Annotated in this window: 52 protein-coding genes, 1 tRNA gene and 1 pseudogene (2 of these 54 running past the window's edge); 26 read left to right on the top strand and 28 right to left on the bottom strand. The window is 60.5% G+C overall.

Annotated elements, in window-relative coordinates; translation table 11 throughout:
* Both ACIQUH_RS05310 and ACIQUH_RS05305 read right to left on the bottom strand, forming a co-directional pair.
* Positions 1 to 489 carry the 5' portion of a disulfide bond formation protein B gene (locus ACIQUH_RS05310; protein ID WP_400812970.1) on the bottom strand. 27 nt of this gene lie to the left of the window's left edge, so 489 of the gene's 516 nt are visible here — the first part of the coding sequence; its start codon is at positions 487 to 489; its stop codon lies beyond the left edge, outside the window.
* Between the two features lie 264 nt (positions 490 to 753).
* Positions 754 to 838: transfer RNA gene (locus ACIQUH_RS05305), tRNA-Leu, on the bottom strand.
* A gap of 296 nt (positions 839 to 1134) precedes the next feature.
* Between ACIQUH_RS05305 and uppQ the strand changes: the two genes are divergently transcribed.
* Positions 1135 to 1770: a polysaccharide biosynthesis GNAT family N-acetyltransferase UppQ gene (gene uppQ, locus ACIQUH_RS05300; RefSeq protein WP_400812969.1), complete on the top strand. Its 636-nt coding sequence runs from the start codon at positions 1135 to 1137 to the stop codon at positions 1768 to 1770.
* Positions 1771 to 1824: 54 nt separating this feature from the next.
* Here uppQ and ACIQUH_RS05295 read toward each other — a convergent pair whose 3' ends face one another.
* The 5 genes from ACIQUH_RS05295 to secA all read right to left on the bottom strand — a co-directional run bounded on the left by ACIQUH_RS05295 (position 1825) and on the right by secA (position 9609).
* Positions 1825 to 3096, bottom strand: coding sequence for a GNAT family N-acetyltransferase (locus tag ACIQUH_RS05295; RefSeq protein WP_400812968.1), 1272 nt, complete (start codon positions 3094 to 3096; stop codon positions 1825 to 1827).
* An 8-nt stretch (positions 3097 to 3104) separates the two neighbouring features.
* Positions 3105 to 4520 carry a Wzx-type polysaccharide biosynthesis protein UppV gene (uppV, locus tag ACIQUH_RS05290; RefSeq protein ID WP_400812967.1) on the bottom strand — a complete coding sequence of 472 codons (1416 nt, stop codon included), beginning with the start codon at positions 4518 to 4520 and terminating at the stop codon, positions 3105 to 3107.
* Between the two features lie 57 nt (positions 4521 to 4577).
* Positions 4578 to 5780, bottom strand: a complete 1203-nt coding sequence (mdoC, locus tag ACIQUH_RS05285) for a glucans biosynthesis protein MdoC (protein ID WP_400812966.1) — start codon at positions 5778 to 5780, stop codon at positions 4578 to 4580.
* An 81-nt stretch (positions 5781 to 5861) separates the two neighbouring features.
* Positions 5862 to 6755 (bottom strand): DMT family transporter, encoded by an 894-nt coding sequence (locus ACIQUH_RS05280; RefSeq protein WP_400812965.1) that lies wholly within the window; start codon positions 6753 to 6755, stop codon positions 5862 to 5864.
* 136 nt (positions 6756 to 6891) lie between these two features.
* Positions 6892 to 9609, bottom strand: a complete 2718-nt coding sequence (gene secA, locus ACIQUH_RS05275) for a preprotein translocase subunit SecA (RefSeq protein ID WP_400812964.1) — start codon at positions 9607 to 9609, stop codon at positions 6892 to 6894.
* A gap of 242 nt (positions 9610 to 9851) precedes the next feature.
* On the opposite strand from secA, the gene ACIQUH_RS05270 reads away from it, so the two are divergent.
* The 6 genes from ACIQUH_RS05270 to ACIQUH_RS05245 all read left to right on the top strand — a co-directional run bounded on the left by ACIQUH_RS05270 (position 9852) and on the right by ACIQUH_RS05245 (position 14021).
* A complete protein-coding gene (locus ACIQUH_RS05270) occupies positions 9852 to 10715 on the top strand; it encodes a peptidylprolyl isomerase (protein WP_400812963.1) in 864 nt (287 codons plus the stop codon).
* Between the two features lie 87 nt (positions 10716 to 10802).
* Entirely contained in the window at positions 10803 to 12044 is a 1242-nt protein-coding gene (gene argJ / locus ACIQUH_RS05265) for a bifunctional glutamate N-acetyltransferase/amino-acid acetyltransferase ArgJ (protein ID WP_400812962.1), read from the top strand.
* Positions 12045 to 12062: 18 nt separating this feature from the next.
* Entirely contained in the window at positions 12063 to 12839 is a 777-nt protein-coding gene (locus ACIQUH_RS05260) for a GNAT family N-acetyltransferase (protein ID WP_400812961.1), read from the top strand.
* Positions 12836 to 13249 (top strand): 8-oxo-dGTP diphosphatase MutT, encoded by a 414-nt coding sequence (mutT, locus tag ACIQUH_RS05255; RefSeq protein ID WP_269342567.1) that lies wholly within the window; start codon positions 12836 to 12838, stop codon positions 13247 to 13249. Before ACIQUH_RS05260 ends, mutT begins: the two co-directional genes overlap by 4 nt.
* Positions 13250 to 13420: 171 nt before the next feature.
* Positions 13421 to 13735, top strand: a complete 315-nt coding sequence (locus ACIQUH_RS05250) for a hypothetical protein (RefSeq protein ID WP_400812960.1) — start codon at positions 13421 to 13423, stop codon at positions 13733 to 13735.
* A 70-nt stretch (positions 13736 to 13805) separates the two neighbouring features.
* A complete protein-coding gene (locus tag ACIQUH_RS05245; protein WP_400812959.1) occupies positions 13806 to 14021 on the top strand; it encodes a Flp family type IVb pilin in 216 nt (71 codons plus the stop codon).
* 17 nt (positions 14022 to 14038) lie between these two features.
* On the opposite strand, the gene ACIQUH_RS05240 is transcribed toward ACIQUH_RS05245, so the two are convergent.
* On the bottom strand, positions 14039 to 14920 hold the full coding sequence (locus ACIQUH_RS05240; protein WP_400812958.1) for a methyltransferase domain-containing protein: 882 nt from the start codon (positions 14918 to 14920) through the stop codon (positions 14039 to 14041).
* A 141-nt stretch (positions 14921 to 15061) separates the two neighbouring features.
* On the opposite strand from ACIQUH_RS05240, the gene ACIQUH_RS05235 reads away from it, so the two are divergent.
* Genes ACIQUH_RS05235 through ACIQUH_RS05220 form a run of 4 tightly spaced genes read left to right on the top strand, consistent with a single transcriptional unit; the run spans position 15062 to position 17478 of the window.
* Positions 15062 to 15853 (top strand): ComF family protein, encoded by a 792-nt coding sequence (locus ACIQUH_RS05235; RefSeq protein WP_400812957.1) that lies wholly within the window; start codon positions 15062 to 15064, stop codon positions 15851 to 15853.
* A gap of 60 nt (positions 15854 to 15913) precedes the next feature.
* Positions 15914 to 16168, top strand: a complete 255-nt coding sequence (grxC, locus tag ACIQUH_RS05230; protein ID WP_003522552.1) for a glutaredoxin 3 — start codon at positions 15914 to 15916, stop codon at positions 16166 to 16168.
* 24 nt (positions 16169 to 16192) lie between these two features.
* The gene (locus ACIQUH_RS05225) at positions 16193 to 17053 is read left to right on the top strand and encodes a carbon-nitrogen hydrolase family protein (protein WP_400812956.1); all 861 of its coding nucleotides are present in this window, start codon (positions 16193 to 16195) and stop codon (positions 17051 to 17053) included.
* Positions 17050 to 17478 (top strand): DUF1178 family protein, encoded by a 429-nt coding sequence (locus tag ACIQUH_RS05220; RefSeq protein ID WP_400812955.1) that lies wholly within the window; start codon positions 17050 to 17052, stop codon positions 17476 to 17478. Before ACIQUH_RS05225 ends, ACIQUH_RS05220 begins: the two co-directional genes overlap by 4 nt.
* 38 nt (positions 17479 to 17516) lie before the next feature.
* On the opposite strand, the gene ubiG is transcribed toward ACIQUH_RS05220, so the two are convergent.
* Positions 17517 to 18269, bottom strand: coding sequence for a bifunctional 2-polyprenyl-6-hydroxyphenol methylase/3-demethylubiquinol 3-O-methyltransferase UbiG (gene ubiG, locus ACIQUH_RS05215; RefSeq protein ID WP_174036939.1), 753 nt, complete (start codon positions 18267 to 18269; stop codon positions 17517 to 17519).
* Positions 18270 to 18524: 255 nt separating this feature from the next.
* On the opposite strand from ubiG, the gene ACIQUH_RS05210 reads away from it, so the two are divergent.
* Positions 18525 to 19313, top strand: coding sequence for an SH3 domain-containing protein (locus tag ACIQUH_RS05210; RefSeq protein ID WP_400812954.1), 789 nt, complete (start codon positions 18525 to 18527; stop codon positions 19311 to 19313).
* Positions 19314 to 19380: 67 nt separating this feature from the next.
* On the opposite strand, the gene ACIQUH_RS05205 is transcribed toward ACIQUH_RS05210, so the two are convergent.
* Positions 19381 to 19638, bottom strand: coding sequence for a DUF2934 domain-containing protein (locus tag ACIQUH_RS05205; RefSeq protein ID WP_400812953.1), 258 nt, complete (start codon positions 19636 to 19638; stop codon positions 19381 to 19383).
* A 261-nt stretch (positions 19639 to 19899) separates the two neighbouring features.
* Between ACIQUH_RS05205 and ACIQUH_RS05200 the strand changes: the two genes are divergently transcribed.
* From ACIQUH_RS05200 to ACIQUH_RS05180, 5 genes are all read left to right on the top strand, one after another.
* Entirely contained in the window at positions 19900 to 20991 is a 1092-nt protein-coding gene (locus ACIQUH_RS05200) for an enoyl-CoA hydratase/isomerase family protein (protein WP_400812952.1), read from the top strand.
* Positions 20992 to 21272: 281 nt separating this feature from the next.
* Complete coding sequence (cysP, locus tag ACIQUH_RS05195) at positions 21273 to 22259, top strand: thiosulfate ABC transporter substrate-binding protein CysP (RefSeq protein ID WP_400812951.1); 987 nt, start codon at positions 21273 to 21275, stop codon at positions 22257 to 22259.
* A gap of 74 nt (positions 22260 to 22333) precedes the next feature.
* A complete protein-coding gene (gene cysT / locus ACIQUH_RS05190) occupies positions 22334 to 23155 on the top strand; it encodes a sulfate ABC transporter permease subunit CysT (RefSeq protein ID WP_400812950.1) in 822 nt (273 codons plus the stop codon).
* A 3-nt stretch (positions 23156 to 23158) separates the two neighbouring features.
* Entirely contained in the window at positions 23159 to 24046 is an 888-nt protein-coding gene (gene cysW, locus ACIQUH_RS05185; RefSeq protein WP_400812949.1) for a sulfate ABC transporter permease subunit CysW, read from the top strand.
* 5 nt (positions 24047 to 24051) lie between these two features.
* Complete coding sequence (locus ACIQUH_RS05180; protein ID WP_400812948.1) at positions 24052 to 25077, top strand: sulfate/molybdate ABC transporter ATP-binding protein; 1026 nt, start codon at positions 24052 to 24054, stop codon at positions 25075 to 25077.
* 24 nt (positions 25078 to 25101) lie between these two features.
* On the opposite strand, the gene ACIQUH_RS05175 is transcribed toward ACIQUH_RS05180, so the two are convergent.
* Positions 25102 to 26199, bottom strand: a complete 1098-nt coding sequence (locus ACIQUH_RS05175) for a DNA alkylation repair protein (RefSeq protein WP_400812947.1) — start codon at positions 26197 to 26199, stop codon at positions 25102 to 25104.
* A 246-nt stretch (positions 26200 to 26445) separates the two neighbouring features.
* Positions 26446 to 27882 carry an NAD-dependent succinate-semialdehyde dehydrogenase gene (locus ACIQUH_RS05170; protein ID WP_400813017.1) on the bottom strand — a complete coding sequence of 479 codons (1437 nt, stop codon included), beginning with the start codon at positions 27880 to 27882 and terminating at the stop codon, positions 26446 to 26448.
* A gap of 617 nt (positions 27883 to 28499) precedes the next feature.
* Here ACIQUH_RS05170 and ACIQUH_RS05165 point away from each other — a divergent pair.
* The 4 genes from ACIQUH_RS05165 (at position 28500) to ACIQUH_RS05150 (ending at position 32899) form a co-directional block, all read left to right on the top strand.
* Positions 28500 to 29006 (top strand): molybdopterin-dependent oxidoreductase, encoded by a 507-nt coding sequence (locus ACIQUH_RS05165; protein WP_400812946.1) that lies wholly within the window; start codon positions 28500 to 28502, stop codon positions 29004 to 29006.
* Positions 29007 to 29015: 9 nt separating this feature from the next.
* A complete protein-coding gene (locus ACIQUH_RS05160) occupies positions 29016 to 30950 on the top strand; it encodes a putative bifunctional diguanylate cyclase/phosphodiesterase (protein ID WP_400812945.1) in 1935 nt (644 codons plus the stop codon).
* A gap of 160 nt (positions 30951 to 31110) precedes the next feature.
* Positions 31111 to 31806 (top strand): FkbM family methyltransferase, encoded by a 696-nt coding sequence (locus tag ACIQUH_RS05155; protein ID WP_400812944.1) that lies wholly within the window; start codon positions 31111 to 31113, stop codon positions 31804 to 31806.
* A 256-nt stretch (positions 31807 to 32062) separates the two neighbouring features.
* Positions 32063 to 32899: an alpha/beta fold hydrolase gene (locus ACIQUH_RS05150; protein WP_400812943.1), complete on the top strand. Its 837-nt coding sequence runs from the start codon at positions 32063 to 32065 to the stop codon at positions 32897 to 32899.
* Positions 32900 to 33097: 198 nt separating this feature from the next.
* On the opposite strand, the gene ACIQUH_RS05145 is transcribed toward ACIQUH_RS05150, so the two are convergent.
* From ACIQUH_RS05145 to ACIQUH_RS05110, 8 genes and pseudogenes are all read right to left on the bottom strand, one after another.
* Positions 33098 to 34480 (bottom strand): FGGY-family carbohydrate kinase, encoded by a 1383-nt coding sequence (locus tag ACIQUH_RS05145; protein WP_400812942.1) that lies wholly within the window; start codon positions 34478 to 34480, stop codon positions 33098 to 33100.
* The gene (rhaM, locus tag ACIQUH_RS05140; RefSeq protein WP_400812941.1) at positions 34477 to 34800 is read right to left on the bottom strand and encodes an L-rhamnose mutarotase; all 324 of its coding nucleotides are present in this window, start codon (positions 34798 to 34800) and stop codon (positions 34477 to 34479) included. The genes ACIQUH_RS05145 and rhaM overlap by 4 nt, the downstream gene beginning before the upstream one ends.
* 3 nt (positions 34801 to 34803) lie before the next feature.
* Positions 34804 to 35814 (bottom strand): ABC transporter permease, encoded by a 1011-nt coding sequence (locus ACIQUH_RS05135; RefSeq protein ID WP_400812940.1) that lies wholly within the window; start codon positions 35812 to 35814, stop codon positions 34804 to 34806.
* Positions 35811 to 36812, bottom strand: a complete 1002-nt coding sequence (locus ACIQUH_RS05130) for an ABC transporter permease (RefSeq protein WP_400812939.1) — start codon at positions 36810 to 36812, stop codon at positions 35811 to 35813. The genes ACIQUH_RS05135 and ACIQUH_RS05130 overlap by 4 nt, the downstream gene beginning before the upstream one ends.
* A gap of 14 nt (positions 36813 to 36826) precedes the next feature.
* Positions 36827 to 38362, bottom strand: a complete 1536-nt coding sequence (locus ACIQUH_RS05125; protein ID WP_400812938.1) for a sugar ABC transporter ATP-binding protein — start codon at positions 38360 to 38362, stop codon at positions 36827 to 36829.
* An 18-nt stretch (positions 38363 to 38380) separates the two neighbouring features.
* Positions 38381 to 38553, bottom strand: a pseudogene (locus ACIQUH_RS05120) (riboflavin biosynthesis protein RibD); the annotation flags it as partial.
* 18 nt (positions 38554 to 38571) lie between these two features.
* On the bottom strand, positions 38572 to 39582 hold the full coding sequence (rhaS, locus tag ACIQUH_RS05115; protein ID WP_400812937.1) for a rhamnose ABC transporter substrate-binding protein: 1011 nt from the start codon (positions 39580 to 39582) through the stop codon (positions 38572 to 38574).
* A gap of 47 nt (positions 39583 to 39629) precedes the next feature.
* A complete protein-coding gene (locus tag ACIQUH_RS05110) occupies positions 39630 to 40460 on the bottom strand; it encodes a DeoR/GlpR family DNA-binding transcription regulator (RefSeq protein ID WP_400812936.1) in 831 nt (276 codons plus the stop codon).
* Positions 40461 to 40660: 200 nt separating this feature from the next.
* Here ACIQUH_RS05110 and ACIQUH_RS05105 point away from each other — a divergent pair, with 200 nt between their 5' ends.
* Positions 40661 to 42757, top strand: coding sequence for a bifunctional rhamnulose-1-phosphate aldolase/short-chain dehydrogenase (locus tag ACIQUH_RS05105; RefSeq protein ID WP_400812935.1), 2097 nt, complete (start codon positions 40661 to 40663; stop codon positions 42755 to 42757).
* 237 nt (positions 42758 to 42994) lie between these two features.
* Positions 42995 to 44287 carry an L-rhamnose catabolism isomerase gene (gene rhaI, locus ACIQUH_RS05100; RefSeq protein WP_400812934.1) on the top strand — a complete coding sequence of 431 codons (1293 nt, stop codon included), beginning with the start codon at positions 42995 to 42997 and terminating at the stop codon, positions 44285 to 44287.
* Between the two features lie 186 nt (positions 44288 to 44473).
* Here the strand turns inward: rhaI and panB are convergent, their stop codons facing one another.
* The 8 genes from panB to ACIQUH_RS05060 all read right to left on the bottom strand — a co-directional run bounded on the left by panB (position 44474) and on the right by ACIQUH_RS05060 (position 53378).
* The gene (panB, locus tag ACIQUH_RS05095; RefSeq protein ID WP_400812933.1) at positions 44474 to 45322 is read right to left on the bottom strand and encodes a 3-methyl-2-oxobutanoate hydroxymethyltransferase; all 849 of its coding nucleotides are present in this window, start codon (positions 45320 to 45322) and stop codon (positions 44474 to 44476) included.
* Positions 45319 to 46197, bottom strand: a complete 879-nt coding sequence (panC, locus tag ACIQUH_RS05090) for a pantoate--beta-alanine ligase (protein ID WP_400812932.1) — start codon at positions 46195 to 46197, stop codon at positions 45319 to 45321. Before panC ends, panB begins: the two co-directional genes overlap by 4 nt.
* Before the next feature lie 151 nt (positions 46198 to 46348).
* Positions 46349 to 47119: an enoyl-CoA hydratase-related protein gene (locus ACIQUH_RS05085; protein WP_400812931.1), complete on the bottom strand. Its 771-nt coding sequence runs from the start codon at positions 47117 to 47119 to the stop codon at positions 46349 to 46351.
* On the bottom strand, positions 47109 to 48035 hold the full coding sequence (locus ACIQUH_RS05080) for a hydroxymethylglutaryl-CoA lyase (RefSeq protein WP_400812930.1): 927 nt from the start codon (positions 48033 to 48035) through the stop codon (positions 47109 to 47111). Before ACIQUH_RS05080 ends, ACIQUH_RS05085 begins: the two co-directional genes overlap by 11 nt.
* Before the next feature lies 1 nt (position 48036).
* Positions 48037 to 50034, bottom strand: coding sequence for an acetyl-CoA carboxylase biotin carboxylase subunit (locus ACIQUH_RS05075; protein WP_400812929.1), 1998 nt, complete (start codon positions 50032 to 50034; stop codon positions 48037 to 48039).
* Positions 50035 to 50041: 7 nt separating this feature from the next.
* A complete protein-coding gene (locus tag ACIQUH_RS05070) occupies positions 50042 to 51643 on the bottom strand; it encodes a carboxyl transferase domain-containing protein (protein WP_400812928.1) in 1602 nt (533 codons plus the stop codon).
* An 8-nt stretch (positions 51644 to 51651) separates the two neighbouring features.
* Positions 51652 to 52824: an isovaleryl-CoA dehydrogenase gene (locus tag ACIQUH_RS05065; RefSeq protein WP_400812927.1), complete on the bottom strand. Its 1173-nt coding sequence runs from the start codon at positions 52822 to 52824 to the stop codon at positions 51652 to 51654.
* An 80-nt stretch (positions 52825 to 52904) separates the two neighbouring features.
* Complete coding sequence (locus ACIQUH_RS05060; RefSeq protein ID WP_035221263.1) at positions 52905 to 53378, bottom strand: Lrp/AsnC family transcriptional regulator; 474 nt, start codon at positions 53376 to 53378, stop codon at positions 52905 to 52907.
* Between the two features lie 232 nt (positions 53379 to 53610).
* Here ACIQUH_RS05060 and ACIQUH_RS05055 point away from each other — a divergent pair, with 232 nt between their 5' ends.
* From ACIQUH_RS05055 to ACIQUH_RS05045, 3 genes are all read left to right on the top strand, one after another.
* Positions 53611 to 54726, top strand: coding sequence for an acetyl-CoA C-acyltransferase (locus ACIQUH_RS05055; protein WP_400813016.1), 1116 nt, complete (start codon positions 53611 to 53613; stop codon positions 54724 to 54726).
* Between the two features lie 12 nt (positions 54727 to 54738).
* Positions 54739 to 55866, top strand: coding sequence for an acyl-CoA dehydrogenase family protein (locus ACIQUH_RS05050; RefSeq protein WP_400812926.1), 1128 nt, complete (start codon positions 54739 to 54741; stop codon positions 55864 to 55866).
* 199 nt (positions 55867 to 56065) lie between these two features.
* A protein-coding gene (locus ACIQUH_RS05045; RefSeq protein ID WP_400812925.1) for a 3-methyl-2-oxobutanoate dehydrogenase (2-methylpropanoyl-transferring) subunit alpha crosses the window boundary here: on the top strand, positions 56066 to 56098 show its 5' end (the start). It continues 1206 nt past the right edge of the window; only the first 33 of its 1239 coding nucleotides appear in the window; its start codon is at positions 56066 to 56068; the stop codon falls past the right edge of the window.

The following is a 56098-nucleotide window of genomic DNA, read 5'->3' as shown; positions in this document are numbered from 1 at the left end:
AAAGGCGACTGCCGCAAGTGCAATGCTTGCGATGACATTCCAGCCGGCGAAGGAAAGGCCGAGCACCCGCAATGCGGCGTCGTTGCAGGACGGGGCCTTGATGGCGTTCAGATTGCCCAGCAGATCGCCGGCATTGGTGGTGATGGAAGGCGCGCCGGTCGCGCAGGTGATCGGCCCTTCCCAGAAACCCCATTCCACGCCGGCATGATAGACCCCGAGCCCGGCGCCGATCAGCATCGCCACGCCGATAAGGGCAAGCAGCAGCCGGGTGATCTGGACCGGCAATTTGAAGACGCTGGTCGCAATGGCCAATGTGCCCAGCGGAATGGCGTAATAATAGGGATCGCGCTGCAAGAGGCAGAGCGCGCAGGGCGTATAACCGCCAATATGCTGGAAACCGAGGGCGGAGCCGACGGTGAAGATCATTCCCGCCGTGACGCCGAGAGCGGCGAGCGTGCGGCTATTGTCGGCGGTGGTCGCATTGGCCATGTTGTTTTCCTCAAACTTCGCGAAGAAGCAGATATCCCGGACGGGCTTTTAAAAAGGCGGGCGTGATGGCGAAATTAAGTCGCCGGCCCTCACGGGTTTCACGGGATTCGTCTAATCCAGTCCGGCGCATCTGGCAAATGAAAGCCCGGTAATACTCGGGGACCGCGTAAGCAAAGTTTCGTGAGCTTGTCGAGGGCGTGGGGCCATTGAGGTGGCCACGGTAACGTACTGGATAAGGTGAGGAAAATCAGTTCGGTTTGGAAATGGTACCCCAAGCCGGGATCGAACCAGCACTCCTTTCGGAACCGCATTTTGAGTGCGGCGCGTCTACCAATTCCGCCATTGGGGCAACGGTGGTAATGCCACGGCGTCTATCATGGTCAAGGCCATGCGTGCAACCCCAAAGCTGACTTATCCTTTTGAATTGCGCGTGTTTGCGCGCGCTGTTTTCCCTCTTTGCCGTGCTGCCGATCAAAAATATTGCAGACCGTGGCTGTGCCGGTTCGCTACACCCACGGTTGCTGCATTAGGGTAATATTAGGCACCTCTAATAAATTAGAATATACGCAATCACTAATTGAATTATGATGTCAGGGTGGAGTTTCCACGCGGGGCGGGAATGGCCAAACTCATAGGGAGGAAATTATGAGGGCTTTTTCTCGCAATTTATTACTGTCCGCCTGCCTGATCCTGCCGGTCCATGCCCATGCGCTGGATATCGGGATCGGTGGTGAGAATGGGGTTAACGCCAGTGTTGGCGACAATGGCAGTGGCGGGCTCGGGGTCGATGCCTCCGTTGGCGGCAGCAGTGGCGTTAACGCCAGTGCGGATGTCGGCGGCAGGAGCGGCGGCGGGCTGGGCGCGGATGTCAACGCTTCGGTCGGTGGCAGCAATGGGGTCAATGCGGATGTCAATGCATCCGTGGGCGGTTCCAGCGGCGTCAATGCCGGTGTGAACGCTTCCGTTGGCGGCTCGGACGGCATCAATGCCAATGTCGGCGCCAATGTGGGCGGCTCGAGCGGTGTCGGTCTCGGTGTCGGCGTTGGTATCGGCGGCTCCGCTTCGACCGGCACGCCCGGAAATCCCGGCGGCAGCACCACCAATCCCGGCGGCTCGGGCACGGTGTCTCCCGGCGCGATGCGCAATGCCCTGCAAGCCTATAACGATATGTCGCGAACCGAGCAGATCAAGCTCGCCCGCCGTTGCATCGATATTCTGGGCGGCGGATACGATGCGGCGCTGACGCAATTGTGCAAGATGATCCGGACGGCTTCGCGCTGAAGCGGGTTTTATCCGCATCATAAATTCCGAAGGGCGCCGTGGGTGCCCTTCGGATCAATTGCCCTTGCGTCCGAAGGACAGGATCTTCTGCCGCAGGCTGCGGGCGAGGTTGCGGGTGTTGCGATACATGTCCACCTGGGTGGAAACCTGCCGCACGTCGCGGTCGCTGTTCTGGGCAAGCCCGACGACCAGCGTTCCCATTTCCTGCCGCTCCTGCCAGAAGCGGCTCATGATCGGATGATCGGGCACGGCGCAACTGTCGCTGCGCAGAATATTGGCGTCATCCAGATGCCAGTCGGTCAGTTTCTGCACCAGCAGCTTGCCGGGAGAAAATTGCGCATAGTTTTCGTCGAAAGCGGTTTTCCACGTATAGGCCTCGCCTGCCGTGATGAAGACGACCATGGAGGCGATGGCGCTGCCGTTGAGATCGATGGTGTGGATACGCACCGCATCGGCTTCAGCCAGATTGGTGATCGCCTCGCGGGCGAAAGCGGCGCGATAACGGTCGTTGACCAGCGCGGTGCGCTTGCGGCCTTTCCAGCCACTCGCCTCCAGCGCCAGAAACTCCTCCATGCGGTAACGCACGTCCGTTGGCTGCCGGGTAACGGTATAGGAGAGGGCCCCAAGTTTTTCGAGCTGGCGCCATTGCCTGTTCATTTCGCGCAAATGGTGCGGCGCAAGGGCGTTTCGCAGATAGGCCCTGCCATCGAGCAGGCTTTCCAGCATCGGCCGATGATAATTGCCCGTCGTCGTCACCGGCAGGTTGCGGCTGAGCGCAATGGCTCTGAACATGCGGGCGAAGGGTCCCTCCAGCCGCACGTCCGGCAGTACCAGAACGTTCGGCAAACGCATGTCCCTGTCGGAAAGCGCGTCGAAAAGATTGTCGAGGGTTTCGGCAGCCCCTTCGGTATCGACCAGCGGCGTACCAAGCGGCCCGAACGGATTGGCCCAGACGCGAATGATGGAAGGGCCGATGGAAAAGCCCGGCTTTTCCACGGTAAAGGGCATCAGGAAGCGCATGCGGCTTCTGGCGCCGTTCTCGTCGCGAATGAGGGCGAAGCGCACGGACTTGTCCTCGATGCGCGGCATGGCGGGGGCGAGAAGCCGTCCGGTGAAGAAGACATTCGCTTCCATCACGCGGTTGGACAGAAAGTCGAGTTCCTCCTGCATGTCGTAACCGAGCTGACCCGGATAGATGCAGAATTCCCGGCCGTCGCGGCCCACGCGTCGGCTGCTGTCGGCCACGGGGCGGTCACGCTCCGCAGACGCCATCAGTGCCGCGATGCGCGGATCCTGAAAATCCGGATTCTTTGGATCGCTGGACATGCTTATCGTTACACCGCCTTCCCAGTGTTTTGACCCGCCCGGGGATCGTTGAAGGCAAAAAGGACGATCCCGAGTGTGCGGCGAATGGCAATATGCAATAGCACAGCTTCTATGCACATGGCTATTGCCACCGCTGCCGCGGCCCCTGCCAGACCATAGACCGGAATGAGCGCCATGTTGAGTGCAATGTTGCAACCAAAGATGACAATATAAAGCGCAACGCACAATTTTTGTTTGCCGGCCATATTCAGCAATGTCTCTCCCGGTCCGATCACCGCCTTGGCGAGGAAACCCGCGAAGAGGAAGAACATCAGCTCATAACCCTGAACGAAGCCGGGACCGAACAGAGACAGCAGGAACGGGCCGGCCAGAAGCACCAGGCTGCCGACGGCGAGCGACGGCCAGAAAGCCCAGCGCGCGGCCTGGCTGGCGAAACCGGCGAGCCCCTGCCGGTCATTGGCCGACATCAGCGCGGCCAGACGCGGGGCAGCGGCGGCCTGCACCGAAAAAAACACGAATTGCATCAGCACGATGGTCTTTGCCGCGGCAAAATAGATGCCCACCTGATCCGGCGGCAGATAAAGCCCGACAATCACCACATCGGAATTGGTCATCAGAAAACCGATGCCGTCGATCAGGAACATCGGAAAGGCGAACCTTATCCAGTGGCGGAAATGAACCCTGCGGGCCGTGCTGCGAAAATGCCGGTTGAGCCGGCGGTCCATGAAGATGAAATGGAAAAGCGTGGTGACATAGGTGGCAAGAAGGGCCGTCAGCATGGCCGTCGTTGCGGTTTTTTCCGCGCCGAAACCGATTGCCACCAGCATGAACAGCAGGATCAGCACCGGACGGACGATATAGGTGGGACTGAGTGCGGAGACCGCCCAGCCATTGGCGCGCGCGGTGCCATTCAGCACATCGCCCAGCGCCACCATCGGCAGGGTGAAAAGCGCCAGCGAAACGGGAATGAGGTAATAGGAGGCGATGCGCTCGCCGAAGAAATACAGGAAAGCGAAACCGAAAATCGCAAGCGCGCTGGCCGAAAGCATGGCGAAGACCCGCGCCGTCGAGGTCAGGCCCATGATCTTGTCATGGGCATCCTCCAGACGATAGCCGGGTAAAAAGCGGATGACGGTGGTGTGAAAACCGAGGCAGGAAAGATTGCCGAACAGGATCACCAGAACCCAGACAAAGGCGAACAGGCCATATTCGAACTCGCCCATCAGGCGGGCAAGGATGATCTGGGAGATGAAGGCGATGCCGGCGCTGACGATGCGCACCGCAAAAGCAACCAGCGCCATGCGCTGCGCGCGGGAGACCTCATCTCCGCCGGAAAGAAGAACGGCGATTTTCGCTACCAGCGGCGAAAGCTTCGCGCGCAGGCCTGCGGGTAAGGCTTTTTCCGCCGTGTTGAGGATAGCCATGATCCACACGCCATCATTTCCAGTTGAATAGGCAGGCCCATTGTACGCGCTTCATCCTTAACGAAGGGTTTGGGAGGCGCCGGCCTGTGTGCCAATATCGTCCACCATGCGCGGCTTGCGGATGCCGTTGAACAGGAAAAGGGCGAGCGGGCTGAGGCGTATCGCCTGATGCAGCATATAGGTCGCCGCCGTGGTGGCCGCGACGATGATGGTAAATTCCAGGATCGGCGGTAATGCGATCAGGATGAAGAGGGTTCCGAATGCGTAAATCAGCGGATGGTGAAACAGGTAGATGGTGAAGGAGGCATCCGTCATGCGTCTGGCAAGCCGGTTCGGCCTGTCGAAATAGCGGCAGGCGAGGTCGATCAACAGACGGCTTGCCGCCACTGCAGCAATTGCCGACACCAGCACCAGCAGGGCCGAATTCGAAAAGGGATGTTGCAGGCGCAGGGTCACCGCCGTGGCGATGGCGCCCGCCGCGACGATGCCGGTGAGAAGGCCCGTCTGGCGAAAGCGGTGGAAGAGGGCGCGATCACGGTGCAGCAGTGCGCCGATGAGGAAGAAAGGCAGGTAGCGCGCATAGGGGTCGGAAGCGCGTTCATAGAGAAGAAAGAGACCGCTTCCGCTCTTTGCCGCAAGCAGGCCCGATCCGTAGATCATCAGCTCCCATAAAACCGGCACCGTGCAGAGCGCTGCGAAAAACAGGGTGGTATGCCGCTGCTGCAGGCTGCCGAACCAATCTTTGACATATGCCAATGGCGGGCGTTCCGCGAAAAACAGCAGGCCGGCAAGCAGGACAGAATAGAGGATAAGGGCCGGCAGGAACCACAGATGCATGATCCACTGTTCGCTCGGAAGCAGAAGGCCGGGCAGGCGCTCAAACAGCCGGTCGGCCGGGATATCCCCTTTGGCGATGCCGGCCAGTTGCAGCAGGAAAAGCTGCAATGGTCCGAGCAGAAGCACGGCCACGATGAAGGGCAGGCCGAGGCGCAGGAAACGCTGCCGCAGCCAGCGCATCTTGCCCTTCTTGCCGATGACCATGGTGGAGAAATATCCCGCCACCAGAAAGAATGTCGGCATGCGGAAGGTGACAAGTGCCGCGCCGAGTGCACTGAGAAACGGGCTGGTCTCGAAATCCTTGATGTCCCAGGGCAGAACGTGGCTGTAGAGCAGGGAGGCATGATAGGGAATGCCGAGCAGCATCAGGAGGGCCCTGAGCGGGTCCCAATAATGCTCATAGTCTGGCTTGCCCGGTTGCATTTTTCCCCCGCGCCGAAAACGCGATCCCGCGTGATCCGTGACGACCAGCACGACTATTGGTGGAAAACGCTAATAAACCCTTCACGCGCCGGAGGGTGTGGGCGGAGCCTTTTTCCCGGGCAGGAGGTCGAGGACCAGCGCACAGCCCAAAATGATGATGCCGGCGCCGAAGAGCTGGGGGAGCGAAAGCAGCTCGTCCAGCACCAGTGCGCCGACAAGCACCGCCACCACGGTCACGACGAATTCGACGCTGATCGCCCTTGTTGCGCCGATGACGGAAACGAGGCGGAAATAGGTGATGTAGGTGAGCCCGCTCATCACCACCGCCTGTATCAGAAGATAACCGTAATCGATGAGGCGTGGCGTTCCGGGAACGGGTACGGCCAGAAGCAGAGGCAATGTCATCAGGCCGCCCGTGAGGAAGGAACCGATGGTGATTTCCCAGGCTCCCACGCCTTTGAGATGGCGGCTGGCATAATTGCTGCCATAGGCGGCGCAGATGCAGGCGACGACGGCGGCGGCACAGCCGGTGATGAAGCTGGAGGTGACGGGAGCAGCGGGAAAGCCGACAAGCAGGACGATGCCGCCGAAGCCGATGATGAGACCGGCAAGGCCTTGCCGCGTCATACGCTCAAGACCCCATAGCTGCGAGATGAGCATGGAAAAAAGCGGGACGGTGGCCACCAATATGGCCGCCATGGCGGTGCCGACCAGCGGCGTCGCATAGGAGAGGCCGACCAGCTGTCCGGCGACCGTCGTTGCGCCGACGACTGCAAAGGCGCGCCAGCTGGCGGAAAATGCGAGTTTTCGGCGAGCTGCAATCGCGATCAGAAACAGGGTGATGGCGGTGACGAGCGAGCGAAGCGTGACCGCGCCGATCCAGCCGAAAGCCTCAACGACATGCAACAGCAGCAGGAAGGACATTCCCCATGCGAGCGCGAGAAAGAGATAGGCGGCAAGGTCGCGAGGGGCCATGAAAGGGTTTTCCGGAAGACGATCCGGCTCCCATATTGGAAATTGCCGATAACAGTCAACAGCGATCAAGGGGTGCAATGAAAATCGCCCGCAACCAAAGGCGCGGGCGATTTTCATTTATTTGCGATCAACTGCTTCAGGCCTGTTCGTAGACGCCGTGGCAGTGCTTGTATTTCTTGCCGGAGCCGCAGGGGCACATTTCGTTGCGGCCGATACGACCCCAGGTGGCGGGGTTTTCCGGATCGCGTTCCTCGGCCGGCACGAAGGCAGCGGGTGCGGCCTGCATGCCCTGCGCCATTTCGTCTTCGCCCGTATTGGGGTCGAGATGATGCGCGGTCATTTCCGGAAGTTCCGGCTGCTGCGGCTCCTGCTGCACCAGTTCCACGCGCATCAGCTGGGCGGTGACGGCCTCGCGCAGATTGGCGAGCAGCGCCTGGAAGAGTTCGAAGGCTTCCGCCTTGTATTCCTGCAGCGGATCGCGCTGGGCGTAACCGCGGAAACCGACGACGGAACGAAGGTGATCGAGATTGACGATATGTTCGCGCCACAGATGATCGATCGTCTGGAGAATGACCGAGCGTTCCACATAGGTCATGATCTCGGGGCCGAAACGTTCCGCGCGCTCGGCGGCGTATTTGTCGGCGGCCTCGGTGACGCGCTGGAGAATATCGTCCTCGGCGATGCCTTCTTCCTTGGCCCATTCCTCCACCGGCAGGTCGAGGTTCAGGAACTGGGCGATGCCGGCCTTCAGGCCCGCAATATCCCACTGTTCGGCATAGGCATTTTCCGGAATATGCTTGGTGACGAGCGTTTCGATGACTTCGTGGCGCATGTCGGCTGCGGTCTCGCCGATATTGTCGGCTTCCATCAGCTCGAGACGCTGCTCGAAGATGACCTTGCGCTGGTCGTTCAGCACGTCGTCATATTTCAGAAGGTTCTTGCGGGTCTCGAAGTTGCGGGCTTCGACCTTCTTCTGGGCGCGCTCCAGAGCCTTGTTGATCCACGGATGGACGATCGCCTCGCCTTCCTTCAGGCCGAGCTTCTGAAGCATGCTGTCCATGCGCTCGGAACCGAAGATGCGCATCAGGTCATCCTGAAGCGACAGGTAGAATTTCGAGCGGCCCGGGTCGCCCTGACGGCCGGAACGGCCGCGCAGCTGGTTGTCGATGCGGCGGCTTTCATGGCGTTCGGTGGCGATGACGTAAAGACCGCCGGCGGCAAGCGCCTTTTCCTTGAGAACCTTGATTTCGGCGCGGATTGCCTCTTCCTTGGCGTCAAGCTCCGGACCCGGCTCCATGCCTTCCAGTTCGCGCTCGAGACGCATGTCGACATTGCCGCCGAGCTGGATGTCGGTACCGCGGCCCGCCATGTTGGTGGCGATGGTGACGGCGCCGGGAACGCCGGCCTGCGAGACGATATAGGCTTCCTGCTCGTGATAACGAGCGTTCAGGACCTGGAAATCGGAGAAACCGGACTGACGCAGGAGATGTGCGAGAAGTTCGGATTTTTCGATGGAGGTCGTGCCGACGAGAACCGGCTGGCCGCGCTCATGCGCCGCCTTGATCTCGGTGATGATCGCCTGGAACTTCTCCTCGCCGGTGCGGTAAACCTCGTCGTCCTCGTCGATACGCTGGATCGGCAGGTTGGTCGGCACCTCGATGACGTCGAGGCCGTAGATGTTGCCGAATTCTTCCGCTTCCGTCGCCGCCGTACCGGTCATGCCGGCAAGCTTTTCGTACATGCGGAAATAATTCTGGAAGGTGACGGAGGACAGCGTCTGGTTTTCCGGCTGAATCTGCACCTTTTCCTTGGCTTCGAGAGCCTGGTGCTGACCTTCGGAATAACGGCGGCCCGGCATCATGCGGCCGGTGAATTCGTCGATGATGACGATTTCGTCGTTGCGGACGATGTAGTCCTTGTCGCGGGTGAAGAGCTTGTGGGCCTTCAGCGCATTGTTGATGTGGTGGACGATGGCGACGTTTTCGACGTCATACAGCGATTCGCCCTTCAGCAGGCCCGCCTGCCGCAGCAGGTTCTCGAGCTTTTCGGTGCCTTCTTCGGAGAAGTTGGCCGAGCGCTGCTTCTCATCGATTTCGTAATCTTCCGGCGTCAGCAGCGGAATGAAGGCGTCGATGGTGTTGTAGAGGTCGGAGCGGTCGTCCAGCGGGCCGGAAATGATGAGCGGCGTGCGCGCTTCATCGACCAGGATCGAGTCGACTTCGTCGACGATCGCGTAATTGTGGCTGCGCTGCACCATCTGGGCGCGATCATATTTCATGTTATCGCGCAGATAATCGAAGCCGAGTTCGTTGTTCGTCGCGTAGGTGATGTCGCAGGCATAGGCCTCGCGGCGCTGGTCGTCGTCCAGCCCATGAACGATGACGCCGGTCGTCAGGCCGAGGAAGCCATAAAGCCTGCTCATCGTGGCGGCGTCGCGCTTGGCGAGATAGTCGTTGACGGTGACGACATGCACGCCCTTGCCGGCGAGCGCGTTGAGGTAGACCGCAAGGGTCGCCACCAGCGTCTTGCCTTCACCGGTCTTCATTTCGGCGATGGCGCCGCCATGCAGAATCATCGCGCCGGTCAGCTGTACGTCGAAGGGGCGCATGTGCAGAACGCGGCGCGAGGCTTCGCGGGCGACGGCGAAGGCCGGGATCAGAATATCGTCCAGCGTCTTGCCGTCGGCCAGTTGCTGGCGGAACTCCGCCGTCTTGGCTGCGAGCGCCTCGTTGGAAAGCGCCTTGGTGGCCTCTTCCAGCGCATTGATGGCTGCTATCTTGCTTTTATAGGAGCGGACGCGGCGATCATTTGCCGAACCGAACAACTTGCGGGCTATTCCGCCGAGACTGACCATCTTACTGGCCCTTTCTGAAATTCCGTTTTGCCGGGCGCTTTTCTCCGTCACGCTGTTTTCAGCATAAATGACGGACTTCGCCCTTCAACGTATCTGGACGCGAGGTTGCGTGACAGATAAGAGGGGGGGCAAATGATGTCAACGGTTCTGCCCGTTACAGAATGGCCACAATCCGGTGTTTGGAAGTTTTTTCAGAGCCGGAAACCATGTCTGGAGCCGGCATTGTCCCCGAAAGGTTCAAAATGTTGCGCTATAATAAAATTGCGGCCGCGGTGATTGTGGCCACGCTCGGCCTCCAGCTTCCGGCTTTCGCGCAGGAAGACAAGGTCGTCGCCAAGGTCGGCGATCTGGAAATCCACCAGTCCGAACTCGACCTCGCCATGGGCAATCTCGACCCGCAGCTCGCGCAGCTTCCCGACGAGCAGAAAAAGGTTGCAGCCCTTTCCGGCGCGATCGACGTCAAGCTTCTGGTGAAGAACGCCAGCGCCGAAGGTCTGGAAAAGACTGAAGATTTCAAGAAGCGCATGGAATTCATCCAGGACCGCGAACTGCACAACGCCTATTTCCGCAAGCATGTGGTCGACGCCGTCACCAATGACGAGGTGAAGGCCCGCTACGACAAGGAAGTCGCAGCCCTGCCGCAGGAAGAGGAAATCAAGGCCGCGCACATCCTCGTCGCCAGCGAGGACGAAGCCAAGGACATCATCAAGCAGCTTGATTCGGGCAAGGATTTCGCAGCACTCGCCAAGGAAAAGTCGACCGATTCCAACAAGGATGACGGCGGCGATCTCGGCTGGTTCGGCAAGGGCCGCATGGTGCCGGAATTCGAAGAAGCCGCTTTCGGCCTCGAAAAGGGCGCCTATACCAAGGCTCCGGTGAAGACCCAGTTCGGCTTCCACGTCATCAAGCTGGAAGACAAGCGCATCGCCCCGCCGCCGGCTTTCGAGCAGGTCGAGCCGCAGGTTCGTCAGCTTGTCATGCGTGACAAGTACGTTGCCCTCATCGAGAAGGCAAAGGCTGACCAGAAGATCGAGATCATGGATGAGACGCTGAAGAAGGGCTACGACGAAGCCACGAAGGAACAGCAGGCTCAGCCGCAGCAGTAAGAATTCAGGTTACGGGGCGGCTATGGGCCGCCCCGTTTCATCTCAGGCATTTCCTACCTCCCATTTCCAGAATTTCAGGCGCTTCCCATGTCCGTTGCCGTTTCCCCGCTCGCTCCGAAATCCTATCCCGACATGCCCGCGCTGCGCGGCGTTCGCATGGCGACGGCCGCCGCCGGCATCAAGTACAAGAACCGCACCGACGTTCTCCTGATGGTGTTCGACAAGCCGGCAAGCGTGGCCGGCGTCTTCACCAAATCGAAATGCCCCTCGGCACCGGTTGATTTCTGCCGCGCCAATCTCGGCGGCGGCGTGGCCCGTGCCGTGGTGGTCAATTCCGGCAATGCCAATGCCTTTACGGGCTTGAAGGGCAAAGCCGCGACCGAGCTGACGGCGAAATCCGCCGCCGCTGCCGTCGGCTGCTCACAAGGCGAGGTCTTCCTGGCATCGACTGGCGTGATCGGCGAGCCGCTGGACGCCTCGAAATTTGCCGGTGTTCTCGGCGACATGAATGTCAGGGCGGAAGCCGATTTCTGGCATGAAGCCGCCAAGGCGATCATGACGACCGACACCTATCCCAAGGTTTCGACCCGCACCGCCGAGATTGGCGGCGTGATCGTCACGATCAACGGTATTTCCAAGGGTGCCGGCATGATCGCGCCCGATATGGCGACGATGCTCTCCTTTGTGGTGACCGACGCCGATATTGAGCCCGCCGCCCTGCAGGCCCTGCTTTCGGCCGGTGTCGGCCCGACCTTCAATTCCGTGACTGTCGATAGCGATACCTCCACTTCCGATACGCTGATGCTGTTTGCCACGGGTGCGGCGGCCGAAGACGGCCAGGTGAAGGTGACAAGCGCCGATGACGAGCGCCTGTCCTCCTTCCGCGCCGCGCTCAACGATCTCCTGAAGGATCTGGCCTTGCAGGTTGTTCGCGATGGCGAAGGCGCGCGCAAGATGGTGGAAGTCACCGTGACGGGTGCGGAAAACGATGCTGCCGCCAAGAAGATCGCTCTTTCCATCGCCAATTCGCCGCTGGTGAAGACCGCCGTTGCCGGCGAAGACGCTAATTGGGGCCGCGTCGTGATGGCCGTCGGCAAGTCAGGCGAAATGGCCGACCGCGACCGCCTCGCCATCTGGTTCGGTGGCGTGCGTGTGGCCGTCAATGGCGAGCGCGACCCGGACTATTCCGAAGCGGAGACCAGTGCCGTCATGAAGCTTGAAGATATCCCGGTGAAGGTGGATATCGGTCTCGGCAATGGCACGGCCACCGTCTGGACCTGCGATCTGACCAAGGAATATGTTGCGATCAACGGCGACTACCGGAGCTGACCGTTGGAGCCGAAGAGAATGCAGGACAACAAGGCCGTCAATCTGCCGCTGGTTCGCCGTCTGGAAGCCGTCAGCTTCCGGGCATGGCCCGCCTCGTCGGTAATTTATGACGGTAGCTGGCAGATCCGCCTGACGGGCTCGCATCCCTCCAAGCGCATCAACTGCGTGGTGCCGCTCGATCCCTCCGATTACGGAAACTGCGCAGTGCGGTTGGAAAAGGCGCGCAAGCGTTTCGAGGATTTCGGCCGCCCGCTGGTGGTGCGCGAAACGACACTGATGCCGCCGCAACTCAGGGATTTTCTGGTGAATGACGGCTGGTCCGTGTTCGAAGAGGTCATGGTCATGACGGCCGATCTCTCCGGCATGGAACTGCCGGAAACGCTGGTCAGCCTGCCGAGCCATGATATCGGCCGGTTTGTCGAGGCGAGCATCAAGGTCAGCGACGGCGATCCGGCCCTGCGTCCGGCAATCGCGGAAATCGTCAGTTCCATCAAGCCGACGCTCGGCCTCTTCATCAACGAGGAAGTGGAGGGTAACCCGCTCGCCACCGTGATCTGCGTGCAGGATAATGATCTTGCCGGCATCATCTCGCTTGATGTCGAAAAGTCGCAGCGCAAAAAGGGTCTCGGTACGCAGGTTCTTTCGTCGGCCCTGCGTTGGGCCAGAATCAGCGGCGCCAAAACCGCCTGGCTGCAGGTGGTCTCCACCAATACGCCGGCGATCGCGCTTTATGAAAAATTCGGCTTCTCCGAGGCTTATCGTTATCGCTACTGGCGGAAGGGTTCAGGCGAATGAGCGAGGCTGGCAAAAAAATCCTGCTGGTCGCCGCCTGCGCGCTTCTCGATCAGGATGGCCGCATTCTTCTGGCGCAGCGGCCGGAAGGCAAGTCGCTTGCCGGCCTTTGGGAATTTCCCGGTGGCAAGGTGGAGCATGGCGAAACGCCGGAGGAAACCCTTGTCCGTGAACTGGACGAGGAATTGGGCGTCAAAACCAAGGTCGCCTGTCTCGCACCGCTGACATTTGCCAGCCACACCTATGAGACCTTTCACCTCCTGATGCCGCTTTATGTGTGCCGCCGTTATGAAGGCATTGCCCATGGCCGCGAAGGACAGGCGCTGAAATGGGTCAAACCCCAGGCGCTACGTGATTATCCCATGCCGCCGGCCGATGAGCCGCTCATCCCCTTCCTCCAGGATTTGCTGTAGAACCGACGGGCCGCTACGGCCCTCCTGCCTTATCCCGTCACAGCTTCGTGAAAACGCCTCTCATCCAGTGCTTTACCGTGCCAAAACGGGGCTTCGTTAAGAGATCGTTCAGCACCCTCTGGCAGATTGTTAAGCTAAAGAAGCGGTAAACTGCGCGAGACGAGGTTGGTCATGAACGAGGATTTCTGGAAGACGGTGGAAGGTCGTCACTTGTATTCCGACAAATCCCGTCGCACCGGCGTGCTCAATGTGGCGCTGCTTTTCGGCACGGCGGTTATCGCGCTCTCGCTGATCGTCACCCCCATGCTTGCCGGAAAATCCTCCACGCGGGTGGCGCAGTTTCCCGATAATTACGACATGATCAGCACGGGCTCCATCAAGAAGACCGATGTCGGCAAGACCTATTCCATCCGCCGCAGCGTCACCCAGCCGATGCCGGAAATGCCCTGCGTGGTCACGGGTTATAGCAACGAGAGCGGTTGCTGATCGTTTACCATCAAAGGTAACGGATTCCTCACCTCGCCGACCTAGGATAGAGCTGATTTCAAAAGGGCGCATGCCGGTTGTCGCAACGCACCGGATGGTGGATGGGGAATATCCTGTGCTGCATTTTTTTATCAATTTTTGCAAAAATGAAGACGGTGCGACAGCGATTGAATATGGCCTGATCGCAGGTCTGATTTCCGCGGCGCTCATCGCTGGCCTCGGCAACATCGGCACCAATATCGGTGCCGTGTTTCAGTTCATCATTGACGCTTTTCCGACGAGCTGATGGCCTGAACCGGTTATTCAGGGCAGCTTCACCTCGGTCGTCTTCAGGGCATCGGCAAGACGCACCTTGGCGGAGCCGGGTTTCAGCGGTTTCTGCTGGCTTTCGTGCGGCGCCCAGCCTGACACATAAATGATGGAAAATGTCGCCCTTATCCGGCCGTCGGGGTCGGAATAGCGCTCGGCGTAAAGCTCTGCCGCGCGCAGGAAAAAGGCGCGGTTGAGGGGTTTTCTGCTGCGGCTTGCCAGCGGATTGGCCATGCCCATGGCACGCAGGTCGCGCATCAGCGGGAAAATCGAATCGTAACGCACCGTGTAGCTTTCCGCATCGGTCACAGGGAGCGCAAAACCGGCACGCTGCAAAAGCGCGCCGACATCGCGCACATCGGCGAAGGGAATGACACGCGGGCTGGCACCGCCGGTCAGTTCCGCCTCGGCGGTCAGCAGCACGTCGCGCAGTTCCTGCAGGGTGCCGCTGCCGGGAATGGCGCCGAGAAACAGCCCGTCCGGCTTTAATGCCCGGCGGATCTGGATCAGCGCGCCGGGCGTGTCGTTGGTCAGATGCAGGGCAAGCGGTGACACGATGAGATTGGCGGAGGCCTCCTCAATCGGCAGATGCTCCATGGACGCGGCCTCGGGAATATTCGCATCCGTTGCAAAACAGCTCTCCGTTTCGATACGGCGAATGGTATCCACCTTGCCGGTCTCCGCAAGCCGACGGGCGGTGACGCCCGTTCCGCCATGCAGTTCGATCGCGGTCTCGAACTTGCGCTCCACGATGGCAAGCCGGTCAGCAAGCTCTTCGGCCGCCATATCGAGAAGAAACAGGGCCTTGTCGTCGCGCCGGGTCCATGCCCGGTGGCGATTTTGTTCGATCAGGGCCTGGTCAAAGAGAATATCCATCGTCTTGCCTGCTCGGCCTCAGACGCCTTCGGGATCGGCGGGCCGTATGTTGCTGTCATGCCGCTTCGGGCATCATTTCCGGTATCGCGCCGGAACATATCGCTCTCGCAAAGGCACCCGTTCGGCGGTAAAGTCAACCTCATGGGTGCTGGTGAAAGTCTGTTTTCGGGGTTGCTGTCGAAGTCCGCGGCCGTGCCGGCGGCGGCAGGCCACATGTGGCGTGCGATCTTCCGTATGGTTTACCCGCCAAGCTGCGCGGGCTGCGCCCGCATGACCGGCGGCGAGGGCGCCTTATGTGCGGATTGCTGGCGGGATATCGCCTTTATCGACCGCCCTTTTTGCGAGGTTCTGGGCATTCCTTTCGCGCGGGATCACGGCGACGGTTTCGTGAGCGCACAGGCGATTGCCGAACCGCCGCCTTTTGACCGCCTGCGCGCCGTCGCAAGCCATGAGGGAACCGCCCGCAAGCTCGTGCACCGGCTGAAATATCAGGACCGGACCGATCTCGCCCGCCTGATGGCGCTGTGGATGCTGAGGGCAAGTGACGGAACGGTGAATGCCTGTGATTGCATCGTGCCCGTTCCATTGCATCGTCGACGTTTCCTGCGTCGCCGCTTCAATCAATCCGCCGAGCTGGCGCGGCATCTCGCCAAGGCCTCCGGCAAGCCCTTGGCTGCCGGAACGCTGCTGCGCGTGAAGCCGACCGAGCGGCAGGTGGGGCTTTCCGCGCTGGCCCGGCGGGACAATGTGCGCGGTGCTTTTGCGCTTGCGCCCGGCCGTGAAACCGATGTCCATGGCAAGCGCGTGGTACTGGTGGACGACGTCTATACCACCGGCGCGACGGTGGGTGCGGCAAGCCGCGCCCTGCGCAGGGCCGGTGCCGCGGATGTGACGGTTTTGACCTTTGCAATGGCCATTTCCGGCCCTATATGAAACCTGAATGACATGACTTTATCGTGCGTTTTACCGCACGTTTGCGAGGGCTTTGAAAACATGGCACCGGTGACGATCTATACGCGGGATTTTTGTGGTTATTGCGCGCGCGCCAAGGCGCTGCTGGACAGCAAGGGCGTGGATTACGCCGAATATAACGCCACGACGACGCCGGAATACCGGCAGGAAATGATCGAAAAATCCGGCGGAACGACGTTCCCGCAAATCTTCATCAACGGCCAGCATGTGGGCGGTTGCGACGATCTGCACGCGCTGGAGCGTGCCGGTAAACTGGACGCGCTGCTGGCCGCCTGATCGGCTTGATTGACGGAGGAAGTGATGAGTTTCAAGGCTGCCGCCATTCAGATGCGCTCCGGCGTCGATCCGGCAAAAAACGCCGCCGATATGGAACGGCTGGTGTGTGCGGCTGCAGCCGAAGGCGCCGTTTATGTGCAGACCCCGGAAATGACGGGTGCGATCCAGAAGGACAGGCAGGCGCTGCGTGCGCAACTGCGCGATGACGATGGCGATATCATCGTTGCGACGGCCGCCCGTCTCGCCCGCGAACTCGGCATTCATGTCCATGTCGGCTCCACGGCCATTGCCCGTCCGGATGGCAAGATCGCCAATCGCGGTTTTCTCTTCGCGCCTGACGGTTCGCGCATCTGCAGCTATGACAAGATCCATATGTTCGATGTCGATCTCGACAATGGCGAAAGCTGGCGTGAAAGCGCTGCTTATCAACCCGGCGAAGTGGCGCGTATCGCCGAACTGCCGCTGGCGAAATTCGGCTTCGCGATCTGCTATGACGTCCGTTTCCCGCAGCTTTTCCGTGCGGAAGCGCTGGCGGGTGCCGAGGTTCTGACCGTTCCGGCGGCTTTCACCCGGCAGACGGGGGAGGCGCATTGGGAAATCCTGTTGCGTGCCCGCGCCATCGAAAATGGCGCTTTCGTCATTGCCGCGGCTCAGGCCGGCGTGCATGAGGACGGGCGCGAGACCTTCGGCCATTCCATCATCATCGACCCATGGGGCAAGGTTCTGGCCGTTGCCGGCGGCGCTGGAGAAGAAATCATCTTCGCCGAGATCGACACGGCGCTGGTGGCGGCTGCGCGTGGCAAGATTCCCAATCTTCGTAATGCCCGCGAGTTTGGTCTGGACACGGTTATTCCCCTGAAACCTGCCGGAGGTGAAGCGGCGTGATCCGTTATGCGCTGTCCTGTGAAAAGGGCCATGAGTTCGAAGGCTGGTTTGCCGGTAGCGACGATTTCGACAATCAGTTGCAGCGCGGTTTGCTGTCCTGCCCGGTCTGCAATTCCGTGCAGGTTTCCAAGCTGTTGATGGCACCTTCGGTTTCCACCGCCCGCAGGAAAGACGAGCGCCAGACGCTGGCCATGGATGCCGCCAGAAAAGAGGCGCTGGCAAAAATCCGCGAGGCCGTCGCCAATATCCGCTCCAATGCCGAAGATGTCGGCGATAAATTTCCGGAGGAAGCCCGCAAGATCCACTATGGCGAGGCGGATGAGCGCGGCATCATCGGTAACGCCTCGGCGCAGGAAGCCAAGGCCCTGCTGGACGAGGGTATCGAGATCGCGCCGCTGCCGGTGCTGCCCGACGACGTCAACTGAATTTCCTTAGAACGACATCACTCACAGAGTGCCCGGCGTTACCCCTGCGCCGGACGTTTCGCCAGCATCATATAGTTGACGTCCATGTCCGGCGAGAGATTCCAGCGATCCTGCAGCACGTTATAGAAGACGCCGGTGCGGTGGATGATATCCATGCCGCTTGCCACCAGCGGCCGCTCGAGTTCTTCCGGGCGAACGAGCTTTTCATATTGGTGTGTGCCGCGCGGCAGCCAGCGCAGCACGTTTTCGGCGGCGAAGATCGCCAGCGCCCGGGCTTTGAGCGTGCGGTTGATGGTGGCGGCGAACATCAGCCCGCCGGGGCGCACCATTTTCGCACAGGTGGTGACGAACAGATCGACATTGGCCACATGCTCCACCACCTCCATGTTGAGGATGACGTCGAAGGTTTCGCCGGCTTCCTGCAACTGTTCGGCGGTCACGGCGCGGTAGTCGACGCTGACCCCGCTTTCGCGGGCATGGGTGGAGGCGATGCCGATATTCTTTTCCGAAGGATCGGCGCCCACCACATCGGCGCCCATGCGTGCAACGGGTTCGGAGAGAAGGCCGCCGCCGCAGCCAATATCCAATATGCGCAGCCCTTCCAGCGGGCGGTGCGCCTTCGGGTCGCGGCCGAAATTGTCGCAGATGCGGTTGCGGATATATTCGAGCCGCACCGGATTGAACTTGTGCAGCGGGCGAAACTTGCCGGTCGGGCTCCACCATTCCGCAGCCATCGCGGAGAAGCGATCCACTTCGCTCTGGTCGACGGTCGTCTGTGCGGTTTCGCTCATGGTTCTGCTCCATATTGCCGTTGCACTGAAGTCGGATGATTGCCCCCCGAAGTCAAGACCGGCGGTCCATTCCGCCGGCAAATTGTCGGGCGCTGATTGCCGCAGGTGGAACTGATGGGGCGCCTTATTTGTTTCATGCTGCGTTCATCGACGGACGCGTATTTTCCGATCGTGGCTTTATGCCAACACATGCTCGTCCATCGAAGAGATGGATGCCGACAAGGGCAAAGCGGGCCTTTGCTTGAGGAGAAAGAAGTGAAGAACAAACTGTTTGGCGCAATAGCGCTGGTGGCCATGCTCGCTGCGCCGGCTCTTGCCGAAGCTGCGACGCGCGGTTTCGCCACCGCGAATGTGAATATGCGCTCCGGCCCGAGCACGGCTTATCCGGCCGTCGTGGTGATTCCGAATGGCGCGCCGCTCACCGTCCACGGCTGCCTGTCGGACACGCCCTGGTGCGATGTCTCTTTCGTGGGCGGTCGCGGCTGGGTTGCCGGGCGATACATCGCCACGACCTACCGGCAGAACCGGGTCTATGTCGAACCGCGTTATTACCGCGATCTCGGCGTGCCGGTGATCACCTTCGAAGTCGGCCGTTATTGGGACCGTTATTATCGCGACCGTGACTTCTACCGCGAGCGCGACCGCTGGCGTCGTCCGCCGCCGTCTGGCGGTTACTGGAACGCCCCGCCTCCGCCGCCCCGCGCCGACTGGGATCGCCCGCGTCCGCGTGACGAATGGCGTGACGGACGCCGGGACGAGTGGCGTGACCCTCGCCAGGGCGGCGGCCCGAACGATGGCCGCTGGGAACGTCGTTACGGCGACTGGAACCAGGGTGACAGAAATCAGGACAGACCGCGTCGCGATGACGACCGGCGTCGCTGGGAAGACGAAAATCGGGATCGTAATCGCGATGTCCAGCGGAACGAGGATGACGGCCAGCGTCGCTCCGAGCGCCGCCAGTGGGATGAACAGCGCCGTGCGCCTGACGCGGGAAATCGCGGGGATGACTGCCGGATCAGCGAAAAGGGTTGTGACCCGCGCTAAACAGACAAAGCCCGGCGAGATCGTCGGGCTTTTTCATTTATGGCTTCCGCTTACCTTCTCGGGGTCTTTATTTCGCGGCGGCAGCCTTGCGGGCACGGCTCTTGGGTTTTGCCGGCGCTTCCGCATCCGGTGCGGTTTCGGCAGCAGCGGCCTTGGGAGTGGCCTTCTTGCGCGTCGCGGGTTTCGTCGCTTCCGATGTCTTCAGCAGCGAAAATTCATGCTTGGCCTGCTCCCAATGGTGCGCGTCACGCCCATGGGGATGGCCTTCCTTTTCCCAGAGTGTATAGGCCCGTTTACTGATCCATTCGTGTTCCGAAACCTGCATGCTCGTCTCCCGTTGCTGTTTACAGCGCCTTTGAGAAGGCGACATTCCGCTTGGTCCGGCACACGCTCGACAGGAATCAATGCCGGCATTTCCAGAGCCCATTACATGCCATGATTTTCCGGGCGTCAAGCAAACATGCTGCATTGCGAAAACGGATTTCTGGCATTTTCTGCCCGTTAAAGCGGTTTGAGCGAAAGACGTTCCCGAAAGACAAGATCAACGTTGCGTGAACGCGCCGGGGCGGCCAAGATGGCCGGATAAATGGCAGCGGAGGAGGCGGTCTTGGAACAGAGAACGGAAACGGATGCGCAGGTGATCGTCGAAAAACGGGGAGGGGCAGGCATCATTCGCCTCAATCGCCCGAAGGCCATCAACAGCCTGACGTTGTCGATGGTGCGCGGTCTGTTTCAGGCGCTTCAGCGTTTCGAGGAGGAGCCCGACGTTTCCTGTGTGGTGCTGACCGGAGAAGGCGATAGAGGGCTTTGCGCCGGCGGCGATGTCCGCATCATTCATGATCTCGGCAAGGCGGGTGATCCTCAGGTGCTTGATTTCTGGCGGGAAGAATTTCCGCTCAACTATCGCATCGCCCATTACAGCAAGCCCTATGTTGCGCTGATGGACGGCATCGTCATGGGCGGCGGCGTCGGTATTTCCGCCCATGGCAGCCACCGCATCGTCACCGAACGCACGCGGCTCGCCATGCCGGAAACGGGTATCGGTTATTTCCCCGATGTTGGCGGGTCCTGGCTTTTACCGAGAGCGCCCGGCGAATGCGGCACCTGGCTCGGGTTGACGGGCAACGCCGTCAATGCTGCGGATGCGATTTATGCCGACTTTGCCGATCATCTCGTTCCTTCGGACCGCTTCGACGGGCTAATCCAGGATTTGTCACAGGCGGCGGATACAGACAGCATCGAGACGGCGATCACGGCGCGCGCGGTTGAGCCCGGTGAAGGCGTTTTATCCAAAAATCGGGATGTCATCGATGCGACGTTCCGTTTTGACAGGGTCGAGGAAATTTTCGCTGCACTTGCGGCGCGTCACGATGCGTTTTCGCGCGAGACCCTCGAGGTTCTGCAAAAACGCTCCCCCACCAGCCTGAAACTGACCCTGAAGCTGCTGCGCCTCGGCCGGGAAAGCGCAAGTCTCATTGAATGCCTCGAAAGGGAATTTGCCGCCGGCACGGAGATATTGCGGCGGCACGATTTTTACGAAGGCGTGCGTGCGGCTCTGGTCGACAAGGACCGCAACCCCCGCTGGCGGCCTGCCCGGCTGGAAGAGGTGAGCGAGGAAGACCTGGCGCCTTACCTTGTCGCGCATTCCGGCAATCTGTTTCCCGAGCATCGTCTTTGATCAGCGTATACCAGTAGTCCGCTAATCTCCTCCCTCATCTCTGTGACGAGCCCAGGAATGAGGGCTGCGGGATGCCGCGAATGTCGTCTTTCCCGCCGAGCTTGCCTGAAAGGCTGGCGCAAAAGAAATCCGGCTTCCCGCTTCATATGAAATCATCGCCTTTCAGGCTTGAATTAATTAGGCGAAATTTCCAATCGATGCCTGCGCAAAGCACGCCTGTTTCTCGTCGCTGTTGCTGCCGCCCGTTATGTTGAGCACCATTCGAATTGCCGGGGGTATTCATGAAACGTCTTCTCATTATCGGTACTGCCATTGCCTCTCTTTTTGCAGGTGCGGCGCAGGCGCAGTCTCCGACCACCATTCTCAACGCATCCTACGATGTCGCCCGTGAAGTCTTCGCGGCCGAGAACGAGGCGTTCATCAAGCTGCATCCGGGCGTCACCGTCGACCAGTCGCATGCCGGCACCTCCAAGCAGGCGCGCGCCATCGTCGAGGGTCTGGAAGCTGATGTCGTCACCTTCAACCAGGTCACCGACGTCGATTTTCTGGTGAAGCAGGGCTTCGTTTCCGCCGACTGGAAGAAGGATTTTGCGAATGATGCATCGCCCTTCTATTCCTTCCCGTCCTTCCTCGTGCGCGCCGGCAATCCCAAGGGTATCAAGGACTGGGACGATCTGGCCCGCGACGACGTGAAGATCGTCTTCCCCAATCCGAAGACCTCGGGTAATGCCCGTTACACCTATCTCGCCGCCACGGCTTACGCCAAGGAGAAGTTCAACGGCGATGAGGCGAAGGTCCAGGCATTCGTCAAGAAGATCTTCGACAACACCCCCGTGTTCGACACCGGAGGCCGTGCCGCCACCACCACTTTCGTGGAGCGTGAAATCGGCGACGTGCTGATCACCTTCGAAGCCGAGACCCGCGGCATCGCCAAGCAATATGGCGCAGACAAGGTGGAAGGCGTGGTGCCCTCCGTCAGCCTGCTCGCTGAATTCCCGGTGGCCGTGGTGGACAAGGTCGTCGACAAGCGCGGTTCGCGCGATCTGGCGAAGAGCTATCTCGACTTTCTCTATACCGAGGAAGGCCAGCGCATCGCTGCCGAATTCGGCCACCGCGTCCATAATGAAAAGGTCGTCGGCGAGTTCAAGGACAAGTTCCCGGCCATTCGCCTTGTCAACGTCGATGATGTCTTCGGCGGCTGGGATAAAATCCAGAAAGAGCATTTTGCATCCGGCGCGACGCTTGATACGCTTTACGGCAGCCGTTAATCACAGCGATACGCAACAGGTAAAAGACCCGGCGGGAAACCGCCGGGTCGCTTTTTGATGAATGGGGGCGGGGTTTGAAGCGGAATGTTCTGCCGGGGCTGAAATTGTCGCTCGGCGTTACCCTGACTTATGTCGCCATCATCGTGCTCCTGCCGCTTTCGGCGCTGGTGTTCAAGGCGGCAAGCCTCGGCCCTGTCGAATATTGGTCGATCATTTCCTCGCCCCGCGCCGTCGCCAGTTATCGCGTTACCGTGCTCTGCGCCTTGGCCGCGACACTATTCAACGTCATTTTCGGGCTGGCGCTCGCCTGGGTGCTGACGCGTTACCGCTTTCCGGGCTGGCGCATCGTCGACGCCATCGTCGACCTGCCGTTCGCGCTGCCCACCGCCGTTGCCGGCATCGCGCTGACGACGCTGTTTGCGGGCAATGGCTGGTTCGGCTCGGTACTTTCCCAATTCGGCATCAAGGTGGCCTATACGCCCGTTGGAATCATGGTGGCGATGGCCTTTACCAGCCTGCCCTTCATCGTGCGCACCGTGCAGCCGGTGCTGGAAGATCTCGACCCGGCGCTGGAGGAAGCGGCGCAGTCGCTTGGTGGCTCCGATCTCGAAATCTTCCGAAAGGTCATCCTGCCATTGCTGACGCCGGCGTTGCTCGCCGGTCTGTCGCTCTCCTTCGCCCGTAGCCTCGGCGAATTCGGAGCGATCATCTTCATCGCCGGCAACCAGCCGTTTTCGACGGAGATCACCGCGCTGCTGATCTTCATCCGGCTGGAGGAATATGATTATCAGGCGGCCGCCGCCATCGCCTCCGTGCTGCTCATCACTGCCTTCGTGATGCTGGCGGTGACCAATTATCTGCAGGCGCGCGCGCTTCGTTATACGGTGAGGGGTTAAGAGATGAGCGTCGTTTCTTCACACCGCAAGCCGCCACGCGTCGGCGATGCGCCTCTCGTTCGCCGCAGCCTGATCGCCTTTGTATTGGTCATCGGCGCCCTGTTGGTCGTGGCGCCGCTTATCATCATCGGCGTCGAGGCGTTTTCGCAAGGCTGGAAGGCCTATTCCGCCACCATCACCCATCCCGATACCCGGCACGCCATCATGCTGACGGTGCTGACGGCGCTGATCGCCGTGCCGGTCAATACGGCCTTTGGTGTCGCGGCCGCATGGGCGATCACCAAGTTCGACTTCCCCGGCCGACGCTTTCTGCTGGTGCTGATCGAAATACCTTTCTCGATCTCGCCGATCGTTGCCGGTGTGGCCTATCTCTTCGTTTACGGCCTGCAGGGGCTTTTCGGCCCGTTCCTTGATGCGCATGATATCAAGATACTTTTTGCGCTTCCCGGCATCGTCATCGCCTCGATGTTCGTCACAGCACCTTTCGTGGCGCGCGAGCTTATCCCGCTGATGCAGGCGCAGGGCCGCGATCTGGAAGAGGCGGCGACCTCGCTCGGCGCATCCGGCTGGCGTACCTTCTTTTCGGTGACCTTGCCGAACATCAAATGGGCGCTGCTTTACGGTGTCGTGCTGTGCAATGCCCGCGTGATGGGTGAGTTCGGTGCCGTATCGGTGGTGTCGGGTAATATTCGCGGCCAGACCAACACGCTGCCGCTGCATATCGAGCTGCTTTATCACGATTACCAGACGGCTGGCGCCTTCGCCTCGGCCTCGATCCTCGCTACTCTCGCCGTCGTTACCATCATCGCCAAGGTGGCGCTGGAACGGCGCGGCGCCGGGCGCGGGGCCAAAAAGACCAACGGCGATGCCGCCATCGCCACGGAGACCTGATTCCCATGAAAATCCGCCTCGAAAATGTGGTGAAGACCTTCGATACGTTCCGCGCCGTGCGCGACGTTTCGCTGGATATCGAAAGCGGCGAGCTTCTGGCCCTGCTCGGACCCTCGGGTTCCGGCAAGACCACGATTTTGCGCATGGTCGCCGGTCTCGAATATAGCGACGGCGGCCGCATCTTTTTCGGCGACGAGGACGCCACCAATATTCCGGTGCGCGATCGCGGCGTCGGCTTCGTATTCCAGCATTATGCGCTTTTCCCGCATATGACCCTGCATCAAAACATCGCCTTCGGCATGAAGGTCTCGAAAGTGAAGCGCGACAGGGCGGCGATTGACGCCCGCGTCGAGGAGCTTCTGCGGCTGGTGAAGCTCGATGGTCTGGGCGACCGTTTCCCGGCACAGATTTCCGGCGGCCAGCGACAGCGCGTGGCGCTGGCGCGTGCGCTTTCGGTCGATCCCAAGGTGCTTCTGCTCGATGAGCCTTTCGGGGCGCTGGACGCCAATGTCCGCCGCGATCTGCGTCGCTGGCTGCGGGAAATTCACGATTCTCTGGGCATCACCACGATTTTTGTGACGCATGACCAGGAAGAGGCGCTCGATCTTGCCGACCGTGTCGTCATCCTCAATCAGGGTGAGATCGTGCAGCAGGGTACGCCGAAGGACGTCTGCCGCCAGCCGAACAGCGCCTTCGTCATGCGCTTTCTGGGCGATGCCAACCGGGTGTCCGGCGTGGCGCGTGGCGGCAAGGTCTATGTCGGCGATAACGAACTGCCTTTCTCCTACGCACAAGGCGACGGCGCGGTGGATATCTATGCCCGCCCCGGCGATCTTGAATGGGAAGATTTGCATGAGGGCATTCCCGCCTCGGTGGCGCGGGTTCTCGACCGTGCGGGCGAACGCCGGGTGATTGCCAGCACCGATGGCGGCGATCTCCTGGAATTCGACGTGCCGCCGGAAAACGATGTCGCTGCGGGAGACCGCGGTTCCGTCATCATTCGGCGGGCAAAGATTTTCCCGGCCGCGTGAAGCGCGGCAGGGCGCTCGCCGGATTCAGATCAGAAGTTCGAAGGCGCTTTCCGCCACCAGCCTGCCATTGATCATCAGGTCGACCCTGTGAAGGCCGGCATAGTGCTTGCGGGTGGTGAAATCTCGTATGGCGCGGCTGATTGACAGCGCGCATGTCTCACCGGGCTGAAGCTCGATCTCTTTCCACTTGAAGACTTTCGCGGAGGCATCGCCGCTCTTCTTCACGTAGTGCACGGCGTAGTCGATCACCAGCTTCTGCGGGCGTTTCGCCGTCGAGGTAAAAGAGGCCGAAATCCGAACGGGGTTGCCGAGAGCCACCTTGTCTGGCGTGATCTGAAATGTCGCAAGCGCAATTTCCGCTTCCGCATGTGCGCCGAGATGGGCAAGCGCTGCGGCATCGCCCTTCTTGATCAATGTGCGCAGGGCCTGCCGGGTGATCCAGCGCGTATGCGGATTGTCCTTCGGCCATGCATCGATGAGCGCCAGCACGAAGGCGGGGTTATCCTTGGTGATGTCGTTCAGATGATTGGCGACGGATTTGCGCACATAAAGCGCTTCATCGGTTTTCATCGCGTCGAGGATTGCGGTCACTGGTGACGGATCGTCGATCAGGGGTTTGAGCTGGAACGACCATGGCAGGCGCGGCCGGCAGCCTTCGCTCGCCAGCCGCCGCACATGCTCGTTTTCGTGCCTTGACCATGTTTCCATCACGGCAAGGGTGCGGGCCATATCCTTTTGCAGGAAATGCCGGATGGCGAATTCCGATGAACCGAAACGGGTGAAATAGGACAGGGCCCGCAAGGAAAGATCGAAATCATCGAGACCGTAGAGGGCCACATATTCCGGCAGCGAAATGGAGGCGAAACCGTTGCCGATGCCCGGCGCTGCGGCGGTCAGGATCTCGATGTTGCGGGCATAGTCGCCGGGAAGTGTGGCGTGCAGGCTCGTGGCCACCTGCCGCATGCGCTGCATGATGCCCAGCGCTTCCAGATTGGCGGTGGCGAGCGCCATGAAGGCGGAAACGTCAAAGGACGGATGAACGGCCTTGGTCTCATCGGCGATATGCCGCAGTTTTTCGCGGTTGAAGATTTCCTTCAATGCCGGTGCCGCCGTATCGCTCATATCGCCCCTCGAAGTTCACTTTTTGTTCTTTTATAAGGCAGGGTGAGCCCGGGGGCAAGGGAAGACTGCGCAGCTTTCGGAGGTGAGGATGAATCGAGCGAATGCACCTTGCCTCCTTCTCCCCGCCGGGGAGAAGGTCGCGGCAGCGGGATGAGGGGCAACGGCAAAGATATACGGAGAGCTCGCCCCCTCATCTGCCCTTCGGGCATCTTCTCCCCGGCGGGGAGAAGAAATTTCAAGGCCAACTCAGCTCATCTGGCTGACGAATTTGGTCTCCAGATAGGCCTGAACCGCTTCCGAACCGCCTTCCGTGCCGTAACCGGAATCCTTGATGCCGCCGAAGGGGACTTCGGGGAGAGCAAGGCCGTTATGGTTGATGGTCAGCATGCCGGCCTCGACCTGATGGCCGAGTGCATGCGCGGTCTTGACCGAGCCGGTGAAGGCATAGGATGCGAGGCCGAAGGGCAGGCGGTTCGCTTCGGCAACCGCATCGTCGAAGCTCGAGAAGCGGTTGATGATCGCGACCGGGCCGAAGGGCTCGTCATTCATGATTTTGGCTGACGTCGGCACATTGGCGAGAACCGTCGGCTCGAAGAAGTTACCCTTGTTGCCGATGCGGCGACCGCCGGTCTTCAATTCGCCGCCATGGGAAACCGCGTCGTTGATGAGGCCTTCCAGTGCGGGAATGCGGCGCTCATTGGCGAGCGGGCCCATGATGACGCCCTCTTCCAGCCCGTTGCCGACCTTGATGGCCTTCGTCGCTTCCACGAAACCTTCGAGGAAGCGGTCGGCCACGCCGTCCTGCACGAGGAAGCGGGTGGGGGCGACGCAGACCTGGCCGGCATTGCGGAATTTGGCAAGCGAGGTGACTTCGATCGCCTTGTCGATATCGGCGTCGTCGAAGATCATGACCGGCGCATGGCCGCCGAGCTCCATCGTGGCGCGCTTCATGTGCTTGCCAGCCAGCGCCGCCAGATGTTTGCCGATGGGGGTGGAGCCGGTGAAGGATATCTTGCGGATGACCGGATGCGGGATCAGATATTCCGAAATCTCGGATGGAACGCCATAAACGAGACCGATGACGCCAGCCGGCACGCCCGCATCCACAAAGGCGCGGATCAGTTCCGCAGGCGATGCCGGCGTTTCTTCCGGCGCCTTGACGATAATGGAGCAGCCGGTGGCAAGCGCTGCGGAAAGCTTACGGACGATCTGATTGATCGGGAAATTCCACGGCGTGAATGCCGCGACGGGACCGACCGGCAGCTTGATGGCCAACTGCGACACGCCGGTCGCGCGCGCCGGAATAACCTGCCCGTAGGTGCGGCGGGCCTCTTCGGCGAACCAGTCGATGGTGTCGGCAGCGCCCATGATTTCGGTGCCCGATTGCGCCAGCGGCTTGCCCTGCTCGCGGGTCATCATATAGGCGATCCTGTCCTTGCGATCGCGCAGGATATCCGCCGCCTTGCGCATGATCTTCGAACGCTCGAAGGGAGAGGTATCGCGCCACAGCCTGAAACCGCGCTCGGCGGCGGCAAGCGCCAGATCGAGGTCTTCCTTCCCGGCATGGGCAATCGCACCGATGATCTCGTCGGTTGCCGGATCGGACACGGCGATCGTCTTGCCGGAAACGGCGTCTCGCCATTCGCCATCAATGAGAAGTTTGATGTCGGGATAGGTGTGCATAGGGGCTACCTTCATGATGCGGCCGATACGGCGAAATGCCGTCCGGCCCGGAGACGTGAACAGAATTTTCCTGGCCGGACGATATCCGGCATTGCGGCTTTCGCTGCGCGGAACATGTGTCTGGGCATTTCCGGCAAGAGGCTTCTGGAATTGCCGGAAACGGAAACGACAGCCTTTATATTAAGGTCCGGGCGGTATGTTTCAACCGTGTGCTCCGGCAAACGTCATGATTTTTCTGTGACGCGGAATTTGTCATTCGTCATTTCAATCTGGTGCGGAGATGGAACGGCGCATGCGCGGCTGCCTTACGCGAATCAGATGAACCTGCGGGACGGTGAAAGGCTCTCGCCACAATTCGGCCGTTGTCGCATCTGACGAATTACCGGGAGGGGGCTCCGGCGCTTGTCGCTTGCGTCATAACGGGACGTGTGGCCCGAAAAAATACAATAAGACGGAAAAATTATCCAAAGGGTTTACTCAAAACCTAGAGAAAATACGGATAAAATCTCAGTGAGGATATAACATCCATTCCTGATATATATTGCTGGTGTCGGTTCCCTTAACCTTTAAAGGTTGGCGAAAACCCTCGACCTGAACGTTATCGATGGAGAAAAAGTATGAGTTTCGCCCGGGTACTTCTCAGTGCGTTCTTGTCGCTCGTGTGGCTTTCCTGTGCCGGGGCCGCGGAAATTGCCAAACCGCAAGGAAAACCGATATTAACCATATCCGGAAACATCACCAATACGAATGCCGACGGTGCCGTGCAGTTTGATCGCGACATGCTGGAGGCGCTCGGCATGGAGACGGTGGAAACCACGACACCCTGGCATGATGGCCGTGTCCGTTTCGATGGCGTTTCGCTGGCGAAATTGATGGATATCGTCGGCGCAAAGGGCACGAGCGTCACGGCAGTCGCTCTTAACGATTATGTCAGTACGATACCGATTGAAGATTTTAAGAAATTTAACGTTATTCTGGCGATCAAGCTGGATGGCAACTACATGACAGTTCGCGAAAAAGGCCCGTTGTTCGTCATTTATCCCTATGACAGCGATCCGGAGCTGCAGAAGCAGACCTATTATTCGCGGTCCGCATGGCAAGTTGCCAAACTGATAGTGGAATAAAGGTGCCGTTTGCGAAAACTTGTGGCGGTGATCATCTGTTGCTTCGTCCTGGCAACGGGCTATATCGCTTTCGTCATTGCCGAGCGGCAGACCGCTCTGCAGAAATTTGCCCGCTACAATGATTCCTGGGCCGTCAGCCAGACCGTAGCCGAATATCTGCGTCTCCAGAACAAGCTGGCCGTCTTTGCGCTCAGTCCCGGCAAGATCGACCGGGATGAGTTGCAACTGCGTCTGGACATCATGCTGAGTCGCCTTGAGCTTCTGAAGCAGGGCAATCTGGGCGCTTTCATCAATGAAAAGCCGCAATGGCGGGATCTCGTAACCCGCCTCGATGCCGTTCTGGCGCGCCTGGAGCAGGATGTGAACAGCCTCACTCCGGCCGAGGTGCCCGATCTGCTGTCGGCGATGAGCGCGCTCGATGCGCCGATGACGACGCTTGCCTCGTCCTCCGTCGCTTATGACGTCAATCTGATCGATACGGCCCATGAGGATGTGCGCAAGCTGCACATCGTTTATACCGCGCTGGCGGGCGGCCTGATCCTGTGCGGTATCGCGCTTGTCATATTGCTGCTTCGCCAGAACGATCTCCTGAACCGCGCGCAGAAAAGCATGCGCGGCCTGACGGACGATCTGCGCGCCGCCACGCTGGAATTGCAGGCGAAGAATGTCCGGCTCGAGCACGATGCCTATCACGACGCGCTGACGGGGCTGCCGAACCGCGCGCTGTTCCGGCAGGAACTGATCGAGAGGTTGCGCCGATCCTTCGGCGGCACGGGAACGACAGCCATTCTCCTGCTCGATCTCGACGGGTTCAAGGACGTCAACGATACGCTCGGCCATGATGCGGGCGATGCGCTACTTCAGGCCGTGGCACAGCGCCTTTCGGCCATTGGCGGCGATTATGACATGGTCTGCCGTCTGGGTGGCGACGAATTTGCCGTCGTTTCCGACGACCTGAACGAAGATGCCGCCCGTCGGCTGGCCACCAAGCTTATCGACCAGATCAGCCGCACCTACCAGTTGGGTGAACAGGAGGTCAAAATCGGCACCTGCGTCGGCATTGCCATATCGCATGGGGCTGTCGATGCGGATGAATTGTTCAAGCGTGCGGACCTGGCGCTTTATGAAGCGAAAGCCATCGGCCCGGGTCGGGCGAGTGTGTTCAAGGTCCGCATGCAGAAGCAGCTGACCGAGAAGAAATCCTTCGAGGCCGATCTGCAGACCGCGTTGCAGAACGACGAGATGGAGGTTTATTACCAGCCGCAGGTCGCGACGCAGACACGCAAGCTTTGCGGCTTCGAGGCACTGCTGCGCTGGAAACATCCCGTGCGCGGCGATGTGCCGCCCAGCGTGTTCATTCCCGTGGCGGAAAGAACCGGTCTTATCCATTCGCTCGGAAAATGGGTGATGGAGACCGCCTGCCGCGAGGCCATGCGATGGGACGAAGACATGAAGGTGGCGGTCAATCTTTCGCCGGTTCAGTTCCACAGCACCACTCTCATCCAGAACGTCATGGGCGCGCTTGAGAAAAGCGGGCTGGAGCCAAGCCGGCTCGAGCTTGAAATCACCGAATCGATCCTGCTCAACAAGAGCGACCAAACGATCAACACGCTGTCGCGGCTGAAGGCCGTCGGCATCCAGATCGCCATGGATGATTTTGGCACCGGTTATTCCTCGCTCGCCAATTTGCGCGGTGTGCCCTTCGACAAGATCAAGATCGACCGCTCGTTCCTGCGCGATATCACCAGCGACCGCGACGCGCTGGCGATCGTGGAATTCGTGGTGGGTGTGGGACGCAGCCTGCGGATGACGACGATTGCGGAAGGCATCGAGACGGAAGAGCAATATGAATGCGTGAGGCGTCTGGGATGCGATCAGGTTCAGGGATATCTGATCAGCCGACCATTGCCGGCCAAGGAACTCGTGGCCTGGAGTTCCGTTTGAGAGGGGCCCGTTTGCCGGCGGCCGTATCTTGAATTTTTACCACGTCATAGTGTTGCTTGCGAAAACCGATACCGGTTGCCGCTCCGATGCTGTAGAGCATTCCCGGTCGATATCGGATCATTCCGACGATGCGGCCGGGTTTTGCGAAAAGGCTTGAGACATGGAAATACTGGACGTGCATGGAGTTGCCCTTCCCCTCTCTTCCGATGAGGTGTCGCCCGTCATCTGGCAGGCGCTGACCGACGGCAGCTATGAGGCGAAAGAGGCTCGCAGCGTCCTGAAAGCCATCAGGCCCGGTGATCGGGTTCTGGAGCTGGGATCGGGTATCGGGATCATCACGTCGATCATCGCTGGCATTGAGGATGTTTCCGTCTGGGCCTTCGAGGCCAACCCCTCCACGGCGGCGCTGGCAGAACGGGTAATCAAGGCCAATTGTCGTGGCAATGTCGTGTTTTCACAGGGGCTTCTCACCGCCGACGAGCCGAGCTCCTATCCTTTTTACGTCCGCAGGGATCTCTGGATGTCGTCCATGGACGAAAATCAGGGGCCTTATGAAAAGCGCATCGAAATCTCCTCGGCCAATATCGATGAATTTATCGCCAGCCGGGGCATTACCGCGCTCGTCATGGATATTGAGGGCGCGGAACGCGATCTGCTCGGCAGGGCCGATCTGACCGGCGTGGAGCGGATATTCGTGGAGCTGCACGACCATCTTTACGGTCTCGCCGGGGTTCGCGACATCATGCAGGCGCTGACCGCCAAGGGATATGCCTATGATCCGCGCGGTTCACGCGGGCCCTGTGTCCTGTTCTCGAAGGACGACAGCCCGAGGGAATACGATCCCGAGGTCGACTGAGGCCGAATAGGCCGCGCCGAATTCACGGAACCGTCCGCCCGTCATCTCGTTCTTTCCCTTGCATGAGGGCGCGGAGCGGGTTGATGCGCGTACCGGAGTTGGTATGCGGCTCGAGAAGATAATTTCATAAACAGCAATTCATTGCCAATTATTGTTGCAATTGTCGCAACCGCTGTCCTGCGTCATCATCCCTCCATCAAACCGGCGCACAACAGACCGCACCGGAGATGCCAACGCAACCGAAGGAGAAACGATCATGGGCTTTGTTAAGACGACAGACGGAACCGAAATCTTCTACAAGGACTGGGGCCCGAAGGATGCCCAGCCGATCATGTTCCACCATGGCTGGCCGCTCTCGTCCGATGACTGGGATGCGCAGATGCTGTTTTTCCTTTCCAAGGGTTTCCGCGTCGTCGCCCATGACCGCCGTGGTCATGGCCGTTCCGCCCAGGTTGCTGACGGTCACGATATGGATCGCTACGCCGCCGACGCCTTCGCGGTCGTCGAAGCTCTCGATCTGAAGAACGCCGTCCATATCGGCCACTCCACCGGCGGTGGCGAAGTGGCCCGTTATGTCGCAAAACATGGCGAACCCGCCGGCCGCGTCGCCAAGGCGGTTCTTGTTTCCGCCGTGCCGCCGCTGATGCTGAAGACCGAGGCCAATCCGGAAGGCCTGCCGATGGAGGTTTTTGACGGCTTCCGCTCGGCGCTCGCCGCAAACCGTGCGCAGTTCTTCCGCGATGTGCCGGCCGGTCCTTTCTACGGTTTCAACCGTGATGGCGCGACGGTTCAGGAAGGTGTGATCCAGAACTGGTGGCGGCAGGGCATGATGGGCGGTGCAAAGGCCCATTACGATGGTATCAAGGCTTTCTCCGAAACCGACCAGACCGAAGACCTGAAGAATATCAGCGTTCCGACGCTGGTGCTGCACGGCGAAGACGACCAGATCGTGCCGATCGCCGACTCTGCCCTGAAATCGGTGAAGCTGTTGAAAAACGGCACGCTGAAGACCTATCCCGGCTTCTCGCACGGCATGCTCACCGTCAATGCCGATGTGCTGAACGCCGATCTTCTGGCCTTCATCAAGGGCTGATCCTTCTGCAAAATTGCAATGCGGCCGAATAGTCGGCCGCATTTCTTGATCGGTCCACAACCTGTCCTTCGCATTCGACGCCATCCTCGGGCTTGACCCGAGGATTCACAGAAACACGAAGAATGGATACTCGGGTCAAGCCCGAGGATGACGGAGCGTGTGGAGGTGGGAGACGGAGGTATTTCCCGCCTCATGTCATCAGACTAGCTTTGCCCTCCAAGCGTCGCGGTAGGAACCAAGTCCTTCAATGGCGTCAGGAGCGAAATGACGCTCGCGACCGGCAAGCGGTTTGATACCGGTAAGCAGGGCCGCGCCTGCGCTGGTGCCGGTAGACCCTTCGACCGCCGTTACTTCGGTCCCTGCAAAGCCGGCCAGCGCCTTCAGATAAAGCGCGTTGCTGGCGAAGGGGCCTTCCACAAGGATCGGACCTTTCCGCCCGATGAGCGAAAGGCTGCATTCCGTCATCAGGGCGAGATAAAGCGATGTCGCCGCGTGCCGTTCTGCGGCCGTGGCATTTTCATCGGCGATCCAGCGCGCCGCCTTGTCGGGAAATGGGCCGGAGCCGCTGACGACGCTCGGCAGCAGCATCATGCCTCTGGCAATCACCCCGCCGAGAGCCGCGTCAATCGCTCCGTCTTCCGCTGCCCCGAATTGCTGCGCCAGCATTTCATATTCCCTGCCGCCCATGAAGCGGGAAGAAGGAACGGGACGGCCGAAAGCATCGACATTCAAGAGGGTGTCACGGGTGGGATCGAGCACGTCCGCCACGCCGCCGATGGCGAAATTCACCACCCAGGTGCCGGTGGAGACGACCGAAAAATCACCGTCCCGGCGCAGTAGATGCGGCAGGAGCGACGCGTTGGAATCGTGGATGCCGCAATAGACCGGCATATCCGAAGGCAGATCGGTTTCCTGCGCCAGCGATGGGGGGATCGTTCCCAGCACATCGAAAGCGGAGCGGACCGGCGCCATCAAATGTGCGATGTCGAGGTGCTCGACCAGCGAGGAGAAACTTTTTCGCCGTGGGTTCCAAAGATCCGTATGGCAGCCGAGTGAGGTCGTTTCCGTCGCCTGAACGCCAGTCAGCCGCCCCGCCCAATATTGCGGATAGGTGACGATGCTGCGCACTCTGGAAAAATCGTCAGGGAACGCCACTTTCTGAAAATGGATTTGCGCGCCAAGGTTCAGTCCCACGGGAAGCTGCGGTGAGCCGGTCTCGGCAAAATCGGGCCTGATGCGGCGATAGGCCTCCTGAATGGCTGCGGGATAGCCGTGTTCATAATCGAGCACCGGCATGGCGAGATCGCCATTCCCATTGAGAAGTGCTGCCGAAGCGCCATGGGTGGTGATGGAAATCGCGTCGAAACCGGGCTTCTGGCCAAATTGCTGAAGCGCGGAGAGAATGAAACGCCAGAGCATCTCCACATCGTAATGCGGGTAGGGGCCATGGCGAAGAACGGGGTTCGTCCGCTTCTCCCCGGCAATTTCCTCTCCGCTGCCGGTATCGATGACGACGACCTTGGCGTTTGTCTTGCCGATATCGATGACCGCGACGCGGCCCGGTTTGATGCTGTCGCTCATGGCAGATGGAACACCGTCACCAGGTCTTTTGCGATGGGTGAATTATCGGGATTGCTCTCCATGATATCGGCCATATGCGCCCACCATTTCTTCATCACGGGATGGTCTGGCAAAGCCGCCATGCCGTGGTTCTTCGGGCGAGTCAGCACGCCGAACAGGATGCTGGTTTCCGGGTCGAGATGGATGGAATAATCGCTGATGCCCGCTCGTCTGAGAAGCACCACCAGTTCCGGCCATATCTCGTCATGGCGCCGTTTGTACTCTGCCTCTTTGCCGGCGAAGAGCTTCATCTTGAAGGCGTATTTTTCGAGTTCCGGCATGGCTCAGTTTCTCATGGCTCGAAGGCGGCGAACGACGATGGGGATGGCGATGGTAATGATCAGCAGCAGGCCGACGAAGATCGACATGACAATGCCCGGCACGTTCAGAAGACCGAGCCCGAAAGTGACGAGCCCCATGACGAAGGCGGCGATAACGACGCCCGCGATCGTTCCGGAACCGCCGAGGATCGACACGCCGCCCAGCACCACCATGGTCACCACCTCAAGTTCCCATCCTTGAGCGATGGAAGGACGCGTGGAGCCGAGCCGCGAGGTGAGGCAGACGGCGGCGATGCCGCTCATCAGGCCGGTCAAGAGAAAGAGGATGAATTTCACCCGTTCGACGGGAATGCCGGAGAAGCGCGCGGCGAAGGGGTTGGTGCCGATCACATAGACCTGCCGGCCGAAATTGGTGGCGTGCAGCAGAATGGCGAAGAGGATGGCCATGACGATGAACAGCACGAATTCGAAGGAGATGACGGAGATCACGTAACCCTGGCCGAAATAGGCGAAATCGGCCGGGTATTTGCCATAGGCCTGATCGCCCAGCACCATGTAGGAAATGCCGCGAAACAGGCTCATCGTGCCGATGGTGACGACGATGGACGGCAGTTTCAGTCCCGCCACCAGAAAGCCGTTGAACGCCCCGCACAAAAGCCCGGTGCCGATGCCGATGGCGACGAGGCCCGTCGTGCCGACCCCCATCTGTACGGCGGCACCCATGGCGGTGGAGGCGAGCGCGATGATGGCGGCGACCGACAGATCGATTTCGCCGGCGATGATCAGAAGCGCCATGGCGAAGGCGATGATCGCCTTTTCCGTGAAATTGAAGGTCGCGTCCGAGAGGTTCCAGGCATTGAGAAAATAGGGCGAGGCAAGCGAATTGGCGATGAAGATGAGGATCGCAACACCCAGCAGCAGCACTTCCCAACTCGCCATGGTGCGGCTGAGCGATGTGCCGAGCCTGTCGGGGATGATGCGGGAAGCCTGCGTCGGTTGAGAGCTCGTGCTCATGCTGCGGCCTCCTTGGCTTGATCGGCTGCTGCGCGGTCGCGCAGAATGATACGGCCCTTTCTCGCTTCTGCGCGGGCGTTGAAGACGACGGCGAGCACGATGACCACGCCTGATATCGCCATCTGCGCGAAGGGCGAAATGCCGATGACGGGCAGGGCATTCTTGATGACACCGAGAAACAGCGCGCCGAGCACGGCACCGGCCACCGAGCCGATGCCACCGGCAATAGAGATGCCGCCGATCACATTCGCCGCCACGCTGTCCAGTTCGAAACCGGCGGCGATATCCACATAAGCGACGGCATAACGCGACACCCAGAGATAGCTCGCGAGACCGGCGAGCGCGCCTGAGAGCGCGAAGGCGAAGAAGCGGGTGCGGCCGACATCGATACCGGCATAGACCGCCGCACCCGGATTACCGCCCGACGCATAGGCCGCGCGGCCGAAGGATGTACGGGTGAGCACCAGCCAGGCGCCGGCGATGATGAGGATCGCCACCCAGGAAAGAACCGGCATGCCGAGGATCACGGTGCGCGGCACGTTGAGGAAGGTGGGCGAAAGCTGGTGCGCATTCACCCAGCCGCCGCCCGACAGCACGAAGGCCATGCCGCGATAGATGGTGAGCGTGCCGAGCGTGACGACGATGGGAGGAATGCCGAGCCACCAGACCAGAATGCCATTGAGGGAACCCAGAAACGCGCCGATGCCGACCGCCATGACGATGAGAAGCGGCAGCGGAATGCCCGGAAAGGCGGCATTGGTCATCGCCACGGCCATGCCGGTGAAGGCGAGATTGGCGGCAACCGAAAGATCGATGGATTTGGTGAGAATGACCGCCATCTGGCCAAGCGCCAGAATGATGAGGATGGACGTGTCATTGAAAATATTGACGAGATTGCCGGGCCGGCCGAAACCGGGTGCGCGCAGCGCAAAACCGGCGATCATGATGAGGATGATGCCCGCCAGCAGCAATTCGCGATTTTTGAGTAGACGTTGCATGTTCGTGGCCCCTCTCAGGCATTGCCGGTGGCGGCGCGGACCAGCTTTTCCGGAGAAAAATCGGCGCGTTCGAACTGGCCCGCCATCAGGCCTTCGCGCATGACGATGGCCCGGTCGGACATGCCGAGGATTTCGGGAAGTTCGGATGAAATCATGATGATCGACAGGCCTTCGGCCGCAAGTTCGCTGATGAAGCCGTGCACGGCGGCCTTGGAGCCGATATCGATGCCCTTGGTCGGCTCGTCGAGAATGATGACCTTCGGCTGGGTGGCGAGCCACTTGCCGATCACCACCTTCTGCTGGTTGCCGCCTGAAAGCGTGCCGACCGGTACCGAAAGCGCGGCGGCGCGCAGGTCGAGGCGAGAGGCATATTTGCGCGCCAGCGCGAATTCATTGGCGGCGGCCAGAAACCCCTTGCGCGAGGTGCGGGTGAGGGAAGGCAGCGACATGTTCTGGTAGATCGGCATGTCCAGCGCCAGCCCGTGGCGGCCGCGCTCTTCCGGCACATAAACGATGCCGGCCCGGATCGCGTCCTCCGGCGAACGGATGGTGAGCGGCCGACCTTCCAGCGTGACCTGCCCTGAAGCTGGCCGGGTAATGCCGAATAGCGACTGGCAGAGTTCGGAGCGGCCGGCGCCGATCAGCCCGTAAAGGCCAAGAATTTCACCCTTGCGCAACTCGAGCGAAATATCGCGGAACTCCGTCTGGTGCGAATAATCGCGCACCGAAAGAACCGTCGGGCCGAGTGTGACCGCCTGCTTGGGAAAGGCGTTCGTCACATCGCGGCCAACCATGAGCCGCACGATTTCATCCTGCGGTGTGGTGGCAAGCGTGCCGGCACCGACCATCCTGCCGTCCCGGAACACCGCATAATTCTGAGCGATTTCATAGACTTCATCGAACTTGTGGCTGATGAAGAGGATGGCCTTGCCCTGCCGCTTCAGGTTTTCTACGATGCGGAAGAGATCGTCGATCTCCTTGCGGGACAGGGCGGCTGTCGGCTCGTCCATGATGACGATCCGCGCTTCGACCGAAAGCGCCCGGGCGATAGCCACGAGATGGCGCTGGGCGATCGACAGGTCTTTCAGCCGGATGGAGGGATCGATGGTGCTTTCCAGCTGTTCCAGCAGAACCCTCGCGCGCGTGTTGATCGTCTTCCAGTCGATCAGACCGAAGCGGCCTTTGGGCGCATGGCCGAGGAAGATGTTCTCGCCGACCGAAAGCTCATCGAACAGTACGGTTTCCTGATGAATGGCTGTCACGCCGGCATCGATGGCATCCTGCGCGCTATGAAACGTCACGGCCTTGCCATCCAGCAGGATTTCACCCTCGTTCGGGCGATAGATGCCGGTGAGGATTTTGACCAGCGTGGATTTTCCCGCACCGTTCTCGCCGATCAGCGCGGTGACCTTGCCGGGATAAAGCGCGATATCGACGCCATCCAGTGCTTTGACGCCGGGGAATATCTGGCTGATGCCGCGCATTTCGAGGATGGGCGTGGCGCTCGAAGCCTCTGTGATATTTAAAGTTTGGGTTTCAGCACGCATCATCAGGTCTTACCGGTCAGTTTGATTGGAGCGGCGAGGGGCACCCCCCTCTGCCCTGCCGGGCATCTCCCCCTCAAGGGGGGAGATCGGCAAGCGGATGGCACCCTGCCTTATGGATCGAGCGGGTGCGGCATATCGATCTCCCCCCTTGAGGGGGAGATGCCCGGCAGGGCAGAGGGGGGTGCCCTCCGCACCGCCGGATATTATCAAGATCAAAAAATCTTCGAAAACTGATCGATATTCTTCGCGTCATAAACAAACGGATCGGCCATCGCCGCTTCGCTGTTTTCGCCAACCTTGATCTTGCCCATGCGGCCCGCCTCGATTTCCGTGCCCGGCTTGCCATCGGTTTCACCCTTCACGAGGCGATAGGCGATCTGGGTGGCGGAGTAGCCGAGGTCGATCGGGTTCCAGATGGCGAATTCCTTGGTGGCGCCGGACTTGATGGCACCGGCCATTTCAGACGGCAGGCCAAGGCCGGTCACATAGACCTGACCGATCTTGCCCGCATCCTTCACGGCCTGCGAGGCGGCGAGAACGCCAACCGTCGTCGGTGCAACGATGACCTTCACATTCGGCTGCGAGGAGAGCAGGCCCTGCGCTTCGCGGTAGCTCTTGTCGGCAAGGTCGTCACCGTAAACCGTGGTAACGAGGTTGAGGCCGGGGAAGTCCTTCAGCTGCTTTTTCATCTCGTCGATCCAGATATTCTGGTTCGTGGAGGTGGTGGTGGCCGAAAGAATGGCGAAATCGCCCTTTCCACCTTCCAGATGCGATGCGGCGAGCTGCAGGCACATCTTGCCGATCAGCGCATTGGACGAGGGGTTTAGCTGGAGAATGCGGCCTTCGGGCGCGACGCCGGAATCCCAGGAAATGACCTTGATGCCGCGCTGCGCCGCCTTTTTCAACGCCGGAACCACGGCGTCGGGGTCATTGGCGGAAATGGCGATGGCATCGACACCCTGCGCGATCAGCGAATTGATGACTTCGATCTGGCCCTCCGCCGTGGTGCTGGTCGGACCGGTATAGATGATCTCGACGCCGCCCAGATCCTTTGCGGCCTCCTGCGCGCCCTTGTTGGCGGCTTCGAAAAAGCCGTTGCCGAGCGATTTGACTACCAGCGCGATCTTGACGTCTGCTGCGTGGGCAACGCTGCCAAGCCCCGCGACGGAGAGCGCCGCGCCAAGCGCCAGAACGCTCGTCAATGTTCTGCGTGTAAGTTTCATGTCCCTTTTCCTCCCGTTTTGAACCTTGTTTTTCCCTCCGGTGCTCCTCAGGCGACCGAAGAAGAATCCTCTTCATCCGGCGGGGCGGCCGTCTTGCCATCCCCCGCTGCGCCGGCGATCAGCAATTCGACGCCGGCATTTTCCACCATCCTCGCCGCCTCATCCGAAATCCCGTCATCGGTGATGATGGTGGTGACGTTTTCGAGCGGGCATAAAATCAGGCTGGATCGTTTTCTGAATTTCGAGGAATCGACCATCACGATCAGCTCTTCGGCCTGTCGCATCAGCTTCTGCTCGCTCTGGATGACCAGCGCGTCGGATTCCATGATGCCGAGTGCACCCACGCCCTGCGCGCCGAGAAAAATACGCCGCGCATAAAAATTGCGGATCGCATCATTCTCGAAGGGCGACAGGATCAGGCTCTGATCGCGATAGATCGCGCCGCCCGGCACGCTGACATTGCACTTGGAATGCTTGACCAGATGCTCGGCAATAGCGAAGGAATTGGTCATCACCTGCAGGCGGCGCGCCGCCATGTAATGCACCATCTGGAAAGTGGTCGTGCCGCCATTCAGGATGATCGCGTCGCCATCATTGCAGAGATCGACTGCTTTGCGCGCAATTGCGCGTTTCTTGTCGATATTGACTGATTCGGAAACGCGGAACGGCCTTGCCGCCAGATTGCCGAGCTGCGGCGGATGCACCGCTTCCGCCCCGCCGCGCACGCGCCGCAATTTTCCCTGAACATGCAAAGACGCGATATCCCTGCGGATCGTCGCTTCCGACGCATCCGTCAGTTCGGCAATATCCTGCACCGTCACGACAGCTTTTTCCTGCGTGGCGCTCAAGATGATGCGATGGCGTTCGCGTTCGTGCATGGGGTCCTCCTGACCGTGATTATTCGCAATCTCTTTACGTTGTCAATCAAGAACGATCAAATTAATCAATATCGCGCTGCAACATGAAAATTTATGATCGTTTTTGATTGACATTGTGCTTTTGGATGCGCGATATCTGCGATCAAAGGAGGCGGGCCGGTATCGGCTCCGCGAATGCAGACAGATATTGGGAGGAAGACATGACGGGAACATCCCGCCTTCTCGAAAGCCGTTGGGACGATGCCTATGCCAAAACGCTCGATGAGCCAGGCAAGCTGCTTTATCGCTCCAATCTCTTGGGTGCGGACAAGCGCATCACCAATTATGGCGGCGGAAATACATCCGCAAAGGTACTTGAGACCGATCCGCTGACGGGCGGGAAGGTCCGGGTCATGTGGGTGAAAGGCTCCGGCGGTGATGTCGGCACCATCAAGCTCGATGGTTTTGCCACACTTTATCTCGACAAGCTGGAAGCGCTGAAGGGCATTTACAGGGGTGTCGAGGATGAGGACCGCATGGTTGGCTTCCTGCCGCATTGCACCTTCAATCTCAACCCGCGCGCTGCCTCCATCGATACGCCGCTGCATGGTTTCGTGCCCTATGATCATGTCGACCACATGCATCCCGATGCGATCATCGCCATTGCCGCCTCGAAGAATTCGAGGGAACTGACGCAGCGGATCTTCGGCGACGACATTGGCTGGCTGCCCTGGCGCCGCCCCGGTTTCCAGCTCGGTCTCGATCTCGAGGCTTTCGTCAAGGCCAATCCGAGGGCCAAGGGCGTCGTGCTGGAAAGCCACGGCCTGTTCACCTGGGATAATGATGCCAAAGCTTGCTACGAACTGACGCTGGCCATCATCAACAAGGCGATCGAATGGTTTGCGGCTGAGACCGAAGGCAAGACGATTTTCGGCGGTGCCGCGGCCCAAAGCCTGCCGGCGAGCGAACGCCGCGCCATTGCCGCCCGGCTGATGCCTGAAATCCGTGGCCGCATCGGTCACGAGGAACGCAAGCTCGGCCATTTCGACGATCAGGATGCGGTTCTGGAATTCGTCAATTCGAAAAACCTGAAGCCGCTTGGGAATCTCGGCACGTCCTGCCCCGACCATTTCCTGCGCACGAAAATCCGTCCGCTGATCCTCGATCTCGATACCGCAAATCCCGATGTGGATGCGCTGACGGCCAAGCTCGACAAGGCGCTGGAGGATTACCGCGCGGATTACTCCCGTTATTATGAGGCCTGCCGCCACGATAATTCGCCAAAGATGCGCGACCCGAACCCGGTGATTTTCCTGATCCCCGGCGTCGGCATGTTGTCCTTTGCCAAGGACAAGGCCACGGCCCGCATCGCCGGCGAATTTTACGTCAACGCCATCAACGTCATGCGCGGTGCGTCCACCGTGTCCGAATATCAGGGTCTGCCCGAACAGGAAGCCTTCGATATCGAATATTGGCTGCTGGAAGAGGCGAAGCTGCAGCGCATGCCGAAGCCGAAGAGCCTTGCCGGCCGGGTGGCATTCGTCACGGGCGGTGCAGGCGGCATCGGCCGGGCAACGGCGGAACGGCTGGCGGGCGAGGGCGCCTGTGTGGTGCTGGCCGATATTGACGAAACGGCGCTGGAAGCTGCCAGTGGCGATTTCGTCAAGCGTTACAGCGCTGACGCGGTGCGTACCGTCAAGCTTGATGTGACGCAGGAAGATGCGGTCATTTCAGCCTTCGCGGAAGCGAGCGTGGAATTCGGCGGTGTGGATATTCTGGTCTCCAATGCCGGCATCGCCTCTTCGGCGCCGGTGGAAGATACGACGCTTGCCATGTGGAACAAGAATATCGACATTCTCGCGACGGGTTATTTCCTCGTCTCGCGGGAGGCGTTCCGGCTGTTGCGGCGTCAGAAGCTGGGAGGCAACGTGGTCTTCGTGGCCTCCAAGAACGGTCTTGCATCCTCTCCCAATGCCTCTGCCTACTGCACGGCGAAGGCCGCGGAAATTCATCTGGCCCGTTGCCTCGCGCTCGAAGGGGCGGAGGCGGGCATTCGTGTCAACACCGTCAATCCCGATGCCGTGCTGCGCGGTTCGAAAATCTGGAACGGCGAGTGGCGCGAGCAGCGTGCGGCCTCTTCCAAGATCGAGGTGACGGATCTCGAGGAACATTACCGCAAGCGCTCGATGCTGAAGCTCAACGTCTTCCCGGAAGATATCGCCGAGGCGATCTACTTCCTGGCCTCCGATGCTTCCGCCAAGTCCACCGGCAACATCATCAATGTTGACGCCGGTAATGCGCAGAGTTTTACGCGATAGGAATTTCGGTCGATGCCGAACATAAAAGAAGACGCGATGCTTTGGTAAGTGGCCGCGTCCCTTCTTCCGTCATTCCGGCCTTGAGCCGGAATCCAGCCAGCCCACGTCTTTGGGCTGAAAGGACTCTTCCCGTCGCGCAGACGTGCGTCGACTGGATTCCGGCTCAAGGCCGGAATGACGGAAGGAGGCGCATCGCGAGTCAAAGCATATGTTGAGTTCATTGCCCGGGAGGAAAAGATGACCGAGACGAAAATCGCCGCCGATCTGGTCGCGGCCGAAAACGACAAACGCGCCGGCGCGCTGAAGGACGATTACCAGGCGCTGGGCAACCAGCTGGCGCGCCGCAATATCGACATCGACGCCATCACGGCCAAGGTGGTACAATTTTACGTCGCCGTACCCTCCTGGGGTGTCGGCACCGGCGGCACCCGTTTTGCCCGCTTTCCGGGTGAGGGCGAGCCGCGCGGCATTTTCGACAAGCTCGACGATTGCGCCGTCATCAACCAGCTCACGCGCGCCACGCCGAACGTCTCCCTGCATATCCCGTGGGACAAGCAGGACCCGAAACGGCTGAAGGCCCATGCCGATGCGCTGGGCCTCGGCTTCGACGCCATGAATTCCAATACCTTCTCCGATGCACCGGACCAGAGCCATTCCTACAAATACGGTTCGCTCAGCCACACGGATGCCGCAACACGCCGGCAGGCGGTCGAGCACAACATTGAATGTATCGAAATCGGCAAGGCCATCGGCTCCAGGGCGCTGACGGTGTGGGTGGGCGATGGTTCGAACTTCCCCGGCCAGAGCAACTTCACCAGAAGTTTCGAGCGTTATCTCGCCGCCATGGCCGATATCTACAAGGCGCTGCCGGATGACTGGCGCATCTTTTCCGAACACAAGATGTATGAGCCGGCCTTTTATTCCACCGTGGTGCAGGACTGGGGCACCAATTACCTCATCGCCAATACGCTCGGCGAAAAGGCCTTCTGCCTCGTCGATCTCGGCCACCATGCGCCCAACACCAATATCGAAATGATCGTCGCCCGGCTCATTCAGTTCGGCAAGCTCGGCGGTTTCCATTTCAATGATAGCAAATATGGCGATGACGATCTGGATGCCGGTTCCATCGAGCCCTACCGCCTGTTCCTCGTCTTTAACGAACTGGTGGATGCCGAGCATCGGGGCGTGAAGGGTTTCCATCCCGCCCATATGATCGACCAGTCCCACAATGTGACCGACCCGATCGAAAGCCTGATCTCGAGCGCCAACGAAATCCGCCGCGCCTATGCGCAGGCTCTGCTGGTGGATCGCATCGCTCTCGACGGTTATCAGCAGGATAATGATGCGCTGATGGCGACCGACATGCTGAAGCGCGCCTATCGCACCGATGTCGAACCTATCCTTGCGCAGGCCCGGAAATTGGCTGGCGGCGCGATTGATCCGGTCGCGACTTATCGTGCGAGCGGCTATCGCAAGCAGGTCGCGGCGGAACGGCCGGCTTCGGTTGGCGGTAGCGGGGGTATTGTTTAGTCGTTTGATTTATGAGGTGTGCAAAGGCTGAGAGCAGGCGGAGATAGCTGATGCCATCGCCTGCACCTATCCTCCGTCATCCTCGGGCTTGACCCGAGGATACACCACCCGTTGCGCCATGGATCCTCGGGTCAAGCCCGAGGATGACGGCGGAGAGGTGCAGGCAAGGCTGCCATCGGGGTCCGGTCAAGCCTTCTCGCCCCCAGAACGGGACGGCTTGCGCACCTGAAACGTATGCTCCGGCCCTGGAAATGCACCGGAGCGCACCTCATCAGCATAAGCCGCCGCCGCTTCTGAAGCCGCCGTGCCGAGATCGGCGTAGCGTTTGACGAATTTCGGTTTGAAATCGGAAAACAGGCCGAGCATGTCGTCGGAAACCAGCACCTGCCCGTCGCAGGCCGGTGATGCCCCGATGCCAATCGTCGGTGCTGCGAGTTTTTCGGTCAATTCGCGGGCCAGCGGCTCGACGGTGCCTTCCACCACGATGGCGAAGGCGCCCGCCTGATCGACTGCAATCGCGTCGCGCCAGATCTTTTGCGTTTCCGCATCCGAATGTCCGAGCGAGCGGAAGCCGCCCGCGGTATGGACCAGCTGCGGCATCAGGCCTACATGGCCGAAGACGGGGATGCCGCGGGCCACCAGAAAGGCGATGGTCTCGGCCATTTCTTCGCCACCCTCAAGCTTCACGCCGTCGCAGCCGGTTTCCTGCATCAGCCGCACCGCATTGCGGAAGGCCTGTTCCTTCGATTCCTGATAGGTGCCGAAGGGAAGATCGACGATGACGCAGGCGTGTTCGACGCCGCGCATGACGGCGCGGCCATGGGCGATCATCATGTCCAGCGTGACGCCGACCGTCGTGTCCATGCCGTAAAGCACCATGCCGAGGGAATCGCCGACCAGCAACAGATCGCAATGCGGATCGAGCAGGCGGGCAATCGGCGTCGTGTAGGCGGTGAGGCAGACGATGCGCGCCTCGCCTTTCATCTGCCGGATGGAGGCTGTGGTCAGCCGCTTGTGTTTTGCATGGGCGCTCATCGGGCTGCCTCCCTTTTATCACTTTTGCCACGGCCGATGACTCTGTTGTCGAGCAGCCGTGTGCTGCCGACCCTGACGAACAACGCCACCAGCACAGGCCCCGCCTGCAATGAAGCGACGGGGGCGAGTGTATCTGGGTCGCGCACGGCAACGACTTCCGGTGCGGCCAGCAGCTCGGCTGCGATGAATTTTTCGATGGCCGCCTCGAATGCGGCGGGGTCGTCGAAACCTGCACCATAAAGCCGTTCCGCCTCATCCAGCGCGCGCGGCACGATCACGGCGGCGGCGCGTTCCGCGGGGCTCAGATAGACATTGCGCGAGGAACAGGCGAGCCCGTCCGCCTCGCGCACCGTGGCGACGGGAACGACCCTGACCGGCTGGGCGAGATCCTCGACCATGCGGCGGATCAGCGTCACCTGCTGATAGTCTTTTTCCCCGAAATAGGCGGCATCCGGCTGGACGAGGTTAAAAAGCTTGGTCACGACGGTCGTAACGCCGGCGAAATGCCCAGGCCGTACCGCACCTTCCAATTGGCTGCCCAGTTTGGGCACATCCACCACGGTCTGCATCGGGCGCGGATACATTTCGGAAGCTTCCGGCGCGAAAAGAATGTCGACGCCTGCCTCTTCGAGAAGTGTGCTATCCCGGGCAAGATCGCGGGGGTAACGGGCCAGATCCTCGTTTGCGCCGAATTGCAGCGGGTTGACGAAGATCGAAACCACTGTCACGTCATTTTCGGCCTTGGATTGGGCAACGAGCGTCAGATGGCCGATGTGGAGAAAGCCCATGGTCGGAACGAAGCCGATGGTTTTGCCCGCACGGCGAAAGGCCGCGGTGACATCGCGCAATTCGGCGACGGTTTTTACAAGATGCATGGGTCTCCTCCGGCTCCCCCGATCGCCGTCCGGCGAAAGGTGCTGGATAGAACGCGATTTGCCCAACGGGGTCAACGGAGGCTTCGGGATTATATCGATTGACCCCAGGACGACTTCCGGGAAAACCGGTGCCGGACAGGAATGGCGGCGATCATTCCACCCAGAGCGGCTTCCTTTTTTCGGCAAAGGCCAATCGCCCCTCCCGTGCCTCCTTGCCGCTGCCAATCGTGGCGATGACGCCCTCGGCAAAGGCGAGCCGGTCGGTGGATGGCATGTCGCGCATCTTCAGCAAAGCCGCCTTTCCCGCCGCGATGGCGCCCGGCGCATTCTGCCGCAGCCGGGCGAGAGTATTCTCGATCACGTCATCGAGTTCGGCCGACGGGACGGCTCGATTGACGAGGCCGAAACGCCCGGCTTCCACGGCACTCACCGGCTGGCCGAGATAGGCCATTTCCTGAAGTCGGGTCAGTGGCATTTTCGCCAGAAGTTTCGCCGCCACCATGGCCGGGAAAAGTCCGACGCGGACTTCCGGCAGGCCGAATTCGGCGTGATCGGCGGCATAGGCGAGATCACAGGCGGCGACGAGGCCCATTCCGCCGGCGAGAACCCGGCCATTGATGCGGGCGATGACGGGCTTGTCGCAGTCCTCGATGGCGCGCATCACATCGGCGACAGGGTTGGTTCCGTTCCGTGAGAGAAACATGCCGCCAGCGCTTTCCTTGAGATCCGCCCCGGAACAGAAGCTGCGATCCCCCGCGGCCGTTATCACCACCGCGCGCAGGCCGCTATCGCCGGATGCCGTGCGGATGGCCTTCGTCAGGGCATCCGTCATCGCGGCATTCAGGGCATTGTGAACCTCCGGCCGGTTGAGCGTCAGCCAGAGAACGTCGTTGCGTCTTTCGCTCAGCAGCTCATCCGCCATGCACGTCACCCTCCTGTTTTGTGGCAAGCAGCGCTTTCCCCGCGCGGGCCGCATTCGGTCTGCCGAGATGCCGGCTGATCCAGTCTCCGGTCTTCGCCACGGCCATCAGATCGACACCGGTTTCGATGCCAAGCCCCTGCAGCAGATAGATAACGTCTTCCGTTGCGACATTGCCGCTGGCGCCCGGCGCGAAGGGGCAGCCGCCCAGCCCGGCGACGGAACTGTCAAAGACGGAGATACCTTCCTCCAGCGAGGCGAGCACATTGGCAACGCCCTGCCCATAGGTATCGTGGAAATGCATGGCGATTTTTTCACGCGGAATATGAGCCGACACCCGCTTGATGAGATTGCGAATCTGGCCGGCCGTGCCGACGCCGATCGTATCGCCGAGCGAAATTTCGTAACAGCCAAGCGCGATCAGCGCCTCGGCCATGGCTGTCACCTCAGCGGGTGCGACCGCGCCGTCATAGGGGCAGCCGGCAATGCAGGAGACGTAACCGCGCACAAGGATGTTCCGGCCGGCCGCGGCTGACGCGACATCGTGCAGGCGCTGAAGGCTTTCGGCGCGTGAGCAGCCGATATTGTGCTGGCTGAAACCTTCGGATGCGGACACGAAAACGGCAATTTCCGTGACGCCGGCTTCAAGGGCGGTCTCGAAACCTTTCATATTGGGAACGAGCACCGGATAGGCCGTGCCGGATCGCCGTTCGAGGCCCTGAAACACTTGCCTCGAACCTGCCATCTGCGGCACTTTTTTGGGGGAGACGAAAGCCCCCGCTTCGACCGCTGCCAATCCGGCTGCGGCCAGCCGTTCGATCAGCTCGATCTTGATGGCGGTTGGGACCTCGCTGCTTTCGTTCTGCAGTCCGTCACGCGCACCCACTTCGACGATTTTTACCGCTCTTGGCCAACGCATCTCAGCCACCCTCCGGCTCGAAATCCACCAGCACAGCACCGGCTGCGACCATGTCGCCTTCGGCGCAATTGACGGCCGTGACGGTGCCTTTCGCCGGCGCGCGGATCGTGTGTTCCATTTTCATCGCTTCCATCACCACAAGCGCCTCGCCGGCTTCAACCGCAGCGCCATCGCGGCTGAGCAAAGCCCGGATAATGCCGGGCATGGGCGCTTCCAGGCCGCCGGGGTGGGTGGAGGAATCCTCGATGTCGACGGGGTCCGGCTGGCTGATGCGATAATGCGCGCCATTGAGGAAAAGCACGTAGCCGCCCTCTTCTGCAAAGAAATAGCCTTGCCTTTTCCTGTCTTCCACGCTCGCACGGAATTGGCCGTCATCCGAGAGATCGCCGCGGACGCTGATCGTCCGTCCGTCGATCTCCAGTGAAAAACCGTCCGCCGCATGCGTGACGCCGACGTCAAGCGGCTGGTTCTCAAGAACGAAATACAGCGTTTCCCGCGCCGGTGCGTTGAGGCGGAAGGCGGCTGCCGTGTTCCATGGGCTATAGGGATCGGCCTTTGGCCATGAACCTGCCTTTCCGTTTTTCTGCCGCGACAGAAGCAGGCCCAGTGCGGCCATGGCTATCTCGTTCCCGCCCATCGGGACCGGGGCAAAAAGCGTGGCGTCGTTGCGGGCTATGAAGCCTGTGTCGAGATCGGCATTCGCGAAAGCGTCCAATCCCACAAGCCGCGTCAGAAAGGCGGCATTGCTGGTGACGCCGCTGATCGCCAGTTTCTCCAGCGCCAGCCGCAGACGCCGCACGGCGGAGGGACGGTCACGATCCCAGACGATCAGCTTGGCGATCATCGGATCGTAATGCACGGTGATGGCGTCGCCGGCGCGGATGCCGCTGTCTATCCGAAGGTGAGAACCTTCATCCGGGAAAACGAGATGGCTGACCGTGCCGATCGATGGCAAAAAATCATGGGCCGGGTCTTCGGCGTAAATCCGCGCCTCGATGGCGTGGCCGTTCATGGTGAGATCGGCCCAGTCTTCCGGCAGGGCCTCGCCATTCGCGACGCGGATCTGCCATTCGACCAGATCGAGGCCGGTAATATATTCCGTCACCGGATGTTCGACCTGAAGCCTCGTATTCATTTCCATGAAATAGAAGTCGCCGGAAGGGTCGAACAGGAACTCCACCGTTCCCGCGCCGCGATAATCGATAGCGCGGGCGGCAGCGATGGCCGCTTCATACATGCGTTGCTGCAAGGCGTCGGGCAGACCGGGGGCAGGGGCCTCCTCTATGACTTTCTGGTGCCGGCGCTGGATCGAGCAGTCGCGTTCGAAAAGCGAAACGCAATTGCCCTGGCCATCGGCAAAGACCTGCACTTCCACATGGCGCGGACGTTCGAGGTATTTTTCGATCAGCATGCGGTCATTGCCAAAAGCGGCCAAGGCTTCGCGTTTGGCGCCGGCAAGCTCTGTCGAAAATTCACGTTTTTTCCGCACGACGCGCATCCCCTTGCCGCCGCCGCCGGCGGAAGCCTTCAGCAGCACCGGATAACCGATCTTGTCCGCCTCATTCGCCAGCCGCTTTTCGGACTGTTCGTCGCCGTGATAGCCCGGCACGATGGGAACACCCGCTTTCGCCATCAATGCCTTCGCTTCGCTTTTTCCGCCCATGGCGCGGATCGCTTGCGGTGGCGGGCCGATGAAAACGAGGCCGGCCGCAGCGCAGGCCTCGGCAAAAGCAGCATTTTCGGAGAGAAAGCCATAGCCGGGATGGATGGCCTCTGCGCCGCTTGCCTTGGCGGCAGCGATGATCTTTTCGCCATCGAGATAGGAGGCGCGCGCCGGTGCCGGGCCGATGGCGATGGCTTCATCGGCCAGCGCCACATGCATGGCGTCGCGGTCGGCATCCGAATAGACCGCGACGGTACGGATGCCCATCTGGGTGGCGGTGCGGATGATGCGGCAGGCGATTTCGCCCCTGTTGGCGATCAGTATTTTCGAGAACATCGTCGCCTCACATCCTGAACAGGCCAAAACGGGTGGGTTCTACCGGCGCATTGAGCGCGGCGGAAAGCCCGAGGCCGAGCACCAGGCGAGTATCCTTCGGGTCGATGATGCCATCGTCCCACAACCGCGCGCTGGCATAATAGGGATGGCCCTCCCGCTCGTATTTTTCGCGGATCGGCTGTTTAAAGGCCTCTTCGCCTTCCTTCGACCAGTGACGGCCGTCGGCCTCGATGCCGTCGCGGCGGATTTGCGCCAGCACGGAAGCCGCCTGTTCACCGCCCATCACGGAAATGCGGGCATTGGGCCACATCCATAAAAAGCGTGGGGAATAGGCGCGGCCGCACATGCCATAATTGCCGGCGCCGAAGGAGCCACCGATGATGACGGTGAATTTCGGCACTTTGGCCGATGCGACAGCGGTGACGAGCTTGGCGCCATCCTTGGCGATGCCACCCGCCTCATAGGCCTTGCCGACCATGAAGCCGGTGATGTTTTGCAGGAAGACCAGGGGAATGCCGCGCTGGCAGCAGAGCTCGATGAAATGCGCGCCTTTGAGCGCCGATTCCGAAAACAGGATGCCGTTATTGGCGATGATGCCGACAGGATAACCGTGGATATGGGCAAAACCGCAGACCAGCGTCGTGCCGTAAAGCGCCTTGAACTCATCGAATTCGGAACCATCCACCAGACGGGCGATGATCTCCCGCACCTCGAAGGGTTTGCGCGTATCGGCGGGAACGATGCCGTACAGTTCTTCTGCCGGATAAAGCGGCTCAGCAGGTTCGCGAATATCCAGCTCCACCTGTTTGCGGCGGTTGAGGGTGGAGACGATCCGCCGGGTCAGTGCCAGCGCGTGGCGGTCGTCCCGGGCGTAATGATCGGTGACGCCGGATTGCCGGGAATGCACATCCGCGCCGCCGAGATCCTCCGCGCTTACCACCTCGCCGGTCGCGGCCTTCACCAGCGGCGGGCCACCGAGAAAGATCGTGCCCTGATTTTTGACGATGACGGACTGGTCGCTCATGGCTGGCACATAGGCCCCGCCCGCCGTGCAGCTTCCCATCACGACGGCGATCTGGGCGATGCCCTGCGCCGACATATTGGCCTGATTATAAAAGATGCGGCCGAAATGATCGCGGTCCGGAAACACCTCATCCTGATTGGGCAGGTTCGCGCCGCCGGAATCCACGAGGTAGATGCAGGGCAGGCGGTTCTCCGTGGCGATCTCCTGCGCGCGCAGATGTTTCTTCACCGTCAGCGGATAATAGGTGCCGCCTTTCACCGTCGCATCATTGGCGACGATCACGCATTCGCGGCCCGCGACCCGGCCGATGCCGGTGACGATGCCGGCGGCCGGAACGGGTTCGTCATAGACCTCATAGGCCGCGAATTGCGATAATTCGAGAAACGCGCTGCCGGGATCGAGAAGCGCCTCGATGCGGTCGCGCGCCAGCAATTTGCCGCGGGAAAGATGCCGCTCGCGGGCCTTGTCGCCGCCGCCTCTGGAGATTTTTTCGACGTGCTGACGCAGGTCGTCCACGAGACCCGACATGAAATCGACATTGGCGTTGAAGGCGGGATCGCGGTTCAGGCTGGATGTTAGCTTCATCGCATTCCTCACCCGTTGCCTTTGACCAATTCGCGGCCGATCAGCATCCGGCGGATTTCGCTGGTGCCGGCCCCGATTTCATAGAGTTTGGCATCGCGCAGCAGCCGTCCGGCCGGGCTTTCATTGACGTAGCCTGAGCCGCCGAGAAGCTGGATCGCGTCCAGTGCAACCTGCGTGGCGCGCTCGGCGGCGAACAGGATCGCGCCCGCCGCATCCTGCCTTGTGATGCGGCCGTTGTCGCAGGCCCGGGCCACGGCGTAAACATAGGCGCGGGATGCATTCATGGCCGAATAAATATCGGCGAGCTTGCCCTGCACCAGCTGGAATTCGCCGATCGGCTTGCCGAATTGCTTGCGCTCGCGGGCATAGGGCAGCACCAGATCGATAGCGGCCTGCATGATGCCAACAGGGCCGGCGGAGAGCACGGCGCGCTCGTAATCCAGCCCGCTCATCAGCACCGTCACGCCGTCGTTCAGGCGTCCGAGGATGTTTTCCTCCGGCACCTCGCAATCCTCGAATACCAGTTCCGACGTGGGGGAGCCGCGCATGCCGAGCTTGTCGAGTTTCTGGGCCGGGCGAAACCCCTTGAAGCCTTTCTCGATCAGAAAAGCGGTGATGCCGCGCGGGCCGGCGGACATATCCGTCTTGGCGTAGACCACCAGCGTATCGGCCTCGTGGCCATTGGTGATCCACATTTTCGCGCCGTTCAGCACGTAGCGGTCGCCCTTGCGCTCCGCCTTCAGCCGCATCGAGACGACATCCGATCCGGCTTCCGTCTCGCTCATGGCGAGTGAACCGACATGTTCGCCGGAGACCAATTTCGGCAGATATCTGTGCTTCTGCTCTTGCGTTCCCCAGCGGTGGATTTGGTTGATGCAGAGGTTGGAATGGGCGCCATAAGAAAGGCCGATGGAAGCGGAAGCCCGGCTTATTTCCTCCATCGCCACGCAATGGGCGAGATAACCCATGTCAGCACCGCCGAACTCTTCCGAAACGGTGATGCCGTGCAGGCCGAGCTGGCCCATTTCCGGCCAGAGCCTGCGCGGGAAGCGGTCTTCGCGGTCGATCTCCGCCGCCAGCGGCGCAATTTTATCATCTGCGAATGCACTGGCGCTGTCGCGCAATGCTGCGATTTCCGGGCCGAGGTCGGCATCGAAAATAGCGGCGAGGTTCAAACTCATCGCGTCTCCTCCTCCGGACGGCCCTTGCCGCCGTCCCTTTTGTCAGCAGCCGGCACCTCCTCCGTGCTGGCAAGCCTGATTTATGGCGCGTCACCTCCGGTGAAGGCGGCGGAACGGCGCACGAATGTCTTGATGGCGAAATTGGACTGGATGCGCGACACACCGGGAACCGTGGTCAGGAAATCCAGTAGCTCCTGATAATGCGGCAGGTCCCGCACCATGGCGTGGATCAGATAGTCGGAACTGCCGCTCGTCTGGTAACCGCCCACGACTTCGGGAATGGAAGCGACATGGTGTTCGAAGGTCGTCAGCGCTTCCTTGATCTGCCGTTCCAGCGTGACGGAGATGAAGACGCCCATATTGCCGAGCAGCCGGTTCTCATCGAACACGGCGGTATAACCGCGAATGATGCCTTCCTCTTCCAGCTTGCGCACCCGGCGCAGCGTCGGTGTGAAGGAAAGGCCGATCCGGGCCGCGAGATCGCGCCAGCTCACCCGCCCGTCATCGCCGAGCACATGCAGAATCTTCCGGTCGAAACTGTCGAGCTCAATCATGGATCATTTGCTCTATGATATGACTATTTGTTGGATCAAAGATATCGCCAATCAAAAAACTGTCAATCAAAATAGCTTTGAAATGAATTCGAGATAGTGATAGCGTTCACATCAGTCGCGGTCTGGAGGAGATGGCGGCTTTGGTCGCTCTCTCAAGCGGGAGGGCGATCAAAGGGAGGTGAATTTGGCTGTGCATGACCCTGTCGTGATCGTCGGGGCCGCCCGTACTGCTATGGGTGGGTTCCAGGGCGAATTCAAATCGGTTGCCGCGCCCGATCTCGGAGCGACGGCGATCCGTGCGGCCGTCGAACGCGCTGCGGTTCCAGTTTCCGACATTGACGATGTGCTGATGGGCTGTGTGCTCACCGCCGGGCAGGGGCAGGCTCCGGCCAGGCAGGCGGCGATTGCCGCCGGAATTCCCGACACGATCGGTGCGACGACCATCAACAAGATGTGCGGTTCCGGCATGAAGGCGATCATGCTGGCGCATGACCAGATTGCAGCGGGAAGCTCTTCCGTCGTAATTGCGGGCGGCATGGAAAGCATGAGCAATGCGCCCTATCTGCTGGACCGCGCCCGCAACGGTTATCGTCTCGGCCACGGCAAGCTTACCGATCACATGTTTCTCGATGGCCTTGAGGACGCCTATGATAAGGGCCGGCTGATGGGTAGCTTTGCGGAAGATTGTGCTGAAGCTTACCAGTTCACACGCGCCATGCAGGATGATTATGCGCTGACCTCGCTGGAACGGGCGCGACGCGCCATATCAGAAGGGGCCTTCGAGGCGGAAATCGCGTCTGTTGGCGATGTTGCCGTGGACGAGCAGCCGGGCAAGGCAAAGCCGGAAAAAATCTCGCAGCTGAAACCCGCTTTCCGCGATGGCGGAACGGTGACGGCGGCCAATTCCAGCTCGATTTCCGATGGTGCGGCCGCTCTTGTTCTCATGCGCAGATCGGAAGCGGAAAGGCGGGGCCTGTCGCCGCTGGCAAGCATTATCGGTCAGGCCTCCCATGCGGATGCACCCGCCGGATATCCGACGGCTCCCATCGGCGCGATGAAAAAGCTGTTCGATAAGAGCGGCTGGGCGGCAAACGGTGTCGATCTGTTCGAAATCAACGAGGCTTTTGCGGTCGTAGCCATGGCGGCGATGCGCGATCTCGATTTGCCGCATGAGAAGGTGAACGTGCATGGCGGCGCCTGCGCGCTTGGCCATCCGATCGGCGCTTCCGGCGCGAGGATCGTCGTCACCTTGCTGGCCGCCCTGCAGCGCCACGGTCTAAAGCGCGGCGTGGCTGCCGTCTGTATCGGCGGCGGTGAAGCAACCGCGCTCGGCATCGAGCGGCATTGAGGGGAGGCGGCGATGATCCTGAATGAAGCCCAGCAGCAGATCAGGGACATGGCCCGCGATTTCGCCCGCGAGCGGCTCGCCCCAGGTGCCGCCGCGCGTGATCGGGAAAGCCGGTTCCCGAAGGAAGAATTGAAGGAAATGGGCGAGCTCGGTTTCCTCGGCATGCTGGTCTCCGAGGATTATGGCGGATCGGAAACCGGCACCGTCGCCTATGCTCTGGCGCTCGAGGAAATCGCCGCCGGTGACGGTGCCTGTTCCACCATCATGAGCGTGCATAATTCGGTCGGCTGCGTGCCGATCCTCAAATTCGGGACCGAGGAGCAGAAGCAGCGCTTCCTGCCGAAACTCGCTTCCGGCGAATGGATCGGCGGTTTTGCGCTGACCGAACCGCAGGCCGGCTCCGATGCCTCCAATCTGAAAACCCGGGCGCGGCGGGATGGCGACCGTTATATTCTCGACGGCGCGAAGCAGTTCATCACATCGGGCAAGAATGGCGATGTCGTCATCGTCTTTGCCGTTACCGATGCGGCGGCGGGCAAGAAGGGCATTACCGCCTTCATCGTGCCGACGGATATGCCGGGTTACGAGGTCATAAGGGTTGAGGAAAAACTCGGCCTGCATTCGTCCGATACCTGCCAGATCGCCTTCACCGATATGGCTGTTCCGGCCGAATTGCGGCTGGGTGAAGAGGGGCAGGGGTATCGCATCGCGCTTGCCAATCTGGAAGGCGGCCGCATCGGTATCGCCGCGCAGGCCGTCGGCATGGCGCAGGCCGCCTTCGAGGCGGCGCGGGATTATGCCCGTGAACGCAAGGCTTTCGGACAGGCGATTTTCGAACATCAGGCGGTGGCGTTTCGGCTGGCGGATATGGCGACGCGCATTGAGGCGGCGCGGCAACTGGTGCTGCATGCGGCGGCGCTGAAGGAGGCGGGCGAAGCCTGTCTTTCGGAGGCCTCTATGGCGAAGCTCTTCGCGTCCGAAATGGCCGAACGCGTCTGCTCGGACGCCATCCAGATTCACGGCGGTTACGGCTACATGGCGGATTATCCGGTGGAGCGGATCTATCGCGATGTGCGCATCTGCCAGATTTACGAGGGGACAAGCGATGTCCAGCGCATGGTGATCGCGCGGAACCTTTGAGGGTGTGTTTGGGAAGGCGCACCCGACTTCCCTCATTCCTGTGCTCGTCACAGGAATCCAGCCAGCCCAAGTCCTTGGGCTGAAAAGAGTCTTTCCGCCGCGCGGACGCGCGTCGGCTAGATTCCTGTGACGAGCACAGGAATGAGGTGGTGGGAGCGATGTTTCGTCGTCGAGAGGCGGCGAAAGGAGGAGGAGTAGAATGGATATAACCGAAACGCCACATCTCAGCCTG

The sequence above is a fragment of the Agrobacterium sp. NPDC090283 genome, assembly GCF_044769685.1.
GTDB lineage: Bacteria > Pseudomonadota > Alphaproteobacteria > Rhizobiales > Rhizobiaceae > Agrobacterium.
This window is presented reverse-complemented; position numbering and strand designations above follow the sequence as displayed.

Excerpts from the sequence above, each read along its gene's own strand:
- ACIQUH_RS05050 (WP_400812926.1), top strand. The coding sequence starts at position 54,739 with ATGATCCTGAATGAAGCCCAGCAGCAGATCAGGGACATGGCCCGCGAT.
- ACIQUH_RS05060 (WP_035221263.1), bottom strand. The coding sequence starts at position 53,378 with ATGATTGAGCTCGACAGTTTCGACCGGAAGATTCTGCATGTGCTCGGC.
- ACIQUH_RS05080 (WP_400812930.1), bottom strand. The coding sequence starts at position 48,035 with ATGCGTTGGCCAAGAGCGGTAAAAATCGTCGAAGTGGGTGCGCGTGAC.
- ACIQUH_RS05175 (WP_400812947.1), bottom strand. The coding sequence starts at position 26,199 with ATGAGCGATACGGCGGCACCGGCATTGAAGGAAATCTTCAACCGCGAA.
- uppQ (WP_400812969.1), top strand. The coding sequence starts at position 1,135 with ATGAGGGCTTTTTCTCGCAATTTATTACTGTCCGCCTGCCTGATCCTG.
- ACIQUH_RS05070 (WP_400812928.1), bottom strand. The coding sequence starts at position 51,643 with ATGAAGCTAACATCCAGCCTGAACCGCGATCCCGCCTTCAACGCCAAT.
- secA (WP_400812964.1), bottom strand. The coding sequence starts at position 9,609 with ATGGTCAGTCTCGGCGGAATAGCCCGCAAGTTGTTCGGTTCGGCAAAT.
- cysW (WP_400812949.1), top strand. The coding sequence starts at position 23,159 with ATGAGCGTCGTTTCTTCACACCGCAAGCCGCCACGCGTCGGCGATGCG.
- ACIQUH_RS05110 (WP_400812936.1), bottom strand. The coding sequence starts at position 40,460 with ATGCACGAACGCGAACGCCATCGCATCATCTTGAGCGCCACGCAGGAA.
- rhaM (WP_400812941.1), bottom strand. The coding sequence starts at position 34,800 with ATGCCGGAACTCGAAAAATACGCCTTCAAGATGAAGCTCTTCGCCGGC.
- ACIQUH_RS05205 (WP_400812953.1), bottom strand. The coding sequence starts at position 19,638 with ATGCAGGTTTCGGAACACGAATGGATCAGTAAACGGGCCTATACACTC.
- ACIQUH_RS05200 (WP_400812952.1), top strand. The coding sequence starts at position 19,900 with ATGGCAGCGGAGGAGGCGGTCTTGGAACAGAGAACGGAAACGGATGCG.
- ACIQUH_RS05235 (WP_400812957.1), top strand. The coding sequence starts at position 15,062 with ATGGGTGCTGGTGAAAGTCTGTTTTCGGGGTTGCTGTCGAAGTCCGCG.
- rhaS (WP_400812937.1), bottom strand. The coding sequence starts at position 39,582 with ATGAAACTTACACGCAGAACATTGACGAGCGTTCTGGCGCTTGGCGCG.
- ACIQUH_RS05135 (WP_400812940.1), bottom strand. The coding sequence starts at position 35,814 with ATGAGCACGAGCTCTCAACCGACGCAGGCTTCCCGCATCATCCCCGAC.
- ACIQUH_RS05165 (WP_400812946.1), top strand. The coding sequence starts at position 28,500 with ATGAGTTTCGCCCGGGTACTTCTCAGTGCGTTCTTGTCGCTCGTGTGG.
- ACIQUH_RS05145 (WP_400812942.1), bottom strand. The coding sequence starts at position 34,480 with ATGAGCGACAGCATCAAACCGGGCCGCGTCGCGGTCATCGATATCGGC.
- ACIQUH_RS05125 (WP_400812938.1), bottom strand. The coding sequence starts at position 38,362 with ATGATGCGTGCTGAAACCCAAACTTTAAATATCACAGAGGCTTCGAGC.
- panC (WP_400812932.1), bottom strand. The coding sequence starts at position 46,197 with ATGCATCTTGTAAAAACCGTCGCCGAATTGCGCGATGTCACCGCGGCC.
- mdoC (WP_400812966.1), bottom strand. The coding sequence starts at position 5,780 with ATGCAACCGGGCAAGCCAGACTATGAGCATTATTGGGACCCGCTCAGG.
- ACIQUH_RS05225 (WP_400812956.1), top strand. The coding sequence starts at position 16,193 with ATGAGTTTCAAGGCTGCCGCCATTCAGATGCGCTCCGGCGTCGATCCG.
- mutT (WP_269342567.1), top strand. The coding sequence starts at position 12,836 with ATGAGCGAGGCTGGCAAAAAAATCCTGCTGGTCGCCGCCTGCGCGCTT.
- ACIQUH_RS05180 (WP_400812948.1), top strand. The coding sequence starts at position 24,052 with ATGAAAATCCGCCTCGAAAATGTGGTGAAGACCTTCGATACGTTCCGC.
- ACIQUH_RS05270 (WP_400812963.1), top strand. The coding sequence starts at position 9,852 with ATGTTGCGCTATAATAAAATTGCGGCCGCGGTGATTGTGGCCACGCTC.
- ACIQUH_RS05055 (WP_400813016.1), top strand. The coding sequence starts at position 53,611 with ATGGGTGGGTTCCAGGGCGAATTCAAATCGGTTGCCGCGCCCGATCTC.
- ACIQUH_RS05260 (WP_400812961.1), top strand. The coding sequence starts at position 12,063 with ATGCAGGACAACAAGGCCGTCAATCTGCCGCTGGTTCGCCGTCTGGAA.
- ACIQUH_RS05295 (WP_400812968.1), bottom strand. The coding sequence starts at position 3,096 with ATGTCCAGCGATCCAAAGAATCCGGATTTTCAGGATCCGCGCATCGCG.
- ACIQUH_RS05105 (WP_400812935.1), top strand. The coding sequence starts at position 40,661 with ATGACGGGAACATCCCGCCTTCTCGAAAGCCGTTGGGACGATGCCTAT.
- ACIQUH_RS05240 (WP_400812958.1), bottom strand. The coding sequence starts at position 14,920 with ATGGATATTCTCTTTGACCAGGCCCTGATCGAACAAAATCGCCACCGG.
- ACIQUH_RS05150 (WP_400812943.1), top strand. The coding sequence starts at position 32,063 with ATGGGCTTTGTTAAGACGACAGACGGAACCGAAATCTTCTACAAGGAC.
- grxC (WP_003522552.1), top strand. The coding sequence starts at position 15,914 with ATGGCACCGGTGACGATCTATACGCGGGATTTTTGTGGTTATTGCGCG.
- ACIQUH_RS05245 (WP_400812959.1), top strand. The coding sequence starts at position 13,806 with ATGCCGGTTGTCGCAACGCACCGGATGGTGGATGGGGAATATCCTGTG.
- uppV (WP_400812967.1), bottom strand. The coding sequence starts at position 4,520 with ATGGCTATCCTCAACACGGCGGAAAAAGCCTTACCCGCAGGCCTGCGC.
- ACIQUH_RS05085 (WP_400812931.1), bottom strand. The coding sequence starts at position 47,119 with ATGGCGGATGAGCTGCTGAGCGAAAGACGCAACGACGTTCTCTGGCTG.
- ACIQUH_RS05075 (WP_400812929.1), bottom strand. The coding sequence starts at position 50,034 with ATGTTCTCGAAAATACTGATCGCCAACAGGGGCGAAATCGCCTGCCGC.
- argJ (WP_400812962.1), top strand. The coding sequence starts at position 10,803 with ATGTCCGTTGCCGTTTCCCCGCTCGCTCCGAAATCCTATCCCGACATG.
- ACIQUH_RS05155 (WP_400812944.1), top strand. The coding sequence starts at position 31,111 with ATGGAAATACTGGACGTGCATGGAGTTGCCCTTCCCCTCTCTTCCGAT.
- panB (WP_400812933.1), bottom strand. The coding sequence starts at position 45,322 with ATGAGCGCCCATGCAAAACACAAGCGGCTGACCACAGCCTCCATCCGG.
- cysP (WP_400812951.1), top strand. The coding sequence starts at position 21,273 with ATGAAACGTCTTCTCATTATCGGTACTGCCATTGCCTCTCTTTTTGCA.
- ACIQUH_RS05170 (WP_400813017.1), bottom strand. The coding sequence starts at position 27,882 with ATGCACACCTATCCCGACATCAAACTTCTCATTGATGGCGAATGGCGA.
- ACIQUH_RS05280 (WP_400812965.1), bottom strand. The coding sequence starts at position 6,755 with ATGGCCCCTCGCGACCTTGCCGCCTATCTCTTTCTCGCGCTCGCATGG.
- ACIQUH_RS05130 (WP_400812939.1), bottom strand. The coding sequence starts at position 36,812 with ATGCAACGTCTACTCAAAAATCGCGAATTGCTGCTGGCGGGCATCATC.
- ACIQUH_RS05250 (WP_400812960.1), top strand. The coding sequence starts at position 13,421 with ATGAACGAGGATTTCTGGAAGACGGTGGAAGGTCGTCACTTGTATTCC.
- ACIQUH_RS05065 (WP_400812927.1), bottom strand. The coding sequence starts at position 52,824 with ATGAGTTTGAACCTCGCCGCTATTTTCGATGCCGACCTCGGCCCGGAA.
- ubiG (WP_174036939.1), bottom strand. The coding sequence starts at position 18,269 with ATGAGCGAAACCGCACAGACGACCGTCGACCAGAGCGAAGTGGATCGC.
- rhaI (WP_400812934.1), top strand. The coding sequence starts at position 42,995 with ATGACCGAGACGAAAATCGCCGCCGATCTGGTCGCGGCCGAAAACGAC.